This window comes from Erwinia sp. PME.40.26/001 (assembly GCF_055556675.1).
This window is the reverse complement of record NZ_JBVHNP010000006.1, coordinates 171993-229663: the sequence shown is the minus strand read 5'-3', so window position 1 is coordinate 229663 and position 57671 is coordinate 171993. Positions and strand designations below refer to the sequence as shown.

Here is a 57671-nt window from a genome sequence, read left to right as displayed (position 1 = left end):
CTTGTTGATACGCTCTGCGCGCCGGGTTTCCATGGGTTTTCTTCCAGTTGTCGCGGAATTTGCAGTTTACCTTCAACAGGATAGTGCTGCAAACAACAAGGGCCGGCCCGTCAGAAAGGCCGACCCTTATCCGATTATCCCCCGGGGGCGATCCATTTTCGCCCCCACTGGCTTTTACGCCGCGCTGCTGCTGATTTTCGCGCCCTGAATCAGTGAAGCCCCGATCGCCTTGTGGCACAGAATAATGGAATGGTGATTCGCTGCCAGCGGGATAATCTCCAGATGCGGGCAGACTTGACTCAGGCCGTTATCGGCCAGCGCCAGCATCTCTGCGCCGTCCACGCCCTCCATGCTGAGGTCGGCAAATTCGGTGGCTTTAAAAAGCGTTACGCGGCTGTGGCTGAGCGGGGCGCTCAATGGCTGGTTGTTCATTTCCAGCTCCAGCTGTTCGATGCGCAGCGCACGTGCTGCAGCCTCACCCTCAATGCCGATCATTGCCAGAATCGGTGCCAGCATCCCGGCCGCAATACGCTGCTGGAATTCGGTCTGGTAGAGGCTGTCGAGCAGGCAGAGATGGATATCGCGGTAGCCGAGTTGTTCCAGCTGGGCGGCGATCTCCAGCGCAATAATCCCGCCCAGCGACCAGCCCAGCAGGCGCACCGGCTGCTGACGTGTCAGGCCCTGGCTGACCATATGTTGCAGATAATAGCTGGCCAGCGCCGACAGCGAGGAAATACGTGGCTGGTTGAACAGGTTGTAATTATTGATGCCAATGGCATTTAACTGCCCTTCGAACGACGCTGCCAGATCGCGGTAAATCTCACAGCCGACCACGGCAGGGTGCACCATCCATACCTCCTCCGCCGTCGCGGGTGCGTTCAGCCGCTGGGTCAGCCGGAAATCGGGGGCAGACTGGTTGAGCTGCAGTAACAGGTTGTGCAGGGGTAAAGGCGCGTGTGGCGTCGTGTTCTGTGCCGCCTGCCCGGCGATGGCCAGCGCCTGCGCGCTCAGGGTGCTGTGGGCAAACAGCGTTTTCATTTCCAGCGCAATGCCCTCGCGCTTCAGTTTCACCATTAGCTGGATGGCATGCAGCGAGTGGCCGCCGAGGGCGAAAAAGTCATCGTCGCAGCCAATCTGTTCCACCTGCAACAGTTCGCGCCACCATGCTGCCAGCTGGCGCTCACCTTCGCTTTGCGGCGCGCGGTATGCACTGGCCTCCGCCAGCCGCTCCGGCGCGGGCAGGGCTTTACGGTCGAGCTTGCCGTTCGGCGACAGCGGGAAGGCCTCCATACGCACAAAGGCACAGGGGATCATAAAGTCCGGCAGGGTGGATTGCAGGTGCAGGCGCAGCGACTCGCGCAGAGCGGGGATCGGTGGGGCGACCAGCCACGCGATCAGCCGTTTATCCCCCTGGCCGTCATCGCAGGCCATCACCACGACATCCTCGACGCCATCGAAGCGGGCGATCTGCTGTTCAATTTCACCCAATTCAATACGCAGGCCGTGGATTTTGACCTGGAAATCGTTACGGCCCAGATACTCAATGCTGCCATCCTCCAGCCAGCGTGCCAGATCGCCGGTTTTGTACAGACGTGCCGACGCATCCTCGCTGAACGGGTCGGGGATAAAACGTTCGGCGTTTAACGTCGCACGGTTCAGGTAACCACGGGCTACCTGGACGCCGCCGATATGCAGTTCACCGCTGACGCCTGGCGGTAGCGGTTGCAGATGGGCATCAAGAATATGCAGCCGGGTATTAGCAACCGGCCTGCCGATGGGGACGATCCCGCGCGTATCATCGCGCTGGCAGTGCCAGTAAGAGACATCCACTGCCGCTTCGGTCGGCCCGTAAAGATTATGCAGTTCCGCCCCTGGGAGTTGTTGGTGGAAACGCTGTACTGCCGTCAGCGGCAGTGCTTCGCCACTGCACATCACCCGACGCAGGCTGCCGCAGTGCGACATGTTGCCGTGGCGCAGGAACAGCTGCAGCATGGAAGGAACAAAATGCAGGGTCGTGACCCGCTCATGGGCGATCAGCTGGCTGAGATACTCCGGATCCTGATGGCCGCCGGGTTGTGCTATTGCCAGCCGCGCGCCGACCATCAGTGGCCAGAAGAACTCCCAGACGGAGACATCGAAGCTGAACGGCGTTTTCTGCAGCACGGTATCCTCAGGCGTAAGGGCATATTCTTCCTGCATCCACTGCAGGCGGTTCATTACACCGAGGTGCTCATTCATCACCCCTTTCGGCTTCCCGGTGGAGCCGGAGGTGTAGATCACATACGCCAGTGAGCGCTGCGGGCTGGCCGACAGTGACGGCAGGTTACAATCACTCTGCGTTTGCCAGCACGCGCGATCGTTATGCAGGTGCCAGACCCGGTGTGCATCACTCAGCAGGGGAACCAGCGCCTGTTTACCCGCATCGTCCAGCAGAACCAGTCTGGCCCCGCAGTCTTCCAGCATATGACTCAGACGATCGGTCGGGTAGTCCGGATCGAGGGGCACATAGGCCCCGCCAGCTTTGAGGATGGCCAGCAGAGCGGTGACCATCTCGCTGCTGCGGGCTGCACACAGCGCCACGCGGTCATCGGGGCCGATCCCTGCCTGACGCAGCTGTGCCGCCAGGCGGTTAGCACGCTGATTAAGCTGCTGATAGCTGACGCTGCCGCCGTGGCCGCAGAGTGCGATGGCCTGAGGTGTGCGATCGGCCTGTTGTTCAAACCAGCGATGAATGCCTTCCGGCAGCGGCCACGTCCGTTCCGTATCGTTCCATCTGCCGAGGATCTGCTGCCGCTCGTCGGCCAGCAGCAGAGGAAGGTTGGCCAGCGGCTGCTGTACCCCGTGATCGAGCAGATGATCCAGCATCTGCAGCAGGCGATCGGCGGCGCGCCGGGCCTCCTCAGCGCTGAACCAGGCCTGATTCATGTTGAACTCCAGCAGCGGGGGATCGCCAGGGTGATAGTGACGGAGATAGAGCGCCAGCGGCATCTGTTCAAAGCCGTGATGCAGCGTTTCGACTTTCAGCGGGTGGCCTTCCAGCTCAATATCGGTCGGGAAGGTTTCCAGGGAAAAACTCAGGTCATACAGCTGGCGACGTCCCTGCTGCCCCAGGCGCAGGTGGCGGTTCAGCTCGGCAATCGGGAAGCGCTGGTGGCGGTAGCAACGCCGCAGCTCTGCAGCGATCTGCACCATCAGCGCGCTGAAAGGCAGGCTGTGGTCAACATGCAGTTTCACCGGGATCATGGAGGAGAACATGCCCAGGGTTTGCTTATACCGGGCGCTGCTGCGGTTATGCACCGGTACCCCCACCGTCACCTGTTCAACCTGCCACAGGCGGCTGTACCAGCAGGCGAGCAGGGCGGTCATCAGGTGCATGGGTGAGCACTGGTGCGCTGCCGCCAGGGCGCAGAGCCGTTGATAGCGTTCGGGAGGCAGCTCACGGGTAATCTGCTGGCTTGGCCATACCTGATCGGCGGCAAAACCGGGGCGGCGCTCCATGCCGGCAGGCCCGGCATCCGCAAAGCGTTCCAGCCAGAAGGCCCGGTCACGCTCATAGCGGGTGGACTGCATATACGCCTGGTCATTGGCGATAAAGTCCCGGTAATTATACACCGCCACGGGGGAGGGGATCTGCCCGCTTTTCAGCTGCTTGTAACGGTCCATGATCATGCCGCTGAGCAGGGAAACGGAGGTACCGTCGACAATAATATGATGGGCATTAATCAGCCAGTAACCCGTCGATGCACTTATTTTGATAAAAACACAGCGCCAGAGTAATTCTTCATACAGTTTAAAGGGTTGATTCAGTTTTTCACGGAAATAGCACAAAGCTTTCTGACGGGCATCTTTATCCAGACTGAAGTCATGGTATTCGAGAGTCAGGTCTCTATTCGATACGGTCGTCTGAATAATACCCTGCTCGCTCTCTTCTAACGTTAATTTCAGCGCATCATGCTGACTGCGTATTTCTTTTATTGCCTGGTTTAACAGGGGGATATCAATATCCCTTTCGATGCGCCACAGCGCGCCCACGTTGTAGCAGGGCGTGGAAGGCGTCAGAAGTTGATCGAGCCATACGGCCTGCTGTACGCTGGTTAACGGATAAATAGCCACGCGAGTACCTCCATTAAAGGATCGGTAAATTAAATTTCATGACAATACAGGAAAGTAGTATATGAATATTTCCGAAATATGAAATGAAATTAAATTTATTTCTTTATGAGGAATATTCAGTAACGACAGGTAATTGTAATATAACGGTCAGAGATATTAATCTATTAATGAGATGGTCATTTATTTAATTGCAATAATTAACCTGGCTGGAAAGAGTAAGAATGAAGGGAAATACGATCGTTGTGGGCCGGTTATTTGTACCGGTTACGGGATAAGAATGTTCACGGCGCTGAATCGAAAAATAAGATCTGCCCCTGTACATTTTTTTCGCCGGGGCGACCTTCTTTTCTGGTCGCCCCGGGCCGGTGAATTATCGCGGTGACGGCATCAAATCGTCACTAATCCGCGTACGCCGTCGGCTTCCATTGCGTTGCCGGCCCCGCGCTGTACGATCTCACCGCGCGACATCACCAGATAGCTGTCGGCCAGCCCGGCGGCAAAATCATAGAACTGCTCAACCAGCAGGATCGCCATATCGCCGCGTGCGGCAAGCTGGCGGATAACCGACCCGATCTCTTTGATTACCGATGGCTGAATACCCTCGGTCGGCTCATCCAGGATCAACAGCTGCGGCCTGCAGGCCAGCGCCCGGCCTATGGCCAGCTGCTGCTGCTGGCCGCCGGAGAGATCCCCGCCGCGCCGCTGCTTCATCTGCCATAGCACCGGAAACAGCTGCCAGATCTCTTCCGGTACCCGGGTTGCCTGAGCGCCGGAAAAACGGGCCAGGCCCATCAGCAAATTTTCTTCCACCGTCAGGCGCGGGAAGATCTCCCGACCCTGTGGCACGTAGGCGATCCCCGCCTGTACGCGCTGGTGCGGTTTGCAGTGGTTGATGGGCTTCCCCTGCCAGTGGATGCTGCCGGACCTGGCCGGGACCAGCCCCATCAGGCACTTCAGCAGGGTGGTTTTCCCCACCCCGTTACGCCCCAGCAGGCAGGTAATCTCACCCGGTTGCGTGTCAAACGACAGCCCGCGAAGAATATGGCTGCCACCGTAATATTGATGGAGTTCAGTGACCTGTAACATATTATCGCCCCAGATAGACTTCAATGACCTGCTCGTTAGTCTGTACCTCGCGCAGCGAACCTTCCGCCAGTACCTGGCCCTGATGGAGTACCGTGACGTGGTCAGCAATGGTTTCGACAAAGCCCATATCGTGTTCCACTACCATCAGCGAATGCTTCCCGGCCAGCGTGCGAAACAGTTCGGCGGTATAGTCGGTTTCTGCGTCAGTCATGCCGGCGGCGGGCTCATCCAGCAGCAGCAGGTGCGGATCCTGCACCAGCAGCATGCCGATCTCCAGAAACTGCTTCTGCCCGTGTGACAGCAGCCCGGCGGGACGCTGACGCTGGCTTTCAAGACGCAGCAGCGCCAGCACTCCGGTAATGCGGTCTTCCTGTTCACTGTTCAGCCTGGCCCGCAGGCAGGCCCACACCGACTTATCGGTTTTCAGGGCAATTTCCAGATTTTCAAACACCGTCAGCGCCTCGAACACCGTGGGTTTCTGAAATTTACGTCCGATGCCGATTCGGGCAATGTCCACCGGGGAAAGCGTGGTGAGATCGGTGCTCTGGTCATAGAACACCCGGCCACTGTCCGGGCGGGTTTTGCCGGTGATCACATCCATGAGCGTAGTTTTTCCCGCGCCGTTGGGGCCGATGATGCAGCGGAGTTCGCCGACGCCGATCTGCAAAGAGAGGTCATTCAGGGCCTTAAAGCCGTCGAACGACACGGTAATATTCTCCAGCTGTAACACCGGGTCGGTTTGTTCGCGGTGGCGATCGGCCCGGTGGGGCTGGGTAAACAGGTGCTCAGTCATCTTTCCTCCTGCGCAGCAGGCCAATTACCCCGTTTGGCAGAAACAGCGTGACGAGGATAAACATCAGCCCTAAGAAAAACAGCCAGTATTCCGGGAAGGCGACGGTAAACCAGCTTTTGGCCCCGTTAACAATGCCAGCCCCCAGCAGCGGGCCGATCAGCGTCCCGCGCCCGCCCAGCGCCACCCAGATGGCGGCCTCAATGGAGTTGGTGGGTGACATCTCGCCGGGGTTAATAATCCCGACCTGCGGGACGTACAGCGCCCCGGCCAGCCCGCACAGCACGGCGGAAAGCGTCCAGATAAACAGCTTAAAGCCGCGCGGATCGTAGCCACAGAAGGAGAGGCGATTTTCCGCGTCGCGCACCGCCGTCAGCACGCGGCCAAACTTGCTGCGCGCCAGCATCAGGCCCACGGCCAGGCTGCCTGCCAGCAGCAGCACGGTGGCGACAAACAGCCCGATACGCGTGCCGGTTGCCGTCACCGGAAAGCCCAGCAGGGTGGTAAACCCGGTAAAGCCATTGTTACCGCCAAAGCCGGTCTCATTACGGAAGAACAGCAGCATCCCGGCATAGGTCAGCGCCTGGGTCATAATGGAAAAATAGACCCCTTTGATTTTCGATCGGAAGGCGAACCAGCCAAACACCAGCGCCAGCAGGCCGGGGACCAGCACAATCAGGCACAGTGCCCAGGCAAAGTGCTGTGTTCCTGCCCAGAACCACGGCATCTCTGTCCAGGACAGAAAGGACATAAACGCTGGCAGACTGTCTCCTGCCGCCTGGCGCATCAGGTACATGCCCATCGCGTAACCGCCGAGGGCGAAGAACAGCCCGTGGCCGAGCGACAGCATCCCGGCGTAGCCCCACACCAGGTCCAGTGCGACTGCGACAATGGCATAACAGAGAATTTTACCCACCAGCGTCAGCGTATAGGTTGAGATGGCCAGCGGATGATCCGCAGGAAGCAGTGCGAAAAACGGCAGCAGCAGCAGCGCGAGCAGCAGCACTGTACCCGCAGCGGTCACCAGCCGCGGGGATTTTTGTACCAGGGTCAGCGTCATGGGTTGCGTCATCAGTCAGTCACCCTTCCTTTAACGGCAAACAGGCCCTGTGGCCGTTTCTGAATAAACAGCACGATCAGCACCAGGATCAGGATCTTACCGAGCACTGCGCCGATCTGTGGCTCCAGCACTTTGTTAAGAATGCCCAGCCCGAGCGCGGCCACCACGGTGCCGGCCAGCTGGCCGACGCCCCCGGTCACCACCACCAGGAAGGAGTCGATGATATAGCCCTGGCCCAGCTCCGGGCCGACGTTGCCTAACTGCGACAGCGCGACGCCGCCCAGTCCGGCGATGCCGGAGCCGAGGCCAAATGCCAGCATGTCCACGCGCCCGGTCGGTACGCCGCAGCAGTCGGCCATGGTGCGGTTTTGCGTCACTGCCCGCACGTTCATTCCCAGGCGGGTTTTGTTGAGCAGCAGCCAGGTCAGCGTCAGCACCCCGGTGACAAACAGGATCACCGCAAGGCGGTTGTACGGTAGCACCAGGTTAGGCAGTACCTGCAGGCCGCCGGACAGCCAGGGCGGGTTGGCCACCTCCAGGTTCTGCGCCCCAAACAGAATGCGCACCAGCTGGATCAGCATCAGGCTGATGCCCCAGGTGGCCAGCAGGGTTTCCAGCGGCCGGCCGTACAGGTGGCGAATGATGGTGCGTTCCAGCGCCATGCCGATGGCCGCGGTTATAAAGAACGCTACCGGCAGCGCCAGCAGCGGGTAAAAGGCCAGCCATTCCGGGGCGTAACGCTGGAACAGGTTCTGTACCACCCAGGTGGCGTAAGCGCCCATCATCAGCATTTCACCGTGGGCCATATTAATCACCCCCAGCAGGCCGTAGGTGATCGCCAGTCCGAGCGCGGCCAGCAGCAGCACCGATCCCAGCGACAGTCCGGTAAAGGCCTGGCCAAGCAGATCGCCGGGCAGCAGACGATAGCGGATCTGCTTCAGACTGTCGGCGGCGGCGGTGCGGACGCGGGCATCTGTCTCATTCTGCGGCTGCAGCAGCTGCTCCAGACGGGCCTGTGTCTGTGGATCGCTGGTTTCACCCAGCCGTTTGACCGCTTCCAGCCGTACCAGCGGGTTGACATCGGCCAGCTGCAGTCCGGCAACCGCCTGGGCCAGCACCTCATGAACAGCAGAGTCCTCTTCGGTCGCCAGGCGCTGTTTCAGCAGCGGGAGCTGATCGGCCGTGGCTTCATTCTGTAATGCGCGTGCGGCCTGCAGCCGGACAGCCGTGACCGGACTGACTAACTGATGAGCGGCCAGCGCGGAGGCGATCAACACGCGCAGGCGGTTATTCATAAATAACTTTTTGGTCTTACCGGTGGGGGCCGCGCTGCCCTCCAATGCGATCAGACGATCGCTGACGCGGGTATAGGGCTGTTTCTTCTCATCCAGCACCACATTTTCGCTGTGCAGAGCCTGTAGCAGGGGCAGGCGCGCGGCATCCGGTGCGGCGGCCCACAGCTGTAAGAGGCGTAGTTGATCGCTGCGGCTGGCGGCCGCGAAGTCGACGGCCGGCCCGGCCTGGGCCATCAGCGGCAGGCAGAACAGCAGTAACAGCAGGAATCGCATCATCATCATTCGCTCTCTTGCGTGCGGAGAAGGGGCGGGAACGCGTACCCGCCCCGGGACGGGATCAGTGGCTGGCTTTCACCGGGTGGTCTGGCTTCTTGTCGTTACCGGCGATATAGGGGCTCCACGGCTGGGCGCGAACCGGTTTGTCGGTCTGCCAGACGACGTTGAACTGACCGTTATCTTCAATCTCACCAATCATCACTGGTTTGTGCAGATGGTGATTAGTCTGATCCATGGTCAGGGTAAAGCCATCCGGCGCGGCAAAGGTCTGTCCGGCCATCGCCGCACGGACTTTGTCCACATCGGTTGTCCCGGCTTTTTCTACCGCCTGTGCCCACATATGAATGCCGACGTAAGTGGCCTCCATCGGGTCATTGGTCACCACGGTATCCGCATTCGGCAGCTTGTGGGCTTTGGCATAAGCGCGGTATGCCGCAACGAATTGGGCGTTGGTCGGGTTATCGACGGATTCGAAGTAGTTCCATGCGGCCAGGTTCCCTACCAGCGGTTTGGTGTCGATGCCGCGCAGCTCTTCTTCCCCGACCGAGAAGGCGACAACCGGCACGTCTGTGGCTTTAATTCCCTGGTTGGCCAGCTCTTTATAGAACGGCACGTTGGAATCACCGTTGATGGTGGAGACCACGGCGGTTTTTCCGCCGGCAGAGAACTTCTTAATGTTGGAAACGATAGTCTGGTAGTCGCTGTAGCCAAACGGCGTGTAGACCTCTTCGATATCGCTGTCCTTCACGCCTTTGGCGTGCAGGAAGGCGCGCAGGATCTTGTTGGTGGTACGCGGATAAACGTAGTCGGTACCCAGCAGGAAGAAGCGTTTCGCGCTGCCGCCGTCTTCGCTCATCAGGTACTCCACGGCCGGGATGGCCTGCTGATTTGGCGCAGCGCCGGTATAAAACACATTCGGTGACATCTCTTCGCCTTCATACTGCACCGGGTAGAACAGCAGTCCATTCAGCTCCTCGAATACCGGCAGCACCGATTTACGTGATACCGACGTCCAGCAGCCAAAGACGACGGCGGCTTTATCCTGAGTGAGTAACTGACGGGCTTTTTCCGCAAACAGTGGCCAGTTAGAGGCCGGGTCGACCACCACTGGCTCCAGTTTTTTCCCCAGTACCCCGCCTTTCGCGTTGATCTCTTCGATCGTCATCAGCGCCACGTCTTTCAGCGGCGTTTCGGAAATCGCCATGGTGCCGGACAGGGAGTGCATGATCCCCACTTTGATGGTGTCGGCAGCCTGAACGCTCCAGGAGAGTCCCATGGCGACTACGCTGGCAGACAGCGCAAATGCTTTGATCAACGAACGTCTCTTCATCAGTAATCCCCTAACATTGAGTTGGATGAAACGATATGGTGCCTGGCCTGCTGGAGCATATGGACGGTGATTTTTCTGACTTCGGCGCGGCTGACGGCAATATGGTCGGTCAGAATGCGCCGGGCCTCCTCGCTGTGCTGGTGCAATATCGCGCGCAGGATGCTCGCGTGTTCGTTATAGGTGGCGCTGATACGATCTTCCCGGGTGAAATCAAGGCGGCGAATAATGCGGATTTTTTCCGTCAGCTCGCCGTGAATGCGCGTCATTTCGCTGTTGCCCGCCGCCGCCACCAGGGCGATATGAAAGGCTTCATCATGCAGTGACACCGTGATGCCATCCGCCAGGGGGGGCTCCGTGATCCAGACACCGATCGGCCGCGCCAGCAGACGTTCCGCCTCGCCTGCCGGTAGCAGGCACAGGCGTTTCACCGCCTCGCACTCCAGTACGATGCGCAGGTCGTACAGCTCCTCAAAGTAGGCGAAGTCAAACTGCCGCACCTGCCAGCCCCGGCGGTGCCACACCTCGACGTAGCCTTCGCGCTCCAGGCGGAACAGGGCCTGACGAACCGGAGTGCGGCTGACCGCGAAGCGGTCGGCCACTTCGTTTTCACTGAAGGCATCCCCCGGCATCAGGCGAAAATCGAAGATGTCATTTTTCAGCTGCTGATAGACACGATCGGCCAGCGCTTCCGGCCGGGCCGGGCTGCGTTTGTCGTCCATTTTTATTCCAGCCACAGCAGGGCATCGCCGGGGCTGACCGGGCGGCCAGGCTGGCAGCCGATGCGCTTGACGCGCCCGGCCCGGGGGGCATTGACCGCCAACTCCATTTTCATCGCCTCGACGATAATCAGCGGCTGACCGGCGGCCACCTCATCGCCCGGCTGTACCAGCACTTTCCAGATGTTGCCGTTCAGATCGGCGCTGACCTGAAACGCACTCTCATCCTCTTCCGGCGGCAGCAGCGTCTCATCGCTGGTCAGCGGCGCACCGTCCTCTTCCTGCGCCCACAGGGCGACTTCAGCCTCGAAGGCGCGGGCCTGCTTCTGGCGGAAGGCGCTGATGGCGTCAGCATGGTCGGCGAGGAACCGGGTATGTTCAGCAAAATCAAAGACCGACTGTTCGATACGCACCCGGGCGCGTCCCTCGCGGAAGTCATCGCGCAGGACGTCGAGTTCGGCCTCGCTGACCGGGTAGAAACGCACCTGATCGAAGAAGCGCAGCAGCCAGGGTTCGCCGGCAGCGAACTGGTCATTCTTCAGGAATTTGTTCCAGATCGGCAGCGTGCGGCCCACCAGCTGATAGCCGCCGGGGGAGTCCATGCCGTAGATGCACATATACATGCCGCCAATGCCGACGGTGCCTTCGGCGGTGTGGGTACGCGCCGGGTTGTATTTTGAACTGAGCAGGCGGTGACGCGGATCGATCGGCACGGCACAGGGCGCACCCAGATAGACATCGCCCAGGCCGAGGATCAGGTAGCTGGCGTCAAAGAGTGTGCGACTGACCTCTTCGCGGCTGGCAAGACCATTAATACGCTGAATAAAGTCGACGTTATTCGGCAGCCAGGGCGCGCTGGCCCGCACGGTTTCGGCATAGCGCGCGACGGCCCCCAGGGTCGCGCTGTCCTCAAAGGCCATCGGCAGGTGGACAATGCGCGAGGGCACTTTCATCTGCGTCACGTCACCCAGATTCTTTTCCAGTGTCAGCAACAGGCTCATCAGCTGCTTCTGGCTGAGGATCTGACTGTCGTAACGGATCTGCAGGGAACGTACGCCGGGAGAGAGCTCTTCAATACCGGGCTGGCCGACGCCGGTAAGGGCGGTCATCAGCAGATGCACGCGCAGGCGCAGGGCGAGATCCAGCACGTTATCGCCGTACTCCAGCAGAATATAGTTGTCACCCGCCTGACGATAAATCGCCGTGGGCGTGGTATCCGTGGCCTTGATCGCCGCCAGTACCGTTGCTGAGCCGTGGACGGTATCCGCCAGTGATGGCGCTGCAAAGGGGGCGGTACGCAGGGCGCACAGTTCGTGAATACTGCGATCCTGCGCCAGCGCCAGCGCGTGGGCTTCTTCGGCGCTGATGGGGTGGAAACGGATGCGATCGCCCGGTTTGACCTGGCCGACTTTCCACAGCTCTGCTTTCGCAATGGTCACCGGGCAGACAAAACCGCCCAGGCTGGGCCCGTCCCGGGTGAGGATCACCGGAAAGTCTCCGGTAAAGTTAACCGCCCCGATGGCGTATTCGCAGTCGTGGACGTTAGAGGGATGCAGCCCGGCTTCGCCACCGTTGGCACGCGCCCAGCCCGGTTTCGGCCCGACCAGCCGCACGCCGAGGCGGTTGGAGTTGTAATGTACCTGCCATTCGGCGGCAAAGAATTCGTCAATCGACTGCGCAGTGAAGAAGTCCGGTGCGCCGTGCGGGCCATACAGTACGCCGATGCGCCATTCATCCCCGTACACCGGGCGATCGGCGACGGGCAGGGCCGCCGGTTCGCTGACCGGCGCAGGGGTGGTACAGGCGGCCAGATGCGGCTGAGAGATGGCCAGCATATCGGCCACCCGCAGGGTCCGCCCGGCGTGACCGCCAAACTGACCGAGGGCAAACGTGGAGCGACTGCCGAGGTATTCCGGCACGTCAAAGCCGTTACGCACGGCCAGGCAGGTCCGGCAGCCCTGCTGCGCCCGGCCCAGGGTCAGCGTCTGTCCGGCTTTGACCGCCACCGGCTGCCAGTACGCCACCTCTTCCCCATCCAGTGACGCCGGACAGGCCGCCCCGGTCAGGGCGATCAGCGCGTCGCTGTGAAACCGCAGCGTGGGACCCTGCAGGGTAAACTCCAGCCCGGCGGCTTCTTCAGCGTTGCCGACGATGCGGTTGGCGAGGCGGAAGGCGTAGTCATCCATCGGCCCGGAGGGGGGCACGCCGATATCCCAGTAGCCAGGACGGCCCGGGTAGTCCTGAATGCTGCTCCAGGTGCCGGGCTGGAGCACTTCAATCACTGCGGCTTTCGGTGTAAAGCCGTCGAGCAGGCGCGTCCAGACGTTGCCGCTGCGGAAAGCCTCGGTGGCGACCACCTGGCGCAGATAGTCGAGGTTGGTGGCGATGCCGTGCAGACGGGTTTCATTCAGCGCCGCCTGCATTTTTTCCAGCGCCGCCGCGCGGTTGTCCGCGTGGACGATCAGTTTGGCGATCATCGGGTCGTAGAAGGCAGAAACCTCCGTGCCGGTACTGACCCAGCTGTCGAGGCGAACGCCCTCCGGGAAGCAGACTTCGGTCAGGATACCGGGGCTGGGCTGGAAGTTTTTCAGTGGATCTTCCGCGTAGATACGTACCTCAATGGCTGCACCCTGCGGAGCCTGCGCCATCTTATCCCAGTCTGGCGACTCCCCGGCGGCGACCTGCAGCATGCACTCCACCAGGTCCAGGCCGGTAACGCACTCGGTCACCGGGTGCTCCACCTGCAGGCGGGTGTTCACTTCAAGGAAGAAGAATTCATCGCGCACGGCGTCATAGATGTATTCCACCGTTCCGGCGCTGCGGTAGTTCACCAGTTCGCCGAGTTTGACGGCGGAGTCGAGCAGGGCGGCGCGGGTCGCAGCGGGCAGGTTCGGGGCCGGAGTCTCTTCCACGACCTTCTGATTGCGGCGCTGCAGTGAACAGTCGCGCTCACCGAGGGCCACGACCTTGCCCTGGCCATCGCCAAAAATCTGTACCTCAACGTGACGGGCCTGATCGATGCAGCACTCAAGGAACACGCCGGCATCGCTGAAAAACTGTTCGCCCAGGCGGCGCACGCTCTCCCAGGCGCTGACCAGCGTGGCTTCACTGGCGCAGCGCGTCAGGCCAATACCGCCGCCCCCCGCCGTACTTTTCAGCATCACCGGGTAGCCAATACGCGTCGCGGCGGCAATCGCCTCTGCAAGCGAGTCCAGCAGTGGCGTGCCCGGCGTCATGGGGACGCCCGCCGCAGCCGCCAGCTCGCGTGCCCGGTGCTTCAGGCCAAACTCGCCGATCTGCTGTGCAGTCGGGCCGATAAAGACAATGCCTGCGGCTTCGCAGGCGGCGGCAAACGGCAGGCTTTCAGAGAGGAAGCCGTAGCCGGGCCAGATGGCTTCAGCCCCGCTCTCGCGGGCGGCGGCAAGAATTTTGTCGATGACCAGATAGCTGTCGCTGGCCTTAGCACCACCGAGGGCAAGGGCAATATCGGCATCTTTGACGTGCTGTGCGTTTTTGTCGGCATCGGAGTACACCGCGACGCTGGTGATGCCGAGGCGCTTCAGGGTACGGATGGCGCGGCAGGCAATTTCGCCACGGTTGGCAACCAGAACAGTGTTAAACATCAGACTTCTCCTCGCGGCTCAGCCAGCGGCGCCAGCCGCCGAATTCAGTGATGTCAGTGGCCTGCGTCAGCGCAGCAGGCTCACAGATAAACCCTTTTACGCTGCGGCCGTCGGCCAGTTCCAGCGTGCCGATCCCCAGCGGGGCAGGGATTTCTGCTACAAACTCGCCAAAGCGCGCCAGCGGGATATCCCACAGCTCAACGAGGATAGCGGCCCCTGTGACGGCTTTGACCAGCCCGGGTTTGGCCGGGACGGTATTGGCCAGCGCATACAGGCGATAACAGGCTGCGGTGGTGGTCTCTTCCACCCGAACCGCATGTCGTCGGGTCAGCTGGTGGTTGAGTGGCATGCCGGTCAGATGGGCACCGACCACCGCCACACGTACGTGCAGTGATGAGGCGGGCAGGGTTCCGGGCGCAGGCTGCGGCCGGCCGGTGGCTCCGAGGCTCAGAGCCTGCTGCTGCTGCCAGCGCAGGCCGAAAGTTGCCAGCGCCCGGTCGTGCCAGGCCAGTGCGATCAGCGTAATGCCCGCTGGCAGACCGTCGGTGCGAAACGGCGCGGGCAGCGCCAGCGCGGCCAGATCGGCGAGGTTGGTAAAGTTGGTATAGGTGCCGAACTGCGAGTTGTAGCGCACCGGTTCCTGTTTCATCTCTTCCAGCGTATGAATGGTCGGCGAGGTCGGCACCACCAGCGCATCAAACTGGCTGAGCGTCTGCTGGATCTGGCGCGTCAGTTCGGCGCGCAGATATTCCGCTTTGTAAGCGTCCACGGCGCTGTAGTGGTTGCCACTGGCGACGATGTCGTACACCACCGGATCCATCTCTTCCGGGCGCGACAGCATCGCGCCCACGGCCACGGTGCGCTCGGCCACCCACGGGCCTGAGTAGAGCTGTTCCGCCAGCTGCGTAAAGGGGGTAAAGTCCACCGGCTGCAGGCTGGCACCGGCGGCGATCAGGTCGGCACAGGCGGCCTCCCACGCGGCCTGCGCCTGCGCGTCGCCAAAGAATACCGGGCTGGCCGGGATGGCGAAACGCGGGGCGTCCGGCAGGGCAGCCGGTGCGAGGCCCGGATTATGGCGGGCGTAGGCATCCAGACTGTCATAGCCTCCGGCACAGCTGGCGGCAAGGAAGGCATCTTCCACGGTCAGCGCGAAGACGGAAATGGTGTCGTTCAGACGGCAGGCGGGCACCACCCCGGTGGCGGAAAGCCAGCCTTTTGTCGGCTTCAGGCCGACGATATTATTAAACCCGGCAGGGACGCGCCCGGAACCGGCGGTATCGGTACCGAGCGCAAAGCACACCAGGCCCCGGGCAGTAACCGAGGCGGAGCCGGAGCTGGAGCCGCCGCTGACATACGCAGGATCAAACGTGTTACAGACTGCGCCAAACGGCGAGCGCGTCCCGACCAGACCGGTGGCGTACTGGTCCAGATTGGTCTTGCCGATGACCACCGCCCCCTTGCCTTTCAGATTGGCTACCGCCACCGCGTCGCTCTCTGCCGTATAGGTAAAGGCCGGGCAGGCGGCGCTGGTGGGCCAGCCGGCAATATCAATATTGTCTTTTACCGCGAATGGAACGCCAAACAGCGGCAACGAGGCCGGGTCCTGCTGCCAGGCTGCCAGCAGCGGCTCTACCTGCGCACGCAGCTGTGCGGGCGTGGCGAGGTAGATCCAGGCATTGTCTGCGGGGGAGAGCGCGGCCAGCAGGGCTTCCAGCGTGGAGAGCACCTCCTGCGGGTGCTGCTGATGATGATGCTGCCAGTCCTGGATCGTAAACCCGTTGGTGAAAGCCATAAGTTGAATTCCGTCTGGTATACAAGATGGAATTCAACAGAGCAAAGGGCGTGCCAGTTTTTAATTCACTGATTTTCATACCCTTCGTTAATGCGGGCCGTGGCTGATGCACGATCGGTGCGCAGGGTTTGTACTATCATAGGGCATCGGGCCTGTTGGAAAAAAAGCGTGGCTCCGACAGGGCCGGCTTCACTGCCGTTCGGGGCTCATTCCGTAAATATTTGTTCAGTTCATGGCACGTTGGGCCGCAACTGGTTAGCATGAAGCAGATAAATTTCGCGATTCAGGAATAATTAAGGCGGTAACGTGGGGAAAGTCATGGCGGACAAGTGGCAGTTATGGGTAGTAGCGGCGTGCTTAACGGCAGCCACCGGCAGTGCCCGGGCGGATTCACTGGATGAACAACGTACCCGTTACCTGCAAATCAAACAGGCCTGGGACAGTAAACAGATGGATACCGTCGATCGGCTGATGCCGACGCTGCACGACTATCCCCTTTACCCTTATCTGGAATACCGCCAGCTGGCGCAGAATCTTGATCAGGAAACCGGCCTGGCGGTAAATGACTTTATTAAACGCTATCCGACCCTGCCGCCCGTGCGCTCGCTTTCTTCACGCTTTGTGAATGAGCTGGCGCGACGTCAGGACTGGCGGGGTTTACTGGTCTTCAGCCCGCAGGCACCCAAGCCTGTGGCGGCACGTTGTAACTGGTATTACGCCAAATGGGCCACGGGCCAGCAGCAGGTGGCCTGGGACGGGGCGAAAGCCATCTGGCTGACCGGCAGCTCGCTGCCCGGCACCTGCGATAAGCTGTTCAGCGCCTGGCAGGCGGCCGGACAGCAGAACCCGATTACTACGCTGGAACGTATCCGTCTGGCGATGAAAGCGGGGAACAGCAATCTGGTGAATTTCCTGGCCAAACAGCTGCCTGAGGATTATCAGACCATCGCCAATGCGGTAATGGATCTGCAAAATAACCCGGGTACGGTTGAGAATTTTGCGCGTAGCGTCGGCGCGACAGACTTTACCCGCCAGGCCACGGCGATTGCCTTTAGCAGTCTGGCCCGGACGGATGCCGAACGGGCGCGGCAGATGATCCCCTCTCTGGTGCAATTGCAAAAGCTGGATGAACAGCAGACCCAGGCGCTGAAGGAAGCGGTGGCCTGGCGGCTGATGGGCAACGATATCACCAGCGAGCAGGCACGCTGGCGCGATGATGTGGTGATGCGCAGTGACGCCACCTCCCTGATTGAACGCCGGGTGCGGATGTCACTGGGCAACAACGATCGCCGGGGAATGAATACCTGGATTGCCCGCCTGCCGGTAGAAGCTAAAGAGAAAGATGAGTGGCAGTACTGGCAGGCTGACCTGCTGCTTGAGCAGGGGCGCAAAGAGGAAGCAGAGGGCATCCTGCGCAAGCTGATGCAGGAGCGCGGGTTCTATCCGATGGTTGCCGCGCAGAAGCTGGGCGTGGAGTATCCGCTGCAGGTCGACAAAGCCCCGGCGGTAGACAGCAGCCTGACCGAAGGCCCGGAGATCGCCCGCGTGCGGGAGCTGATGTACTGGGGAATGGATAACCTCGCCCGCAGCGAGTGGAGTTATCTGGTGTCCAGCCGCACCAGGCCGCAGCAGCAGATGCTGGCCAGCTACGCACGCCAGCAAAACTGGTGGGATCTGAGCGTACAGGCCACCATCACCGGCAAACTATGGAACAGCCTGCAGGAGCGCTTCCCGCTGGCCTGGCAGCCGCAGTTTGAACGCAATATCAGCGGTAAGAGCATCCCGATGAGTTACGCCATGGCGATTGCCCGTCAGGAGAGTGCCTGGAATCCCAAAGCCCGCTCCCCGGTAGGCGCATCCGGTCTGATGCAGGTCATGCCTGCGACGGCACAGCATACGGTGACCAAATTCAGCATTCCGGGATACAGCAACAGCAGCCAGCTGCTGGATGCTGAAACCAACATCCAGATTGGGACGCAGTATCTCGAGTCGGTGTATCAGCAGTTCGGTCAGAACCGTATCTTTGCTTCGGCAGCGTATAATGCCGGACCATCGCGGGTTCGTACCTGGCAGGGTAACAGCGCCGGTAAGCTGGACGCCGTGGCCTTTATCGAAACCATCCCGTTCTCTGAGACCCGGGGGTATGTGAAGAACGTGCTGGCCTATGACGCCTATTATCGTTACTTCATGAAACAGTCTGACAACCTGTTCTCTGACCGCGAGTGGCAGCAGCGTTACTGAGGTGAATGACGGTCAGGCGGCCGGGAGCGACAGCAGGGCACAGGCGTCTCTGTGCCGTCAGGGGGCGGGAATATGCCGCGCTGACACCGCTGTCGCTTCAAGTATGAAGATGATGATGATATGCTACTGTACTAGTTGAATAGTATGGCGGAATACCATGACCAACCCAACCCCTGTTCCCGTTACGAGCGACCCGGCCAGCGAAGACTGGCTGCGTTTTGTCACGCTGCTGCAGCGGGCCTATCAGAGTGAGCTGCATCTTCCGCTGTTGCAGCTGATGCTGACCCCGGATGAGCGTGAAGCGCTGGGTACCCGGCTGCGGATCGTCGAAGAGCTGATGCGCGGCGAAATGAGCCAGCGTGAGCTGAAAAATGAGCTGGGGGCAGGGATTGCCACAATTACGCGGGGCTCAAACAGCCTGAAAAGCGCACCTCCGGCGTTGAAGGCCTGGCTGGAGGCACAGCTTCTGAGCGGATCAGATAAGGTCTGAGTTGTCGTCTTTGCGCTGGTAGATGTCGTTATGAAACGGGCAGAGGGCGAGGATCAGGGCCTGGTGATAGACGCTGGTGCGGGTCAGGTGGCCGGCCGTGAAGGCACCAATGGCACCGCCCTTATGCTTGATATTATCAATGCCCGTGAGACGAGCCATCTCTTCGCCCAGTTCACGGCCTTCATGAATGCCTTTCATTACAATGGCTGGCAGGGTAAAACTGGCAGAGCGGGACTCGCCACGCAGCTTATGGTTTTCTACCACCATCCATGCAAAGGCCGTATTGTCTTCAATGCCGGCCTCGATCGCCACCCAGAAATCGGCTTCAGGTCTGACCTGGCGGGCATTCATCACGCGCTGACGTGCGCCAGTTCGCGTTTCTGTGTTTGTGATCGGTTGGGCAGCCACGCCGCTGTCGACCTCGACACCCTCAATATGGCAGGATCCTTCCCCGAAGATATCGCTGAAGGCTTGAGAAATTGCCTTAATTTTGGCTGGATTGATGGTAGCAGCGACAACATGGTACATAATTGTTTGAACCCTCTACGCAAATTTGTCGCAGTATAACGGAAAATCGCATGTTACAGGTCTATCTTGTTCGCCACGGAGAAACGCTATGGAATGCGGCACGTCGCATTCAGGGGCAGTCAGACAGCGCGCTGACTGAGAAAGGAGAGCAGCAGGCTCATCAGGTGGGGGAACGGGTGAAAAAGCTCGGCATCACCCACGTGATTGCCAGCGATCTGGGCCGTACCCGGCGTACCGCCGAGATCATTGCCGACGCCTGCGGTTGTTCAGTCGTGCTGGATCCCCGCCTGCGTGAGTTGAATATGGGGGTGCTGGAACAGCGCCTGCTGGATTCACTGACCGCAGAGGAGGAGGGCTGGCGGAAAACGCTGGTTGATGGCACGGAAAATGGTCGTATCCCGCAGGGGGAATCCATGGGCGAGATGGCACAGCGGATGCACCAGGCGCTGGATGCCTGTCTGGCACTGCCAGAAGGAAGCCGCCCGCTGATTGTCAGCCATGGTATGGCACTGGGGGTGTTGCTCAGTACCATCCTCGGGCTGCCGGCGAATGCGGAGCGTCGTCTTCGCCTGCGCAACTGTTCTCTTTCACGCGTTGACCATCAGCAAAGCGCCTGGCTGGCTTCAGGCTGGGTGGTGGAAACCGCCGGGGATGTGGCGCATCTCGAGGAGACTGCGCTCGACGAACTGCAGCGTTAACCTGCAAAAAGGGCCGGCATAGCCGGCCCTTTTTCATGATCGAGACATTACGACTGGCGTCGGATCGGGATCAGATATTCACAGTGGATATCGACGGGAGGCTCGGCACGTTTCTTACCCCCGTGGGTATAAAAACGCTCAATATCCTGTCCGTGGCGACGTGTCAGATTCAGTGTCGGCATGCAGGTGCCGTAAATCTGCAACACAAAATCCTGAAGGCCGTGGCGTGGCCCTTCATAGGTGAACTGAACATAATCCCCCGCTTCCAGCAGTACCGTCTGGGTTGAATGCAGCTGGCTGGCTATCTCCCCGGAAGGAACGGCAGTGGTATAGAGGATTTCCTGCTCGTCATCTTTGTCCGTACTGGGACGCGACTGATGAAGGCCGTACAGTACTGGTGGAACCGTATCGGTCTCGGTGAGAAACTGTCGCCAGAAGTGCATACGCATCTCATCACGGAAGCGTGAGATTTGCTCCAGTGTGCAGGTGTAAGACTGAGTTTGTCCTGTCAGCACGATTTCCGGCAGACTGACCCAGGTCGGTTCAGGTAATCTGACGTCATTGAGGCGAATAGGCGGACGCAGGCCATAGGCATTCCAGTCAGATGACCGGCGATACCAGGCGGGCGTCTGAGCAAACTGCTTTTTGAAGGCCCTGGTGAAAGTTTGTTGCGAATCGAAACGGTACTGTAAAGCAATATCCAGAATAGGGCGGCTTGTCAGCCTTAAGGCGACAGCCGCCTTCGACAAACGACGTGCGCGAATATAAGCGCCAATCGCGTGACCAGTGACGTCCTTGAACATTCTTTGCAAATGCCATTTTGAATAACCTGCCTTAGCCGCAACATTATCCAGGGATAATGGTTGGTCGAGGTGGCTCTCCAGCCAGACAAGCAAATCTCGGATGATACCGGCTTGGTCCATAAATCGTCCTCATGTTACTCAGAATTGGTGCATGGTAAGCAAAGTCGACGAATAGTAGCATTAATTGCAAAAGCTAAGTACCGGGTATTAGCTGTGAAAATGTGCTAAATACGGTCAGATTAACGACAGATAGCGTTATAAACGTAAGAGTACGGTAGTTTCGTGTCTACCTTACAATGTCATCTATTTTCTTTGAAATGGTAACGTCATGACAATTAAAAAAGTGTTAATAGTCACTTCAGTGTTCTTTTTTCCAGGCTTATTGCAGGCGGAACAGGTGGGTTCGGTGGATACCGTCTTTAAGATGTTTGGCCCCGACCATAAAATAGTCGTTGAAGCGTTTGATGACCCGGAGGTGAAAAACGTCACCTGCTACCTGAGCCGGGCAAAAACCGGGGGGATTAAAGGCGGCCTGGGACTGGCTGAAGATACGTCCGATGCGGCGATCTCCTGCCAGCAGGTCGGGCCGGTCGAACTCAGCGACAAAATAGCGCAGGGGAAATCAGAGGGAGAAGTGGTATTCAGAAAGCGGACATCGCTGGTATTCAAAAAGCTCCAGGTCGTACGTTTCTTTGATAAAAAACGTAATGCACTGATTTATTTGAGCTATTCAGATAAGGTGGTCGACGGGTCACCGAAAAATGCGCTCAGTGCGGTGCCGATTATTCCGTGGGGCCATCAGTAGCAGATGTCGCGGGTCGACCGGAAAACGGTCGACCCTGACGTGCATTAATCCTGCAGATCGCCACAGAAGCGGTAACCTTCACCGTGGATCGTGGCGATGATTTCCGGGGTATCCGGTGTGGATTCAAAATGCTTGCGGATACGACGGATGGTCACGTCAACAGTACGATCGTGAGGCTTCAGTTCGCGGCCGGTCATTTTCTTCAGCAGGTCAGCACGGGTCTGGATCTTGCCCGGGTTTTCGCAGAAGTGCAGCATCGCACGGAACTCGCTGCGCGGCAGCTTATACTGTTCGCCCTGCGGGCTGACCAGTGAACGGCTGTTGATATCCAGTTCCCAGCCATTAAAGCGGTAGGATTCAACCAGCTTGCGCTCGTCGCTCACTGCCGCCAGATTCATGGTACGTGACAGCAGGTTACGGGCACGGATGGTCAGTTCACGTGGGTTAAAGGGCTTGGTGATGTAGTCATCAGCGCCGATTTCCAGGCCGAGGATTTTATCTACTTCGTTATCACGGCCAGTCAGGAACATCAGCGCTACGTTCGCCTGCTCACGCAGTTCACGCGCCAGCAGCAGGCCATTTTTGCCCGGCAAGTTGATGTCCATTATCACCAGATTGACGTCATTTTCCGTCAGTATTTGGTGCATTTCAGCGCCGTCCGTAGCTTCATAAACCATGTAGCCTTCGGCTTCAAAAATACTTTTGAGCGTATTACGAGTGACTAATTCGTCTTCAACGATAAGTATGTGCGGGGTCTGCATGTGTTCGCTACCTAAAATTGCCAACAAAATCGAAAACAGGACATACGGCTGTTGGCGCTGGCTACCACCTGGTGTTCAGAGCCAGAAGCAAAACAACAGCAGTACAGAATGATGTTCTTGATACACGTTCCATGTACCGTCAACAAGGTGGCTAACCCTTGATACCTGATGATTCAGCGCTGCTGAAACGTCAGGTTTTCTGGGTTTTGCGCAGCCCATCAGGCTGTATCCTGCATGCCCCGGTAGTACTAAACGGCGTACATCCTAACGGTATTAACAGCAACATAACAGCACAGGCAACAACCATTACGCAATAAAACAACGCTTAGTTGACTTATATCAAACCAATTGTAGCACGTTAACACTTTTGTGAAAAATGGTTCCCAGAATGGCAGGTTAGCTCACAATTAAGGTGAAGGGCTGACGCATTTGTGCGACAGATGAATACAGGAGCGAGACGGTTTTTAACAAAAGTTAATTGTTTGATAAACTGTATATAATCGCGACAGAGTCTTTTTTTTGCTGGGTTTCACAGAATATTTAGGGCTATCATTTGATTGCCCTGCTTTAAACGGCGGCAGTTAACATTAAGATATTATGCCTGATAGCGCCTGTTATCATCTTAAAACCGGTGCATCATTAAGGCGGTTGTTTCTCTCTCTGATAGGTGATTATGCGTTTCCCCCTGATCCTTGTTTCTCCTGCCCGGGCTGAAAATGTCGGCGCGGCAGCCCGTGCGATGAAAACCATGGGATTTGATGAATTGCGTATTGTTAACAGCCAGGCGCATCTTGACCCGGCCGCACTGCGTGTGGCCCACGGGGCGACGGAGATCCTGAACCAGGCCACCCACTGGACCTCACTTGAAGCGGCGCTGGCAGATATTGATTTCAGTATTGCCACCACGGCGCGCTCGCGGGCGAAATTGCGTTATTACGCTACGCCACAGCAGGTGCAGGAGGTGCTGGAAGAGAAACAGCAGTGGATGGGCAGTGCGGCTTTGGTATTCGGCCGTGAGGACAGCGGCCTGACCAATGAGGAACTGGCGCAGGTTGACCTGCTGACGGGGATCCCGATGGCAGCGGACTACCCGTCGCTGAATCTCGGTCAGGCGGTGATGGTCTACTGCTACCAGCTCTCGGCCCTGCGCCAGGTCAGCGCCCAGATGACAGCGGAAGCCCAGGCCGGGCAGCTGGTCGCTCTGCGCCAGCGGGTCCGGGATTTATTGCAGCAGCTGGAGGTTGCGGGTGATGAAAAACTGGCTGACTGGCTGCAGCAGCGTATCGGACTGTTACAGCAGCGGGATACCGCGATGCTGCATCGTTTGCTGCATGACATCGAAAAAAACCTCCAGATTAAAAAGCTGTAGGAATCCTGAAAAGCAGCGCTATTTACTGCCATTTTGTTCCTGAGTAATACAACAGATTGGCACGGGCGGTGAAAAGTGCCCGGCTACCTTGTAGTGCAAAAAAGTCGCTTTTGATAAAAAAATTGACTTGGCCGGGCGTTTGCTTTACTTCTGAAAGCCGACAGATTTTACAGACAGATAAAAAGATAAATCTCAATGCGCAAAAACAGCCTGATGACAACAATCATTATTACCACCACCATTACCACAGGTAACGGTGCGGGCTGACGCATACAGGAAAAATCAAAAATAAGCCCGCACCTAACCAGTGCGGGCTTTTTTTTTCGGCAAAAATTCAGGAGAGTTTGAACATGCGAGTGCTGAAATTCGGTGGAACCTCAGTAGCCAATGCGGAACGTTTTCTGCGCGTGGCTGATATTCTGGAAAGTAATGCAAAGCAGGGACAGGTTGCTACCGTATTGTCCGCGCCAGCGAAGATTACCAACCATCTGGTGGCGATGATTGAGAAAACCATCAGCGGTCAGGATGCCTCACCCAATCTCAGCGATGCGGAGCGAATTTTCGCCGAGCTGCTGCAGGGACTGGCGGAGGCCCAGCCGGGTTTCGCCTATGACCGGCTCAAAGGCGTGGTTGATCAGGAGTTTGCGCAGTTAAAGCAGGTGCTGCACGGCATCGCCTTGCTGGGCCAGTGCCCGGACAGTGTGAATGCGGCGATCATCTGCCGGGGGGAAAAGCTCTCTATCGCTATTATGGAAGGTCTGCTCCAGGCGCGCGGTTATGGCGTCAGCGTCATCAATCCGGTAGAGCAGTTGCTGGCCGTTGGCCACTATCTGGAATCTACCGTGGATATCGCCGAATCCACCCGCCGTATCGCCGCCAGTCAGATCCCGGCCAGCAATATGGTGCTGATGGCGGGCTTTACTGCCGGTAACGAGCGCGGTGAGCTGGTGGTACTGGGCCGTAACGGGTCTGACTATTCTGCGGCGGTGCTGGCGGCCTGCCTGCGCGCCGACTGTTGTGAAATCTGGACCGATGTGGACGGGGTCTATACCTGCGATCCGCGTCAGGTGCCGGACGCCCGCCTGCTGAAGTCGATGTCTTATCAGGAAGCGATGGAGCTCTCCTATTTTGGCGCTAAAGTCCTTCACCCCCGCACCATTGCGCCGATTGCCCAGTTTCAGATCCCCTGCCTGATCAAAAACACCGCGAATCCGCAGGCACCCGGCACGCTGATCGGCGGCGACGGCAGCGATGAGGATAACCCGGTTAAGGGCATCACTAACCTGAATAACATGGCGATGTTCAACGTCTCCGGCCCGGGAATGAAAGGCATGGTAGGTATGGCGGCTCGCGTGTTTGCGGCCATGTCACGCAGCGGAATTTCCGTGGTGCTGATCACCCAGTCGTCTTCCGAATACAGCATCAGTTTCTGCGTCTCCCAGAGCGACCTGGCGCGCGCGCGCCGCGTGCTGGAAGATGAGTTCTACCTTGAGCTGAAGGATGGCCTGCTGGAGCCGCTGGATGTGATGGAACAGCTGGCCGTGATCTCCGTGGTAGGTGACGGCATGCGCACGCTCCGGGGTATCTCCGCCAAGTTCTTCTCCGCGCTGGCCCGCGCCAATATCAATATCGTCGCCATTGCCCAGGGCTCGTCTGAGCGCTCCATCTCGGTGGTGGTCAGCAATGATGAAGCGACCACCGGCGTACGCGTGGTACATCAGATGCTGTTTGCCACCGACCAGGTCATCGAAGTCTTTGTGATCGGCGTCGGCGGCGTTGGGGCTGCACTGATTGAGCAGCTCCATCGTCAGCAGACCTGGCTGAAAAATAAGCACATTGACCTGCGGGTCTGTGGCATCGCCAATTCGCGGGCGCTGCTGACCAACGTGCACGGCATCCCCCTGGAGAACTGGCAGGAACAGCTAAAAGCGGCGAAAGAGCCGTTTGATCTGAGCCGTCTGAGCCGCCTGGTGAAAGAGTATCACCTGCTGAACCCGGTGATCGTTGACTGTACCTCCAGCCAGCAGGTTGCCGACCAGTACGCTGACTTCCTGAGCGACGGTTTCCACGTAGTGACGCCGAATAAAAAGGCCAATACTTCCTCGTATCACTATTACCAGCAGATGCGTGCAGCAGCGGCAAAGTCCCGACGTAAATTCCTTTATGACACGAACGTCGGGGCGGGGCTGCCGGTGATTGAGAACCTGCAAAACCTGCTGAACGCCGGTGATGATTTGATCAGCTTCTCCGGTATCCTCTCTGGCTCACTGTCGTTTATCTTCGGTAAACTGGATGAAGGCGTATCGCTTTCGGATGCCACTAAAATGGCCCGTGAGATGGGCTTTACCGAGCCGGACCCGCGTGAAGACCTGTCCGGGCTGGATGTGGCACGTAAGCTGCTGATCCTGGCCCGTGAGGCGGGCTATCAGCTGGAGCTGAGCGACATTGAAATCGAAGCGGTGTTACCGCCCGAACTGACCGCCATCGCCGATGTGGAAACCTTTATGGCGCGCCTGCCGGAGCTGGATGCCGGTTTTGCGGCAAGAGTGGCCAGCGCAGGTGAGGCAGGAAAGGTATTACGCTTCGTCGGTGCCATTGAAGAGGGCGGCGTGTGCAAAGTGAAGATCGATGCGGTCGACGGTAACGACCCGCTGTATAAAGTCAAAAATGGCGAGAATGCGCTGGCGTTTTACAGCCGCTACTATCAGCCGATCCCGCTGGTGCTGCGTGGTTATGGTGCCGGTAATGATGTGACGGCGGCGGGCGTGTTTGCCGATCTGTTACGCACTCTGTCGTGGAAGTTGGGAGTTTAATCATGGTTAAAATTCATGCCCCTGCCTCAATTGGCAACGTCAGCGTTGGCTTTGACGTTCTCGGGGCGGCCGTGTCACCGGTAGATGGCACGCTGCTGGGCGATTGCGTAACCGTGGAAGCGGCCGACGAATTCAGTCTGCACAATGAAGGCAGCTTCGTCAGCAAGTTGCCGGCGAACCCGAAAGAAAATATTGTCTATCAGTGCTGGGATCGCTTCTGTGAAGCGATCGGCGAGCGCGTGCCGGTCAGGATGACACTGGAAAAAAATATGCCAATTGGCTCCGGCCTCGGCTCCAGCGCCTGCTCGGTAGTCGCCGGATTAATGGCGATGAATGAACACTGCGGTAAGCCGCTGGACGATACGGCGCTGCTGGCGCTGATGGGCGAACTGGAAGGGCGCATCTCCGGCAGCGTACACTATGACAATGTGGCCCCCTGTTTCCTGGGGGGTATGCAGCTGATGCTGGAAGAGAACGGCATTATCAGTCAGGAAGTGCCAGGCTTTGATGACTGGCTGTGGGTGATGGCTTATCCGGGGATTAAGGTCTCCACGGCAGAAGCCCGTGCGATCCTGCCTGCGCAGTATCGCAAAGAGGATATTATCCGCCACGGCCGCTACCTTGGGGGCTTTATTCACGCCTGTCATACACAGCAACCGCTGCTGGCGGCAAAGCTGATGCAGGACGTCATTGCGGAACCTTACCGCACCCAATTGTTACCGGGCTTCAGTGAAGCCCGTCAGGCCGCTGCCGATATCGGTGCACTGGCCTGTGGTATTTCTGGCTCCGGCCCTACGCTGTTTGCCGTGTGTAACCAGCAGGATACCGCACAACGTATGGCAGACTGGCTCCGCCAGCATTATCTGCAAAATGATGAAGGCTTCGTCCATATCTGCCGTTTAGACACGGCAGGCGCACGTAAACTGGGATAACGCATGAAACTGTATAATCTTAAGGATCACAATGAGCAGGTCAGCTTCGCCCAGGCGGTGAAGCAGGGTCTGGGTAAACAGCAGGGCCTGTTCTTTCCGCTGGAATTACCTGAATTCGAACTGACCGACATCGATGCCATGCTGGAAATGGATTTCGTCACCCGCAGTAGCAAGATCCTGTCGGCCTTTATCGGTGACGAAATTGAAGCGCATCAGCTGAATGAGCGCCTGAAAACGGCCTTCACCTTCCCGGCACCGGTCGTGGATGTCACTGAGGATATCGCTGCACTGGAGTTATTCCACGGGCCGACGCTGGCGTTCAAAGACTTCGGCGGCCGCTTTATGGCACAGATGCTTGCCTGTGTCAGCGGAGCCGACGAGAAGATCACCATCCTGACCGCCACGTCGGGTGATACCGGTGCCGCCGTCGCTCATGCCTTCTACGGTATGGAAAACGTGCGTGTGGTGATCCTCTATCCGCAGGGCAAAATCAGCCCGCTGCAGGAGAAGCTGTTCTGTACGCTGGGTGGGAATATTCAGACCATCGCCGTCGACGGCGATTTCGATGCCTGCCAGTCGCTGGTGAAACAGGCGTTTGATGATGAAGAGCTGAAGAAGGCCATTGGCCTGAACTCGGCGAACTCGATCAACATCAGCCGGCTGCTGGCGCAGATCTGCTATTACTTTGAAGCGGTGGCGCAGCTGCCACAGGAAAAACGTAACCAGCTGGTGATCTCCGTACCGAGCGGTAACTTTGGTGACCTGACGGCTGGCCTGCTGGCGAAGACGCTCGGCCTGCCGGTGAAACGCTTTATTGCTGCCACCAACGCGAACGACACCGTGCCGCGTTTCCTGGTGAACGGTGAGTGGGCACCTAACGTGACTGTCGCCACCCTGTCTAACGCGATGGATGTGTCTCAGCCGAACAACTGGCCGCGCGTGGAAGAGATCTTCCGTCGCAAAATCTGGCGCCTGCAGGATCTGGGTTACGGTGCCGTGGATGACGAGACCACTAAAGCGACCATGCGTGAGCTGGCCGATCTGGGCTACCTTTCAGAGCCGCACGCGGCCATCGCCTACCGTCTGCTGCGCGATCAGCTGCAGGAAGGCGAGTTTGGCCTGTTCCTCGGCACCGCGCACCCGGCGAAGTTTAAAGAGAGTGTGGAAGCGATCCTCGATCAAACGCTGACGCTGCCGGAGGCGCTGGCCGAACGTGCCGATTTGCCGCTGCTGTCGCATAAGATGAAAGGTGACTTTGCCGAACTGCGTGAGTTCCTGCTGAAGAAATAATCAGCTAAACTGTGTTGCGCAGGGGCTGACCGTTATCCGGTCAGCCTTTTACCCGCATCAGGGGCGACCAGAAAAGAAGGTCGTCCCCTGGTTTTACGCGGTTTCGCGGCGTTTAAATACCAGCTCGTTCCCTTTGCTTGCTTCCGCATCAAACGCATAACCGTCCACATCAAATTTCTTGAGCTGTGCAGGTTTGCTCAGGCGATGCTCAATGATATAGCGGCTCATCAGGCCACGCGCTTTTTTCGCATAGAAGCTGATAACCTTAAACGTGCCGTTTTTCTCGTCTAAAAATACTGGCTTGACGATCTCGCCTTTAAGCAGTTTAGGTTTAACCGCTTTGAAATACTCATCGGACGCGAGATTGATCAGCACGTCATCGCCCTGGTCTGCCAGCGCAGCATTCAGCGCGTGGGTCAGTTTTTCACCCCAGAAGCTGTAGAGATCTTTGCCTGCCGGATTGGCCAGTTTAATACCCATTTCCAGACGATAGGCCTGCATCAGATCCAGTGGGCGCAGCAGTCCGTACAGCCCTGACAGCATGCGCAGATGCTGCTGGGCGAAATCGAAATCTTTTTCACTGAAGGTTTCGGCCTGCAGGCCGGTATATACATCCCCTTTAAACGCGAGGATCGCCTGGCGGGCGTTGTCGGGGGTGAAATCCGGCTGCCAGTCGTTAAAGCGCTGGGCGTTCAGCACGGCCAGTTTATCGCTGATGTGCATCAGTGAACCGATATCCGCCGGTGAGAGCTTACGCGCCACGGCAATCAGCTTCTGTGACTCTTCCAGCAGGGCAGGCTGAGTGTAACGTTGCGTCGCCAGCGGGCTTTCAAAGTCCAGCGTTTTGGCCGGGGATATTACCATTAACATGAACGCGTCCTTCATTGCAGAGAGGGGCAGAAAAGTATCAGCGCCTACTGTAACAAAAAAGTGGGCCCGGGTGGCTAATCGCTGCTATTGGTGGCGGATGAAAACCCCGGCAATGACCGGGATAATGGGGCTTTTGTGCGCCGGCTTTAGCCCGATGAGGCACGAAAGTTTACGCCTCTTGCATGGTGGGGTACGCGTGCTATCATCCGGGCAGACATTTTCAACACCCTGACAAATCAACTTTGATGAGAATGACAACTATGACGGACAAATTATCTTCCCTGCGTCAACTCACTACCGTTGTTGCTGATACTGGCGACATCGCAGCGATGAAACTCTACAAACCTCAAGATGCCACCACCAACCCTTCCCTGATCCTTAGCGCCGCACAGATCCCAGAATACCGTAAGCTGATTGATGAAGCCGTGGTATGGGCGCGTAAGCAGACCAGCAATAAAGAAGAGCAGGTAGCCTACGCTGCCGACAAGCTGGCGGTGAACATTGGTCTGGAAATTCTGCAGCTGGTCCCGGGCCGCATCTCTACCGAAGTCGACGCACGCCTGTCTTACGATACCGAAGGCAGCATTGCTAAAGCCCGTAGCCTGATCAAACTGTATAACGATGCCGGCATCAGCAACGACCGCATCCTGATCAAGCTGGCTTCTACCTGGCAGGGTATCCGCGCGGCGGAACAGCTGGAAAAAGAAGGCATCAACTGTAACCTGACGCTGCTGTTCTCCTTCGCTCAGGCGCGTGCCTGTGCGGAAGCCGGCGTGTTCCTGATTTCTCCGTTTGTTGGTCGTATTCTCGACTGGTACAAAGCCAATACCGATAAGAAAGAGTACGCACCGAACGAAGATCCAGGCGTGGTTTCCGTCACTGAAATCTATGAATACTACAAGCAGCACGGTTACGAAACCGTGGTGATGGGTGCCAGCTTCCGTAACGTTGGCGAAATCATCGAACTGGCGGGCTGCGACCGTCTGACCATCTCTCCGGGCCTGCTGAAAGAACTGGCAGAAACCGAAGGTAGCGTTGAGCGCAAGCTGTCCTACAGCGGTGAAGTGAAAGCGCGTCCGGCGAAAATGACCGAGTCTGAGTTCCTGTGGCAGCACAACCAGGATCCAATGGCAGTACAGAAACTGGCTGAAGGCATCCGTAACTTTGCCATCGACCAGGGCAAACTGGATAAGATGATTGCCGACCTGCTGTAATTGATCGCGTGGCCGGGAAACCGGCCACTGTTTTTGTTTTTGCTATATTGCCTGAGTATTTATTGGATGGGTTAAAGCGATCGTTATCGGCGGATTTTCGCTGCGGGAGATCGCTTGATACGTCTTGCCTCGCATAAAGTCCGGGCATTGTCGAATGCTACGCGGGGCGTCTGAACGAACTGAAAATCCCGTGGAGAAAGTCGCCTTCCGGCATCCTGCGACTGATATACACAGAACATGCACCCCCGCGTGTTTATCCATAAATACTGCAGGGATATTCATCTGTTTTAGTGTACAAACAGTAATCGCCGTTTATCCATTAGTCATAAACAAAATTCACCATCGCTGTTGTGCTCACTTGGCCGCTGGACAGTGCCTGCTTGTCATACACGTAGTACCACGCATTCAAGGGTATCCATAGCTGCGATGGTAACGCCTGGTCAGCAGTGTAAGAGAACAGTGCGGTTGCATTTCCCTGGACAGTTTCTGACGGGCTGAAGATGATCGGAATATTATCACTCGCTTTTGCCACACGAATACCGACGCCTTTTGCCCCACCTGTTTCTCTGGAAATCAGCGTAGTATTATCGGACGCCAGCAGATAGTTGCTGCTCAAAAATGCCTTCAGATTGACTCCGGCGATGCCATTCTTAATGCCGTCACAACTAAAATTTAAGACAAATGCTTTCTTACCATTGGTGGCCCCGCTCGCCAGTGAGGCAATATCAATATTGTTCAGCACCACGGTTTTATTATCATCATCGAAGCTGCACGTGGTGACACTTTTCACGAATCTAATCTTCAGAGCTTTGTAATAAATGTCGTAGTTATGTTTTGGCCAGCTCCAGTGGAAGATAAAATAGGCAAAATCACTGACCATCCTGGCAATATTCTGAATGATAGTCAGGCCCGTACTGTCCTGGGCAAGCACAACCGGATTGATGGTGGCAGTATCACCATTGACCACCATAACATTTTTAGTCGGGACCGTTGCCAGTAGTCGCAGGGTGACGGTAAAGTCGGCATCAATATCCGAACCGTTGTTGGTGCCGACCTTAGGGTGTGTCTCCTGCGGTGTGGGCTTGCTGATGTTGACGCTGACATAAGCATTGCCCGGGAATTTCAGATTAAGCGTATTCTGGGCATAAGGCGTGGAGTTATCGACGGTGTTCTTACCCCCTATGATGCCCCAGGCTGGCATACTGCAGGTAAAGGTGCCTGGATATTCTGTCCGCTGACTGAACGAAACGTATCCCGTCATATTTAATGCAGTCGTGGCATCAAAATAGAGAAAGGGAGCATTAATAACAGCATTTTGTGTACAGTTTGCGCTAGCCCGGGTAGACAGGAACATGGCCAGTAAACTAAAGGCAATCACTGAACCTATTCTTATTACGCGCAGGGGGGCGGGCATTTTCTTCATATTCTTCCCTGATTACTGGCAGTGATTGACATCACTTGCCAGGTTAGTTTTCGGGTGGGTAATAGTACAGAGACGTGCATCGTCACTGGAGAAATGGACGATGACCTTATCGGGCAGTTTCTCGCTGTGCACAAAGATCACGCTGCCCTGTCCGACATAGCCCATCTCATTACCCTGACTGTCCGTGACCAGCGCACCAAACGGCAGCGGGGAATTCTGCGGATCGACGGCATAAAAGATAAAGCTCTTACGCTGGTCGGTTTCAAACTTCACGTAGCTGATGGATCCGGCATAAGGCACAACATCTTTGCGGTTACCCAGCAGCTGCACGTCATCGCCCAGATTGGTGGTATCCAGCGTCATTGAGTTTTTACGGTAAGGTGACATATAGGGAATAAGCGCTTTGCCCCGACTGTTGGTGACCATGGTCGAGTCGCTGTTAACCGCGGCGTTGGCTACGCCCGGAGCATCTATAATTGCAAAGGTACTGCCGACCTGATTGGCAAACAGCACGCCGCCCTGATACGCCACCATACTACCGGTCAGCCCCAATCCTTCCTGATTGAAGTCCGATGACTGGCTCCACGACGCGTTCATGGTGGTGGCGGAGGCGCGGTACCCGACGTTCGCATTGGTGGTCGTTTTGCCGCCCTGGCTGTTGGCCATATCAATGTTATAGTTCCACTGGTTGGCCTGACCGGCGGTGCCGCTTAACCCCAGATCGCTGTTGTTATAGTGATCTTGCGTAAAGGACGCGTTGGTTGACAGATACATCGGTGAGTCAAAGACGCTGAAGGGAACGGATAATCCGACGTAATAACGCATCTCTTCCCGGTTGTCATTATCCCGGGTTCGGCTGGCAGAAACGTTAAAGGTCACATTACACAGCGTATTCGAATAGCCCACCTGGTACTCTTTACTGTTCTGCTTACCGCCCCAGTAATTTCTCAGGGTGCCGGACAGAAACAGCGATCCCGCTGCCCTTCCCAGGTTTTGATTCACATTAAAGTTGAAGCTGTTCTTTTGGTTTACCGTGATGCTGTTGTTTTCACTCCTTCCGTCGCTTTCTCGCTGGACCGAATCCTCCATGGTCAGAAAGCCGCTGGTGGAGTAGCGATAGGCTGCCAGCGCAAAATTGGTGCCCGTATTCGCCAGGAACTTACTGTAGGCGAGGCGGAAGCTCTGCCCGCTACTGCTTTCTACGTGCCGGTAAGAGGTCTGACGCGCCTGAGTGATATCGAAGGACAGCGCACCCAGGGGCAGGTTCAGCCCGGTACCGAGCAGAACAGAGCTGTAATGGTTGCTCCAGAGCCCTCCGGCATAGGCGGTAAACAGATTCGACATCCCCCGACGCCAGGTACCCTGAATAAATTCAGGATGGACGGAGACGTCCGGGATTTGCACCTTTCCCATCGCCAGGTTGTAGACGTTGATACCGGGCTTCAACATGCCGGGAACCGAGGAATAAGGGACGGTAAAGCGCTGAATACGGCCGTCCGCCTCGTCGACTTCAACATTCAGGTCGCCTCCTGAACCCGTGGGCAAAATATCATTAATCGCGAAGGGACCAGGGGACACATTTTGCTGATAGATAACCACGCCATTCTGGATGATTTTCACCAGGGCATTTGTCTGGGCCACGCCATGAACGATGGGCGCAAACCCCTGCATGGAGTCTGGGAACATGCGGATATCGGTCCCCATGCTGATGCCCCGAAAACGGTAAGAGTCAAAGAGGTCTGACGGGGTATAGCTGTCGCCTACCCGTAACTGTGAATCAATGGCGCTAATATTTCTCTGCAAGTATCGGGTATTATTTTGCCATTTAGACTTGCCCGTTCTGGAGTAATTAAAGGAACTGTTATCACGTAACTGCCAGCTAAGCAGATTGAGCCCGGTGTTTAATGAGATATAACCGCTGTCTTCATTCTGATGATTGTTAGAGGCTGAGTGATAATAGTTTGCCTGATAAGACAGTGTCAGGCCGGGGATGCCTTCGCTCCAGAATTTAGGGTCAATATATCCCTGCCATTTTGTGTCCATCTCCTGCTGCGGTACACTTAAATCCAGCCTCAGCTGACCGCTGTCAAAGCTACTCTTAATTCCTTTATCAAGGGAATAGACGTTCAGGGATTGGCTTTTTTCATTTTTAGGATTAGTCAGAACCTTTCGTAACCCCATTCGGGTAAATTCCTGTGATTTTATCCGGATGTCATTTAGGCTACTAACGACGCTGGCAGTGTACTTCCCCTTCCAGTCACCGTTGACGTAAACATCAATGTCATAATTCCCTGCAGGCAGATCGCTGTTTTGATAGAAGCGAGATAAATCGGCATGGCTGGATTTTCCAACCAGGAAGTCAGTATTAAATGTGACCGCATAACTTGTCTGCTGTTTCAGGAACAAAGAAAACATTAATGCCAGATGCAGTGTTATCCGATTTATTTTAAAAGTAGGCATCGTTACTGTATTTTTTTCTTCGATTCAATACTGGCACCATAGTCATTGATATAGACAAGCGTAATGGGTGTTCCACTGCTCAGTGTCTTGCTGATTTTCAATGACCGTTGAGAAAAAGGAGATACCATCAGACCATTTTTCAAAATATTCCCTGTCTTGTTAATCGATACCCCCGATAACGTAAAGTAATAAGGCGTCGCGTTATGGAGTATGATGCTGTCATTCTGTTGTGTTAGGGTGACGTTATCGATCATATTCTTCGGCGCTATTTTCAGTCCGGCCGGTCGGAAAAAGAGTTTGATACGGGATCGAATAGCCAGTTGCATCACGCTTTTTCCCTTAAGATTTTCCGGTACGGGAGGGATATCCAGAACATTAAGATAGAAAACAGATTCACGATCGGTCGGCAGCGTCCCCCCCATATAGCGTATCTTCAGTTGCTGCCCGCTGTGGGCGGGCACTTTGGCCACCGGTGGCATCAACAGAAATGGGACTCTTGCGGTCTCCGGCGTGGAATCAGGATCCCCGTCATCAATCCATGCCTGAACCAGCGATGGGTCAGAGCCGTTATTGAGCAATTGAACTGAGACTTCTTTCCTGTCGGAAGGGTAGATCTCACGTGTCGCGCTAATAATCACATTCGCATGACAAAAAAAAGGAAACAGCGTAACCAGCAGTAAAATTAGTCTCATAAAACAATCGCTCAATAATCTTTTTATTAAAAATTACAGATAGGTGACGTTATAGGTTACCATTGTTCTGACCACGCCCGCTTCGGCAGGTTGTGTACCCACTTTATAATACTTAGCATAAAAGTTGATGGTGTCCGGTGATGCTGACGTGCCAGCCAGTTTGGTATCCAGTATCTGGTTAAGCATAATAGGCTGTGTTTCGGTGTTTTTTAAAACAATGGCGATACCGACATTTCGCGGATTACCTTGCGGATCATTCTCCTGGTTAATGAGGTATTTTCCGTCATTGGAAATGGTATTTGGAGAAGAGAATTGCATCTGAAGACTGGGGGTGGCTACGGGTGTTTCACCGTCGGCAGCTTTAACGATGTTAGCCGATGAACAATTAGAAAAGTCCAGTGAGAATGCCTTTTTACCCACGTCAATTAAACCTTCTGCCGTTCCTGCCTGTTCAGTACTGATCGGGTTCAATGCGACAGAAAGATTGGCCGAGTTATTACCATTAATAGTACAGGTTGCATCAGTTACCGCACCCGAGAAATTAATAGTGCCCCCAGAAATACTGGTTGTAGCATGGCTCATTGAGCTGAATAACGCTACGGGCAATATCGCACTTAGAATAACTTTTTTCATTTCTAACCTCTGTTTCTTAAATGATAGGGTGTTTTTTTTACATGGTTTCCCGCCTCGATTTCTGGGTCGAGGTTAAGGCAGTATTCGTTTTTACGTTTATTGTGGTGCAGTTATTTAATAATGGCGACATCCTTGTTTCTGATAGGGTGGCGCGGATTTTAGTGCTTTTTATTATTCGTATAGGGGCAAAAAAAGCGATAAGTCATAGTGCGTTTTTTTCTCAATTATAAAAATGCAGGCGATCTTATTTTTATTGTGTGCATATTCGTTTTTCCATTTCTTTTTATTTCCGGTGTCATTCTTTGCAAAATCTCTGCCCGCTACTTTGCCAGGTTTCCCTACTTCAGTGTATTCTTGTGAAGACACTCTTACTCCCACCGGCTGTGTTGTTATGCCGGGTATGAATGGCGATAACAAAATGAATACACTACGTATAGGCTTGATTTCCGTCTCCGATCGGGCTGCCAATGGCCTTTACCAGGACCAGGGGCTACCTGCTCTGGAGAGCTGGCTATCCCGGGCGCTGACGACACCTTTCGAGATCGAAAAACGTCTGGTGCCTGACGAACAGCCGATGATTGAGCAGACGATTTGTGAACTGGTCGATGAGCTGTTCTGTCATCTGGTTCTGACCACGGGGGGAACCGGCCCGGCACGGCGGGATGTGACCCCCGATGCGACTCTGGCGATTGCCGATCGTGAGATGCCGGGTTTTGGTGAGCAGATGCGCCAGATCAGCCTGAACTTTGTGCCGACGGCAATTTTATCGCGCCAGATGGCGGTGATCCGTAAGCAGTCCCTGGTGATCAACCTGCCTGGCCAGCCGAAGTCGATTCAGGAGACGCTGGAAGGCCTGAAGGACAGTGAAGGCCATGCGCAGGTAGCGGGGATTTTCGCCAGTGTTCCGTACTGCATTCAACTGCTGGAAGGGCCCTATGTTGAGACTGACCCGCTGGTCGTAGCAGCATTTCGTCCCAAGAGCGCCCGCCGCGAAACAAATAGCTAAAGAATGGTTTTTTCACGCATAAAATCCAGCGTACGCTGCTGTGGCAGATAATTGACGGTATAGTCATCACAGCTTTACACACCCTAACGATATGCTTTACCTCTGACACTGGATTTTCGTGAAAAATGATGCCTCTTGATCATGTTCGTCATCTTAACCGACAGGATTACAGGACGTTAACCCTGGCGGCCCTGGGCGGCGCACTGGAGTTTTACGACTTCATTATTTTCGTCTTTTTCGCCAGTGTGATCGGCGAACTGTTTTTCCCGTCGGATATTCCTGAATGGCTACGGCAGCTTCAGACATTTGGCATTTTTGCTGCCGGTTATCTTGCCCGTCCTTTAGGCGGGCTGATCATGGCCCACTTTGGTGACAGCCTCGGCCGTAAAAAAATGTTCAGTCTGAGTATTTTACTGATGGCGCTGCCGACGCTGGCGATGGGGCTGCTGCCGACGTATGCCTCTATCGGTCTTGCCGCTCCGCTGCTGCTGTTACTGCTGCGGGTGCTGCAGGGGGCCGCGATTGGCGGAGAAGTGCCGGGGGCCTGGGTCTTTGTTGCCGAACATGTTCCGGAAAAACGGATCGGTTTTGCCTGCGGAACGCTGACGGCGGGACTGACCTTTGGCATTCTGCTGGGATCGCTGGTCGCTACGCTGATTACCACCACCCTCAGCGCCCGGGCGATTGCTGAAATGGGCTGGCGTATACCCTTCCTGCTCGGGGGCGGTTTTGGCTTGCTTGCCATGTACCTGCGCCGCTGGCTGCATGAAACGCCGGTCTTTATCGAGATGAAACAGCGTAAGGCGCTGTCGGTAGAGCTGCCGTTGAAAACGGTCGTCTTGCGCTACACGCATGGCGTGATCGTCTCCATGCTGCTGACCTGGCTGCTGTCGGCCTGCATTGTCGTGGTGCTGTTAATGGCCCCCGCGCTGTTGCAAAAATTACACGGTCTGCCCGCTGCCGTGACGCTGCAAGCCAACAGTCTGGCGACAGTGATGCTGATTTTTGGCTGCATCATTGCCGGCGCACTGGTCGACCGTATCGGCGCGTCAACCACCCTCATTGTGGGCAGTCTGCTGATGGCCCTCTCCAGTTGGGCATTCTTTCATATCGCTGCGCAGGCTCCACAATTTCTCTTTGCCGCCTATGCGCTGGCCGGGCTCTGTGTTGGGGTCGTGGGCGTAGTGCCATTCGTCATGGTCAGTGCGTTCCCGGCGGAGGTGCGTTTCACCGGCATCTCCTTCTCGTATAATATTGCCTATGCCATTTTCGGCGGGCTGACGCCGATCGCCCTGACGTTGATGCTGAAGCTGACCCCGATGGCCCCGGCTTATTACGTGCTGGCCCTGGCGGGAATGGGCGTGCTGGTGGGCCTCTGGCTGCGGGGGAGTGCAGGTCAACAGGCGCTGCTGAAGCAGGTCAGCCTGCACTAGCGTATGATTACCGGCCGTTGTAACGGGTCAGCTCAGGCTGACCCGTTCTTTTTATAAAGGCAAAGTGAAAATTTTTTTGCCTCTGCCCCTTGATGCCGCGTTGCCCGGCCCCATCTTAGTTGGCATCCGAGGCTACGGACCTGGAAAAAAAAGCGTAGGGCGAGCAGTTGAAACTGTAAAAATTGCCCACATTAAAGGTTCATAGGCTGATTTGAATTGAATTTAAGTGGGAGATGTTTAGATGGGTAAGATTATTGGTATTGACCTGGGCACAACTAACTCTTGTGTAGCTATCATGGATGGCGGCAAAGCGCGTGTACTGGAGAATGCGGAAGGGGATCGTACCACACCTTCCATTATTGCTTACACCCAGGACGGTGAAACGCTGGTAGGCCAGCCTGCTAAACGTCAGGCCGTCACTAACCCGCAGAATACACTGTTTGCGATTAAGCGCCTGATTGGCCGTCGCTTCCAGGATGAAGAAGTTCAGCGTGACCTGAAAATCATGCCGTTCAAAATCGTTGGCGCTGACAACGGCGACGCATGGCTGGACGTGAAAGGCCAGCGCGTGGCTCCGCCACAGATTTCAGCGGAAGTGCTGAAAAAAATGAAGAAAACGGCTGAAGATTACTTGGGTGAACCCGTAACTGAAGCGGTTATCACCGTACCGGCTTACTTCAACGATGCACAGCGTCAGGCAACGAAAGATGCCGGTCGTATCGCCGGTCTGGAAGTAAAACGTATCATCAACGAACCAACGGCAGCCGCACTGGCATACGGTCTGGATAAAGGTCAGGGTAACCGTACTATCGCGGTTTATGACCTGGGTGGTGGTACTTTCGATATCTCTATCATCGAAATCGATGAAGTGGATGGCGAAAAAACCTTTGAAGTTCTGGCGACCAACGGTGATACCCACCTGGGTGGTGAAGACTTCGATAGCCGCATGATTAACTATCTGGTGGCTGAGTTTAAGAAAGATCAGGGCATCGATCTGCATAACGATCCGCTGGCCATGCAGCGTCTGAAAGAAGCGGCAGAAAAAGCGAAAATCGAGCTGTCTTCTGCACAGCAGACTGACGTCAACCTGCCGTACATCACCGCAGATGCGACAGGGCCTAAGCACCTGAACATTAAAGTGACGCGTGCGAAACTGGAATCACTGGTTGAAGACCTGGTGGCACGCTCTATCGACCCACTGAAAGTGGCGTTGCAGGATGCAGGTCTGTCTGTTTCAGACATTAACGACGTTATCCTGGTCGGTGGTCAGACTCGTATGCCAATGGTGCAGGCGAAAGTGGCTGAGTTCTTCGGTAAAGAGCCACGTAAAGACGTGAACCCGGATGAAGCGGTAGCGGTAGGTGCTGCGGTTCAGGGTGGCGTGCTGGCCGGTGAAGTGAAAGACGTGCTACTGCTGGATGTTACCCCGCTGTCACTGGGTATTGAAACCATGGGTGGCGTGATGACTCCGCTGATCACCAAGAACACGACGATCCCGACCAAACACAGCCAGGTGTTCTCAACTGCAGAAGACAACCAGTCTGCGGTGACCATCCATGTTGTGCAGGGTGAGCGTAAACGTGCTGCGGATAACAAATCACTGGGTCAGTTCAACCTGGACGGTATCCAGAACGCACCACGCGGTTTACCTCAGATCGAAGTGACCTTCGACATCGATGCTGACGGCATCCTGCATGTGTCTGCGAAAGACAAAAACAGCGGTAAAGAGCAGAAGATCACCATCAAGGCCTCTTCCGGTCTGAACGACGAAGAGATCGAAAAAATGGTGCGTGATGCAGAAGCTAACGCTGAGTCTGACCGTAAGTTCGAAGAGCTGGTGCAGACACGTAACCAGGGCGATCAGCTGTCACACAGCACGCGTAAGCAGCTGGATGAAGCCGGCGATAAACTGCCAGCAGATGACAAAGCGCCTATCGAAGCTGCGCTGACCGATCTGAACACTGCGCTGAAAGGCGAAGACAAAGCGGAAATCGAAGCCAAGATCCAGGCTCTGATGGAAGTGTCTGGCAAGCTGATGGAGTTCGCACAGCAGCAGCAGGCCGCTGGCGGTGCAGCAGAAGCTACCGAGGGTGCGAAGAAAGACGATGATGTTGTCGACGCTGAATTTGAAGAAGTGAAAGACAACAAAAAATAATCGCCCTTGAGCGGGCAAGGTGGCGCGTGATGCGCCATTGATCACCAGCACGGGCGTCGGAGAAATCCTACGCCCGTGCACGCATGTTAAGGGCAGGATCAACAACAATGGCGAAAAGAGACTATTACGAGGTTTTAGGCGTATCCAAGTCAGCGGATGAGCGTGAGATCAAAAAGGCTTATAAACGCCTGGCAATGAAGTTTCACCCCGACCGTAACCAGGGTGAAGGTGCCGAAGAGCAGTTTAAAGAGGTTAAAGAAGCCTACGAAATTCTGACCGATGCGCAGAAACGTGCGGCCTACGACCAGTATGGTCACGCTGCTTTTGAGCAGGGTGGCATGGGCGGCGGCGGTCACGGTGGCTTCGGCGGCGGTGGCGGTGCTGACTTCAGCGATATCTTTGGCGACGTATTCGGCGATATCTTTGGCGGAGGCCGCCGTCAGCAGCGTGCTGCCCGTGGCGCTGATTTACGCTACAACATGGAGCTGTCGCTGGAAGAAGCGGTACGCGGCGTGACCAAAGAGATCCGCATTCCTACGTTGGAAGAGTGTGATGTCTGCCACGGCAGTGGCGCGAAAGCGGGCACCAAACCGCAGACCTGTTCAACCTGTCACGGTGCGGGCCAGGTTCAGATGCGCCAGGGCTTCTTTACCGTGCAGCAGGCGTGTCCGACCTGTCATGGTCGCGGCTCGGTCATTAAAGATCCGTGCAATGCCTGTCATGGTCATGGCCGGGTAGAACGTTCGAAGACGCTGTCGGTGAAAATTCCGGCGGGCGTGGATACCGGTGACCGCATTCGTCTGACTGGCGAAGGGGAAGCGGGTGAGCAGGGCGCGCCAGCGGGCGATCTGTATGTCCAGGTGCAGGTGCGTAAGCACAATATCTTTGAACGTGAAGAGAATAACCTGTACTGCGAAGTGCCGATTAACTTCGTGATGGCGGCGCTGGGCGGTGAAATTGAAGTCCCTACGCTGGATGGCCGCGTGAAGCTGAAGGTTCCGGCGGAAACGCAGACCGGTAAGCTGTTCCGCATGCGGGGCAAGGGTGTGAAATCCGTACGCGGTGGTGCACAGGGTGACCTGCTGTGCCGCGTAGTGGTCGAAACCCCGGTCAGCCTGAATGAGAAGCAGAAATCGCTGCTGCGAGAACTGGAGGAAAGCTTTGGCGGTCCATCCGGTGAGAAAAACAGCCCGCGTTCGAAAAGCTTCTTTGATGGCGTAAAAAAATTCTTTGATGATTTAACCCGCTAATTACCCAGCCTGAGGGCCGATCGAAGAACCGATCGGCCCTTCTTATTGACTCCTCGTAAATACCGATCCTTTCTGCCTGTATAAACTGTTTTTTCCGAACGGTTTAACCGCGTATGCTATCCGCTAAGTTATAAATCCTCTTATCTCTGGGATATTCAGCGGAGCCTGTATGAACCTTTTTCTCAAAAAATTGTTAAAAAACGACGCCACGGGCGGCGTGGTGCTGATTGTTGCCGCCGCCGTTGCCATGTTTCTCGCCAATAATGCCAGTACACAGCAGGACTATCAGGCCATTCTGGCGATGCCGGTGCAGTTCCGCTTCGGCGCACTGGAGATCAATAAAGATCTGCTGCTGTGGATTAATGATGCGCTGATGGCGCTGTTCTTCCTGATGATCGGCCTGGAAGTGAAACGTGAGCTGATGATGGGCTCGCTGAAAGGGCGTGAGCGTGCGATGTTCCCGCTGATTGCCGCCCTCGGCGGTATGCTGGCACCGGGCCTGATTTACGCCGCGTTAAACCACAGCGACCCGCTGGCGATCCACGGCTGGGCAATCCCGGCGGCGACCGATATTGCCTTCGCGCTCGGTATCCTGGCGTTGCTGGGCAGCCGCGTGCCGCCGGCACTGAAAATGTTTTTAATGGCGCTGGCCGTGATTGATGACCTGGGGGCGATTGTGATTATCGCCTTCTTCTATACCAACGATCTGTCGCTGACGTCGCTCGGCGTGGCTGCGGCCTCCATCGTGGTGCTGGCGATACTTAACCTGTGCGGCGTCCGTAAGACGTCGGTGTATCTGCTGGTGGGCATGGTGCTGTGGGTAGCGGTGCTGAAGTCTGGCGTCCATGCCACGCTGGCCGGGGTGATTGTCGGACTGTTAATTCCGCTGCAAAAACAGGAGGGGCACTCTCCGGCGATCGAACTGGCCAACGGTTTGCATTCGTGGGTGAGCTGGCTGATCCTGCCGCTGTTTGCCTTTGCCAATGCCGGCGTCTCCCTGACGGGCGTATCAGTCGAAGGTCTGTTCTCGATGGTGCCTCTGGGGATCATTCTTGGTCTGCTGGTGGGTAAACCTCTGGGGATCACGCTGATTTGCTGGCTGGCCGTGAAAATGAAAATTGCCGTGCTGCCTGAAAATACCAAAATGGTCGATATTGCCGCCGTCGGTGTTCTGTGTGGTATTGGCTTTACCATGTCGATCTTTATTGCCTCCCTGGCTTTTGATGCCGCACACGAAGAGATGGTGACGCTCGCCAAGCTGGGTATTTTGAGCGGCTCCGTATTGTCCGCGGTACTGGGGTATACCCTGCTGCGTCTTAAGCTGCGTCCGCAGCCGCAGCAGTAACGGCACAGGACCCGCCATGGCGCAGATGAACTATAACCACCTCTATTATTTCTGGCAGGTGTGTAAATCTGGTTCGGTAGTGGGGGCGGCCGAGGTGTTAAATCTCATGCCGCAAACTATTACCGGCCAGTTGAAAAGCCTGGAAGAGCGTTTGCAGGGAAAACTGTTCAAGCGTCATGGACGCGGTCTGGTTCCCTCCGAACTGGGGCAGCTGGTCTTTCGCTATGCCGACCGCATGTTCACGCTCAGTCAGGAGATGCTGGATATCGTTAACTATCGCAAGGAGGCGAGCCTGCTGTTCGATGTGGGGGTGGCAGATGCGCTCTCTAAGCTGCTGGTCAGCCGGGTGCTGGAAACGGCGGTAGTGGCCGGAGAGCCCATCCACCTGCGCTGCTTTGAATCCACCCATGAAATGCTGCTGGAGCAGCTGAGTCAGCATAAGCTGGATATGATCCTCTCTGACTGTTCCGTCGGCTCCTCGCTGCAGGAGGGGCTGTTTTCAGTCAAGCTGGGGGAGTGTGCGGTCAGCTTCTGGTGCTATGCACCGCAGCCGGTCATGCCATTCCCCGCCTGCCTGAGCCAGCATAAATTGCTGATCCCCGGCCGCCGCTCCATGCTGGGGCGGAAAGTGCTGAACTGGCTGCAGTCTCAGGATCTGACGGTGGATATTTTAGGTGAATTCGATGATGCGGCGCTGATGAAGGCATTCGGTGCGGCCAATCAGGCGATTTTTGTCGCGCCCACCCTCTACGGTCGGGAACATTTTTATCGTGAAGGCATTGTTGAACTGGGAAGAATTGATTCGGTAATGGAAGAGTATCACGTGATTTTTGCCGAAAGAATGATCCAGCACCCGGCGGTACAGCGTATCTGTAACAGCGATTTTAGCGAATTATTTTCAGGCGTGTAGTCTGTTTGCTCCCGCATCTTCAGCCGTGAGCCAGGATCAGGCAAGGGCTATTTTTAACCCAGCGTGACGTACGCACCACAAGCGGCACAAAACACACCAATAAAAAAACCGCCAGAAGGCGGTTTCTTTATCAAAGCTCGATTAACAGACTGACATTAAGCCAGTTTGCTGATCTGTGCAGCCAGATTTGCTTTATGACGTGCAGCTTTGTTCTTGTGGATCAGGCCTTTAGCTGCCTGACGGTCCACAATTGGTTGCATATCATTAAATGCATTCTGCGCAGCCGCTTTATCGCCAGTAGCGATAGCCGCGTAAACTTTCTTGATAAAAGTACGCAACATTGAACGACGGCTAGCGTTGTGCTTACGACGCTTCTCAGACGTTACGGCGCGTTTCTTAGCTGATTTGATATTAGCCAAGGTCCAACTCCCAAATAGTTCTATGAGGACAATTCAAAGGCCGAGGAATATGCCCTTTTCGCCTTCGGTTGTCAATGGATTTGTGCAAATAAGCGCCGGTCAAACAGTGGCACTTGATTACGTTTCGATGGCGCAAGATTCTATCAGCTTCGGCCTGGCGAATACAGCTTATTCACAAGAAAAATAACATCCCGCGCCCGATCAGCACCATACAGAACGAAATGGCGAGAAGAAAGCATGAAAGCCCATATTCGTGGGTTAACCTTACGGGCTGTACAAGGTATAATCCGCCGATTTCCACAAATTTGAGCCAGCCATGAAGTTTATCCGCGGCATACATAACCTGAGAGAGCAGCATCGCGGCTGCGTTCTGACCATTGGCAACTTCGATGGCGTACATCGCGGCCACCAGGCGCTGCTGGCACAACTGTGCAAAGAAGGGCGTCAGCGTAACTTGCCGGTCGTGGTCATGCTGTTTGAGCCCCAGCCGCTGGAGCTGTTTGCAGCGGATAAAGCCCCGGCGCGCCTGACGCGTCTGCGGGAAAAGGTGCGTTATCTGGAACGGGCTGGTGTTGATGCGGTCCTTTGCGTGCGGTTCGATCGCCGTTTCGCCGCCTATACCGCACAAAGTTTTGTCGCTGACCTGCTGGTAGAGAAGCTGGACGTCAGGTTCCTGGCGGTCGGCGATGATTTCCGCTTTGGCGCTGGTCGCCAGGGCGATTTCCTGCTATTACAGAATGCTGGCGTCGAATATGGCTTTGATGTCATCAGTACCCAGACTTTCTGTGATGATGGCAAACGCATTAGCAGTACGGCGGTGCGCCAGGCACTGGCAGAAGACGATCTGGCGCTGGCCAGCGCGCTGCTGGGCCGCCCCTTCAGTATTTCCGGCCGCGTAGTGCACGGTGATGCGCTGGGCCGTACTATTGGTTTCCCGACCGCCAACCTGCCGCTGAAGCGAACGGTCTCTCCGGTAAAAGGCGTCTACGCCGTTGAGGTCCTGGGACTCGGTGAGCAGCCGCTTCCTGGTGTTGCCAATATTGGTACGCGCCCGACCGTAGCCGGGTTGCGTCAGCAGTTAGAGGTGCATCTGCTGGACGTGACGATGAACCTGTATGGCCGCCATATTGAAGTGGTCCTGCGTGATAAAATACGTAACGAGCAGCGTTTTGCCTCGCTCGATGCGCTGAAAGAACAAATTGCAAACGATGTGGTGACGGCCCGAACCTTTTTCGGGCTGCAGACATTGCTTTAAATTGACATAGAACCGACATACGGAACCGAGAATCTGATGAGTGACTATAAATCTACCCTGAATTTGCCGGAAACGGGGTTCCCGATGCGTGGCGATCTGGCCAAACGTGAACCGGGCATGCTGCAACGTTGGTATGATGACAAGCTGTACGGCATCATTCGCGAAGCCAAGAAAGGGAAAAAAACCTTTATCCTGCACGATGGCCCTCCCTACGCCAACGGCAGCATTCATATTGGTCACTCTGTTAATAAGATTCTGAAAGACATTATCGTTAAGTCGAAAGGCATGGCGGGCTATGATTCGCCGTACGTTCCGGGCTGGGACTGCCACGGTCTGCCTATCGAGCATAAAGTTGAGCAGATGATCGGTAAGCCGGGCGACAAAGTCAGCGCGGCTGAGTTCCGTGCCGCCTGTCGCAACTATGCGGCTGAGCAGGTAGAAGGGCAGAAAGCCGACTTTATCCGTCTGGGCGTGCTGGGAGACTGGGACCGTCCGTATCTGACGATGAACTTCAAGACCGAAGCCAATATTATCCGTGCGCTGGGCAAAATCATCGGTAACGGCCACCTGCACAAAGGGGCCAAGCCGGTACACTGGTGCCTGGACTGCCGTTCTGCCCTGGCAGAAGCAGAGGTGGAGTATTATGACAAGACCTCTCCCTCCATTGACGTCATGTTCAATGCCGCCGATAAAGACGCTGTGCAGGCCAAATTTGCAGCCGCTGCCGTTGATGGCCCGATCTCGCTGGTGATCTGGACCACGACGCCGTGGACCATGCCGGCTAACCGTGCTATTTCCCTGCATCCGGAATTCGACTACCAGTTGGTACAGATTGAAGGTCGTGCCCTGATCCTCGCCAAAGAGATGGTTGAGAGCGTGATGAAGCGCGTTGGTGTTGCCGCATGGACCGTGCTGGGCGAAGCGAAAGGGGCAGACCTGGAGCTGATGGGCTTCCAGCATCCGTTCCTCGACCATACCTCTCCGGTTGTGCTGGGTGAGCATGTCACGCTGGAAGCCGGTACCGGTGCGGTACATACCGCACCAGGCCATGGCCCGGACGACTATGTTATCGGCCAGAAATACGGTATCGAAGTGGCTAACCCGGTAGGCCCGGACGGCTGCTATCTGCCGGGAACCTACCCGACGCTGGATGGCGTGAACGTCTTTAAAGCCAACGATATGATCGTTGAACTGCTGCGTGAAAAGGGCGCTCTGCTGCACGTTGAGAAACTGTTCCACAGCTATCCACACTGCTGGCGTCATAAAACGCCCATCATCTTCCGCGCCACGCCACAGTGGTTTATCAGCATGGATCAGAAGGGCCTGCGTGCGCAGTCGCTGAAAGAGATCAAAGGCGTGCAGTGGATCCCGGACTGGGGTCAGGCACGTATTGAATCGATGGTCGCGAACCGTCCTGACTGGTGCATTTCCCGTCAGCGTACCTGGGGTGTGCCGATGGCGCTGTTTGTCCATAAAGACACCGAGCAGCTGCACCCGGATTCGCTGGAGCTGATGGAGAAGGTGGCGAAGCGGGTTGAGCAGGACGGCATTCAGGCCTGGTGGGATCTGGATGCGCGCGATCTGATGGGAGCCGATGCTGACAACTACGTTAAAGTCCCGGATACCCTGGACGTCTGGTTTGACTCCGGTTCAACCAGCTACTCGGTCGTCGATGCACGCCCTGAGTTTGGCGGTAACGAACCTGATTTATATCTGGAAGGTTCAGATCAGCACCGCGGCTGGTTTATGTCCTCGCTGATGATCTCTACCGCGATGAAAGGCAAAGCGCCTTACCGCCAGGTGCTGACGCACGGCTTCACCGTGGATGGCCAGGGCCGCAAGATGTCCAAGTCACTGGGCAACACCGTCAGCCCGCAGGATGTGATGAACAAACTGGGCGCTGATATTCTGCGTCTGTGGGTGGCCTCTACGGATTACTCCGGTGAGATCGCCGTATCCGACGAGATCCTCAAGCGTTCTGCCGACAGCTATCGCCGCATCCGTAACACCGCGCGTTTCCTGCTGGCAAACCTTGCCGGTTTCAACCCGGAAACCGATATGGTGAAGCCGGAAGAGATGGTGGTGGTGGATCGCTGGGCCGTTGGCCGTGCGCTGGCTGCACAGAATGATATCGTGGCCTCGTATGAAGCTTATGACTTCCATGAAGTCGTGCAGCGCCTTATGCAGTTCTGTTCGGTTGAGATGGGCTCTTTCTACCTGGATATCATCAAAGATCGTCAGTACACCGCGAAGGCCGATGGCCTGGCGCGTCGCAGTTGTCAGACCGCGTTGTGGTATATCGTGGAAGCGCTGGTGCGCTGGATGGCACCGATTATGTCCTTCACTGCCGATGAAATCTGGGGTTACCTGCCGGGTAAACGCAGCCAGTATGTGTTTACTGAAGAGTGGTTCGACGGGCTGTTCAGCCTGGAAGACAACCAGCCGATGAACGACAGCTACTGGGCAGAACTGCTGAAAGTACGCGGTGAAGTGAACAAAGTGATCGAGCAGGCCCGCGCTGACAAGCGAATTGGCGGTTCTCTGGAAGCCAGCGTGACGCTGTACGCTGATGCAGACCTGGCCGCGAAACTGACCAGTCTGGGGGAAGAGCTGCGCTTTGTGCTGCTGACCTCTGGGGCGCAGGTCGCGGATTATGCGCAGGCCAGCGCTGATGCACAGCAGAGCGAAGGGGTAAAAGGTCTGAAAATTGCTCTGAGCAAAGCGGAAGGTGAGAAATGTCCGCGCTGCTGGCATTACACTAACGATATCGGTCAGAACGCAGAACACGCTGACGTGTGCGGTCGTTGTGTCACTAACGTCGCGGGCAGCGGCGAACAGCGTAAGTTTGCATGATGATGAAACCTGTATTCTCAACCGGATTGCGCTGGCTGTGGCTGGTGGTATTGGTGATTGGCATCGATTTCGCCAGTAAGCAATGGATTATGAATAATCTGATGCTGCACGAATCGATGCCGGTGATGCCATACTTTAACTTCTTCTATGCTCACAACTACGGTGCGGCGTTTAGCTTCCTCGCCGATAAAGGGGGCTGGCAGCGCTGGTTCTTCGCCGGCATTGCCATTGCTATCGTCGTGGTGCTGCTGGTGATGATGTACCGTACTCCGGCGACCAGTAAACTGAATAACATCGCCTATGCGCTGATTGTGGGTGGCGCAGTAGGCAACCTGTTTGACCGGTCATATCATGGTTTTGTGGTGGATTTTATCGACTTCTATGTCGGTGACTGGCACTTTGCCACGTTTAATATTGCCGACTGCGGTATCTGCATTGGTGCCGCACTGATCGTGCTGGAAGGGTTCCTCAGCCCGGCCGGTAAACAGGCTAAGAATAAAGGGTAAGGCATGACCGATTCTGTACAGCGTGACAGCGCAGTGCTGGTGCATTTCACCTTAAAGCTGGCGGACGGTTCCACAGCGGAATCAACGCGCAGCAACGGTAAACCTGCGCTGTTTTGTCTGGGCGATGGCAGCCTGTCAGAAGGGCTGGAAAGCCATCTGATTGGGCTGAAAGCGGGCGAGAAATGTGCCTTTGCGCTGGAAGCGGCAGATGCCTTTGGCGGCATCAGTCCCGACCTGGTTCAGTACTTCTCGCGCCGCGACTTTGTCGAGGCCGGGGAGCCGGAAATCGGGGCCATTATGCTGTTCAGCGGCATGGATGGTAACGAAATGCCGGGCGTGATCCGGGAGATTTCGGGGGATTCGATCACCGTGGATTTCAATCATCCACTGGCCGGACAGACTATTCACTTTGACGTAGAAGTGCTGGAGATTGATCCGGTACGGGAGACGAGCAATGCAGATCCTGCTGGCTAACCCGCGCGGTTTCTGCGCGGGTGTTGATCGCGCTATCAGTATTGTCGAGCGTGCGCTGGAGATGTATGGCGCACCTATCTACGTGCGGCATGAGGTGGTGCATAACCGCTACGTGGTTAACAGCCTGCGTGAGCGTGGGGCGATATTCATTGAGGAAATCTCTGAGGTGCCGGACGGGTCGATCCTGATCTTCTCGGCTCACGGCGTTTCTCAGGCTGTGCGTGCAGAAGCAAAAGCGCGTGACCTGACCATGCTCTTTGATGCGACCTGCCCGCTGGTTACCAAAGTGCATATGGAAGTGGCGCGTGCCAGTCGCAAAGGGACAGAAGCGATTCTGATTGGCCATGCCGGCCATCCGGAGGTAGAGGGCACGATGGGCCAGTACAATAACCCGAAAGGGGGTATGTACTTGGTTGAAGCGCCCGCGGATGTCTGGAAGCTACAGGTAAAAGATGAAAACAACCTGAGCTTTATGACGCAAACCACGCTGTCCGTTGATGATACCTGTGAAGTGATTGACGCACTTCGCGCCCGCTTCCCGAAGATTATCGGCCCGCGTAAAGATGATATCTGCTATGCCACCACCAATCGCCAGGAGGCCGTGCGCACACTGGCCCGTGATGCTGACGTGGTGCTGGTGGTTGGTTCGAAAAACTCCTCGAATTCCAACCGTCTGGCAGAGCTGGCACAGCGTGCTGGTAAGCTGGCACGCCTGATTGACTCTGCTGAAGATATTCAGGAAGAGTGGGTCAGAGGTGTGGGCTGTGTCGGAGTGACCGCCGGAGCATCCGCGCCAGATATTCTGGTGCAGCAGGTCATCCATCGTCTCAATGAACTCGGCGGCGTTGATGCCATCGAACTGATTGGGCGTGAAGAGAATATCGTGTTTGAAGTGCCGAAAGAACTGCGCGTAGAGGTTCGTCAGGTCGAGTAGGGCGGGCATTTTTCTCTTTACCGGGCGACATTTTTCTGGTCGCCTCATTCTTTTCCAGCCGTCTCATTCCGATATTTTCTCTCACTTCTCATTATCGCCGCCTTTATTGGTGGCGTACTATTTGTTGTGTTCATACAAGAAGTCTACTTATATTCCCCGGTGCAGGGCCAAAGTCGCTACCCCACTTGAATATATCACCTGCTTTCCAGGTAACGGCTTATTTTACTGGATATCAACTTGTGCATGGCAGGATGATGGCAATAACATGTTGGTGTCTTTCTTAAAATGCAGGATGACCATTCAGACGTTTTCTAACAAGGTGGGTTTTTTAGTTCAGTGAGTTAATTTTTTTCGTGATCAGACAGCGAGGTTTCATTTTACCTGCGTGATAAGTTATTTTGAATGGCGAGTCTGTCTGATAAATGATGCTGCCTCTATCAGTGATAAAATGGGTACCATTGGTATTCGTTCGCTAATAGCGATTAAAAATAGTTTGTAACGTTGTGGCACCGTTCTGATGAAAGACAATGCCGTTAAAATGGCCCATTTCAGCGTGAGGAGGCGACGGGGAAATCCTTTTAGTCATTCTGACCGTCGCTATAACTATTTACATCGGATACAGCCTGGTAGGCTAAAGGGAAGGCCGAAAGAAGGAACCATCCGTTCACTCAACTACTTTCTGCCTGCCTGAAACCCGGCTTTAAAACCGTTAGCGATTTGATCTGAATGAGACCAGGCATCTTTAATAAGATAAAGTGCTACCCCGCCAATAATAACTGGAACAATACCGCCGCTCACCTTATTTAGATCTTTTTTAGATAACTCTTTCATTATAAAATCCTTTTATATTGATTAATTGAATTTTATGATTTAAATGTTGCCGTTTACCAAGTGTATTGCTTTGTTAGTTGAAAGCGACATATCCCTGTGTGGGCATGTATTTAACGAAAGATCCTACTGTGTAGCCAATAACTTTTCCAGTTCCTGTCCAGAAGTTATTGTTTGAAGCGCCAGAAATTGCTTTAAGTTCTGATTTATTAAGCTCTCTCATTTGTGACATCTCCTTAAAGTAAGTGGGCAAGAAAAATCATACCCCAAAATATTAATAGTGTGTTTTAAATATTGACAATGTGTGATCGGAATCTTAAGTTTTACAGTGGAATTTGTTGTTTTATGAATATCAATAGGAGTGCATCCATAAAATATAATAAGACGGTTGTTTTATATGGCGGTAAGAGTTAACTATCGCTAATCATGTTTTTGCCGAATATGCCATTGTATTAATCTGGAAGGATATAAAAGCTACCCTGATCCATTTTTAACGGAAAGGCTGTGAAGGGAATATTGTACTCTGCACGACTAAAGCTGCAGCGTCAGCAAGTGCCTCTGATAACATCGCTGACTTGACCGGTTCCAGGCAATCACTGTTGGGGTAGTCGAGCTGGTTTACCCTGTTTTTCCCCGTTCCGGCTCCCTGACCAAATCTGTTTTACTGATAATCCTCACGCGCTGGCGTAAAATTCTTATTATCCGCTTTTAGTTGTGGCGCAGACGTTAACCGCTGGTTAATCTGGATGCGTTGTACATGCATAGAAATCTGTCAGGAATGAATAAATATGAGTAATGCAGCAATCCGTATCGCCATTGTGGGTGCCTCCGGGCGCATGGGACGCCAGTTAATCCAGGCGACGGTACAGGCTGAGGGGGCGTGTCTGGGAGCCGCGCTGGTGCGTTCAGGATCTTCACTGGTCGGAGCCGATGCAGGCGAGCTGGCCGGTTGTGGTGCGCTGGGCGTGAACATCACCGATAACCTTGATGCGGTCGTCAATGACTTTGATGTGCTGGTCGACTTTACCCGGCCGGAGGCTTCACTGCACTATCTGGACTTTTGCCGCCAGCATAAAAAAGCGATGGTCATTGGAACCACGGGGTTTGATGAGGCGGGTAAAGCAGCCATTAAAGCGGCCTCAGCGGATATGGGGATCGTGTTTGCCGCTAACTTTAGCGTTGGCGTTAATCTGGTGCTGAAGCTGCTGGAGAAAGCGGCCAAAGTGATGGGCGATTACGCAGATATCGAAATTATTGAAGCGCACCATCGCCACAAAGTGGATGCGCCCTCAGGCACGGCGCTGGCGATGGGGGAGGCGATAGCAGACGCCATGAACTGGAACCTGAATGAGCATGCGGTCTATGCCCGTGAAGGCCACACCGGTGAACGCGAGGCACAGACCATTGGTTTTGCTACCGTACGTGCCGGTGACATCGTCGGTGAGCATACTGCGATGTTTGCAGATGTGGGGGAGCGGGTAGAGATAACTCACAAGGCTTCAAGCCGCATGACCTTTGCGAATGGCGCTATTCGTGCGGCAATGTGGTTGAGGTCGCATAAAAGCGGTCTTTATGACATGCGTAATGTGCTTAACCTTGATGATTTATAAGTGTTGTGTACCATCGTGATGTGGTTATTTCAATCATAAGTTTCTGATTGGGTGGGCAATAATTTTATTGCCCTTTTTGTTTTTTGTTAAAACTGGTCTTTAGGGTTTTTTAATCATCTAAACTGGCTTAATGTGTTATTTTCCTCGTTTATTTTCTCTCTTCTTACCTGTTTTTGACCATTTGGTCTGGTTTTTACCGTTAACCGCCATGAAATAATTTACACCGAGGCAGGCAACCGATTTTATCGCCAGGATATGTGGTGCTTTCAGGGTAAATGCTCCTGTTTTATCCTCAGTAAGCTAAAAATGACAGAAAAAGTGCCTCGCAGGGTAGACAACGGCGGGGGCGATCATTAGAATGCGCGCAATTTGCCAAAAACTGAGCAGTCAGGCAGTTTTTGCATTGATTTTGGGGTCATTCCTGAATTAATATGCAGATATTGTGACTGTTTATTCCCCTGGAGGATGTTTTGATTAAGTCAGCGCTACTGGTTCTGGAAGACGGAACCCAATTCCACGGTCGGGCCATCGGGGCAACCGGGTCGGCAGTGGGAGAAGTTGTTTTCAACACGTCAATGACCGGTTATCAAGAAATCCTCACTGATCCTTCCTATTCCCGCCAGATCGTCACTCTCACTTATCCCCATATCGGCAATGTCGGCACCAACTCCGCTGACGAAGAATCTTCTCAGGTACATGCAGCGGGTCTGGTTATCCGTGATTTACCGCTGATTGCCAGCAACTACCGCAATGAAGAAGGGCTGTCAGACTACCTGACCCGCCATAATATTGTCGCTATTGCCGATATTGATACGCGCAAGCTGACCCGCCTGCTGCGCGAAAAAGGGGCTCAGAACGGCTGTATCATCGCCGGAGACGCGCCGGATGCGGCAGAGGCACTGGCCAAAGCAAAAGCGTTCCCGGGCCTGAAGGGCATGGACCTGGCAAAAGAAGTCACTACGGCGGACGCCTACGCATGGCAGCAGGGGAGCTGGACGCTGGAAGGCGACCTGCCGGCACCCGCAGCGGATGCCGACCTGCCCTTCCACGTGGTGGCTTACGACTACGGCGTGAAGCGCAATATTCTGCGCATGCTGGTGGATCGGGGCTGCCGCCTGACGGTCGTTCCTGCGCAGACTTCTGCTGAGGACGTTCTGAAGCTGAACCCGGATGGTGTCTTCCTCTCTAATGGTCCCGGCGACCCGGAGCCATGCGATTACGCCATTACTGCAATCAAACGCCTGCTGGAAACCGATATTCCGGTGTTTGGTATCTGTCTGGGCCATCAGCTACTGGCTCTGGCCAGCGGCGCAAAAACGGTGAAGATGAAGCTCGGTCATCACGGCGGTAACCATCCGGTGAAAGATCACGATAACAACACCGTGATGATCACCGCCCAGAACCACGGTTTTGCGGTTGACGACAGCAACCTGCCGGCAAACCTGCGCGTGACCCATACTTCACTCTTTGATCATACGGTTCAGGGTATTCACCGCACCGATAAAGCTGCCTTCAGCTTCCAGGGCCATCCGGAAGCCAGCCCGGGTCCGCACGATGCTGCCCCGTTGTTCGATCACTTTATCGAACTGATTAAAGCCGCGAAATAAGATCGGGAGAGAAAGAAAATGCCAAAACGTACAGACATAAAAAGTATCCTGATCCTGGGCGCTGGCCCGATTGTCATCGGCCAGGCCTGCGAATTCGACTATTCCGGAGCTCAGGCCTGTAAAGCGCTGCGTGAAGAGGGTTACCGCGTTATTCTGGTGAACTCTAACCCGGCCACTATCATGACCGACCCGGACATGGCCGATGCGACCTACATTGAGCCGATTCACTGGGAAGTCGTGCGCAAGATCATCGAAAAAGAGCGCCCGGATGCGGTATTACCGACAATGGGCGGCCAGACGGCGCTGAACTGTGCGCTGGAACTGGAGCGTCAGGGCGTGCTGGCCGAATTTGGCGTCACCATGATCGGTGCCACCGCTGATGCGATTGATAAAGCAGAGGATCGTCGCCGTTTCGACGTGGCGATGAAGAAAATTGGTCTCGATACCGCCCGTTCCGGTATTGCACACACCATGGAAGAAGCGCTGGCCGTGGCTGCTGACGTCGGCTTCCCGTGCATCATTCGTCCTTCCTTTACGATGGGTGGCACCGGTGGCGGTATTGCTTACAATCGCGAAGAGTTCGAAGAGATTTGTGAGCGCGGTCTCGATCTGTCACCGACGAATGAGCTGCTGATTGATGAGTCGCTGATTGGCTGGAAAGAGTACGAGATGGAAGTGGTGCGTGATAAAAACGACAACTGCATCATCGTCTGCTCCATCGAAAACTTTGATGCCATGGGCATCCACACAGGTGACTCCATTACCGTTGCGCCCGCACAGACGCTGACCGATAAAGAGTACCAGATCATGCGTAACGCTTCGCTGGCGGTGCTGCGTGAAATCGGTGTGGAAACCGGCGGATCTAACGTACAGTTCTCCGTTAACCCGGAGAATGGCCGCCTGATCGTCATCGAGATGAATCCGCGCGTGTCACGTTCTTCCGCGCTGGCTTCGAAAGCAACCGGGTTCCCGATTGCTAAAATCGCCGCCAAGCTGGCGGTGGGCTTTACGCTGGATGAGCTGACTAACGACATTACCGGTGGCCTGACCCCGGCCTCGTTTGAGCCGTCCATCGACTACGTTGTCACCAAAATTCCACGTTTCAACTTTGAAAAATTTGCCGGGGCCAATGACCGTCTGACCACGCAGATGAAATCCGTCGGTGAGGTGATGGCGATTGGCCGCACTCTGCAGGAATCAATGCAGAAAGCGCTGCGTGGCCTTGAAGTTGGCGCTCACGGTTTCGACCCGAAAGTGGACCTGAATGACCCGGAAGCACTGACCACTATCCGCCGCGAGCTGAAAGATGCTGGCTGCGACCGTATCTGGTACATCGCCGATGCCTTCCGCGCCGGGATGAGCGTGGATGATGTTTTTGCGCTGACCAACGTTGACCGCTGGTTCCTGGTGCAGATTGAAGAGCTGGTGACGCTGGAAAATCAGGTCGCAGAGCAGGGCATTAACGGCCTGAGCTATGACTTCCTGCGCACGCTGAAGCGCAAGGGCTTTGCCGATGCGCGCCTGGCGGATGTGGCTGGCGTGTCTGAAGCGGAAATCCGTGCGCTGCGCGAGCAGCATAACCTGCATCCGGTGTATAAGCGTGTTGATACCTGTGCAGCGGAGTTCTCGACCAATACCGCCTACATGTACTCTACCTATGAAGAAGAGTGCGAAGCGAACCCGAATCAGGACCGTGACAAGATCATGGTGCTGGGCGGCGGTCCGAACCGTATCGGGCAGGGCATTGAGTTTGACTACTGCTGCGTTCATGCCTCGCTGGCGCTGCGTGAAGACGGCTTCGAGACCATCATGGTCAACTGTAACCCGGAAACCGTATCGACCGACTACGACACCTCTGATCGTCTGTACTTCGAGCCAGTGACCCTGGAAGACGTGCTGGAAATCGTGCGCATCGAGAAGCCAAAAGGCGTTATCGTGCAGTACGGTGGCCAGACCCCACTGAAGCTGGCGCGCGCGCTGGAAGCCGCCGGTGTGCCGGTTATCGGTACCAGCCCGGATGCCATTGACCGTGCTGAAGACCGCGAACGTTTCCAGCAGGCCGTTGAGCGCCTGGGCCTGAAGCAGCCGGCCAATGCCACCGTCACCGCCATCGATATGGCCGTCGAAAAGGCGGCGCTGATTGGCTATCCGCTGGTGGTGCGTCCGTCTTACGTGCTGGGTGGCCGGGCGATGGAAATCGTGTACGACGAAATTGACCTGAAGCGCTACTTTAACACCGCGGTCTCTGTTTCTAACGACGCGCCGGTCCTGCTGGACCGCTTCCTTGACGATGCGGTTGAAGTCGACGTAGATGCGATCTGCGACGGTGAGCAGGTGCTGATCGGCGGTATCATGGAACACATTGAGCAGGCCGGTGTCCACTCCGGTGACTCGGCGTGTTCCCTGCCAGCCTACACGCTGAGTCAGGAAATCCAGGACGTTATGCGTGAGCAGGTGAAAAAGCTGGCGTTTGAGCTGGGCGTACGCGGCCTGATGAACGTGCAGTTTGCGGTGAAGGATAATGAAGTTTACCTGATTGAGGTGAACCCGCGTGCCGCCCGTACCGTGCCGTTTGTCTCCAAAGCGACCGGCATGCCGCTGGCGAAGGTGGCTGCACGCGTGATGGCCGGTAAAACACTGGCTGCCCAGGGCGTGACCAAAGAGATTATCCCGCCGTACTACTCGGTGAAAGAAGTGGTGCTGCCGTTTAACAAGTTCCAGGGCGTTGACCCGATCCTTGGCCCGGAGATGCGTTCAACCGGCGAAGTGATGGGTGTAGGTCGTACCTTTGCTGAAGCGTTCTGCAAGGCGATGCTGGGCGCACAGAGCAACATGAAGAAAAGTGGCCGTGCGCTGCTGTCGGTGCGCGAAGGTGATAAAAAACGCATCGTTGAGCTGGCGCAACGTCTGCAGGACTTTGGTTTTGAACTGGATGCCACCGCCGGCACTGCCGACGTGCTGAAGGCCGCCGGGATTGCCGTGC

At 55.7% G+C, this 57671-nt stretch carries 46 protein-coding genes and 1 other annotated feature (2 of these 47 cut by a window edge); of the genes, 24 read left to right on the top strand and 22 right to left on the bottom strand.

Annotated elements, in window-relative coordinates:
- The 10 genes from deoR to atzF all read right to left on the bottom strand — a co-directional run.
- Positions 1-33: the 5' portion of a DNA-binding transcriptional repressor DeoR gene (gene deoR, locus ACZ3HG_RS17500; protein ID WP_465333584.1), read on the bottom strand. It extends 711 nt beyond the left edge of the window; only the first 33 of its 744 coding nucleotides appear in the window; its start codon is at positions 31-33; its stop codon lies off the left edge, out of view.
- 141 nt (positions 34-174) lie between these two features.
- Positions 175-4113: a non-ribosomal peptide synthetase gene (locus ACZ3HG_RS17495; protein WP_465333582.1), complete on the bottom strand. Its 3939-nt coding sequence runs from the start codon at positions 4111-4113 to the stop codon at positions 175-177.
- Between the two features lie 387 nt (positions 4114-4500).
- Positions 4501-5199, bottom strand: a complete 699-nt coding sequence (urtE, locus tag ACZ3HG_RS17490) for an urea ABC transporter ATP-binding subunit UrtE (RefSeq protein ID WP_191934216.1) — start codon at positions 5197-5199, stop codon at positions 4501-4503.
- Between the two features lies 1 nt (position 5200).
- Complete coding sequence (gene urtD, locus ACZ3HG_RS17485; RefSeq protein ID WP_465333580.1) at positions 5201-5992, bottom strand: urea ABC transporter ATP-binding protein UrtD; 792 nt, start codon at positions 5990-5992, stop codon at positions 5201-5203.
- A complete protein-coding gene (urtC, locus tag ACZ3HG_RS17480; RefSeq protein ID WP_191936125.1) occupies positions 5985-7061 on the bottom strand; it encodes an urea ABC transporter permease subunit UrtC in 1077 nt (358 codons plus the stop codon). The genes urtD and urtC overlap by 8 nt, the downstream gene beginning before the upstream one ends.
- A complete protein-coding gene (urtB, locus tag ACZ3HG_RS17475) occupies positions 7061-8620 on the bottom strand; it encodes an urea ABC transporter permease subunit UrtB (protein WP_465333615.1) in 1560 nt (519 codons plus the stop codon). The genes urtC and urtB overlap by 1 nt, the downstream gene beginning before the upstream one ends.
- Before the next feature lie 61 nt (positions 8621-8681).
- On the bottom strand, positions 8682-9950 hold the full coding sequence (gene urtA / locus ACZ3HG_RS17470; RefSeq protein ID WP_191936126.1) for an urea ABC transporter substrate-binding protein: 1269 nt from the start codon (positions 9948-9950) through the stop codon (positions 8682-8684).
- On the bottom strand, positions 9950-10669 hold the full coding sequence (locus ACZ3HG_RS17465) for a GntR family transcriptional regulator (RefSeq protein WP_191934213.1): 720 nt from the start codon (positions 10667-10669) through the stop codon (positions 9950-9952). Before ACZ3HG_RS17465 ends, urtA begins: the two co-directional genes overlap by 1 nt.
- A 2-nt stretch (positions 10670-10671) precedes the next feature.
- Positions 10672-14289 (bottom strand): urea carboxylase, encoded by a 3618-nt coding sequence (gene uca / locus ACZ3HG_RS17460; RefSeq protein ID WP_465333577.1) that lies wholly within the window; start codon positions 14287-14289, stop codon positions 10672-10674.
- Positions 14282-16081 carry an allophanate hydrolase gene (atzF, locus tag ACZ3HG_RS17455; RefSeq protein ID WP_465333575.1) on the bottom strand — a complete coding sequence of 600 codons (1800 nt, stop codon included), beginning with the start codon at positions 16079-16081 and terminating at the stop codon, positions 14282-14284. Before atzF ends, uca begins: the two co-directional genes overlap by 8 nt.
- Before the next feature lie 318 nt (positions 16082-16399).
- On the opposite strand from atzF, the gene sltY reads away from it, so the two are divergent.
- A complete protein-coding gene (gene sltY, locus ACZ3HG_RS17450; protein ID WP_465333613.1) occupies positions 16400-18322 on the top strand; it encodes a murein transglycosylase in 1923 nt (640 codons plus the stop codon).
- Positions 18323-18479: 157 nt separating this feature from the next.
- Complete coding sequence (gene trpR / locus ACZ3HG_RS17445) at positions 18480-18812, top strand: trp operon repressor (RefSeq protein ID WP_191934210.1); 333 nt, start codon at positions 18480-18482, stop codon at positions 18810-18812.
- On the opposite strand, the gene yjjX is transcribed toward trpR, so the two are convergent.
- Positions 18798-19340 (bottom strand): inosine/xanthosine triphosphatase, encoded by a 543-nt coding sequence (yjjX, locus tag ACZ3HG_RS17440; RefSeq protein WP_191934209.1) that lies wholly within the window; start codon positions 19338-19340, stop codon positions 18798-18800. The two genes, trpR and yjjX, sit on opposite strands and share 15 nt — an antisense overlap.
- Before the next feature lie 50 nt (positions 19341-19390).
- Between yjjX and gpmB the strand changes: the two genes are divergently transcribed.
- Positions 19391-20038 (top strand): 2,3-diphosphoglycerate-dependent phosphoglycerate mutase GpmB, encoded by a 648-nt coding sequence (gene gpmB, locus ACZ3HG_RS17435; RefSeq protein ID WP_191934208.1) that lies wholly within the window; start codon positions 19391-19393, stop codon positions 20036-20038.
- 47 nt (positions 20039-20085) lie between these two features.
- Here gpmB and robA read toward each other — a convergent pair whose 3' ends face one another.
- Positions 20086-20961, bottom strand: coding sequence for an MDR efflux pump AcrAB transcriptional activator RobA (gene robA / locus ACZ3HG_RS17430; protein WP_191934207.1), 876 nt, complete (start codon positions 20959-20961; stop codon positions 20086-20088).
- A gap of 208 nt (positions 20962-21169) precedes the next feature.
- Here robA and creA point away from each other — a divergent pair, with 208 nt between their 5' ends.
- Positions 21170-21646: a protein CreA gene (gene creA, locus ACZ3HG_RS17425; RefSeq protein WP_191934206.1), complete on the top strand. Its 477-nt coding sequence runs from the start codon at positions 21170-21172 to the stop codon at positions 21644-21646.
- A 44-nt stretch (positions 21647-21690) separates the two neighbouring features.
- On the opposite strand, the gene arcA is transcribed toward creA, so the two are convergent.
- Positions 21691-22407: a two-component system response regulator ArcA gene (gene arcA, locus ACZ3HG_RS17420; protein ID WP_191934205.1), complete on the bottom strand. Its 717-nt coding sequence runs from the start codon at positions 22405-22407 to the stop codon at positions 21691-21693.
- Positions 22408-23080: 673 nt separating this feature from the next.
- Between arcA and ACZ3HG_RS17415 the strand changes: the two genes are divergently transcribed.
- The 5 genes from ACZ3HG_RS17415 (at position 23081) to thrC (ending at position 28811) form a co-directional block, all read left to right on the top strand.
- Entirely contained in the window at positions 23081-23776 is a 696-nt protein-coding gene (locus tag ACZ3HG_RS17415) for a tRNA/rRNA methyltransferase (RefSeq protein WP_465333572.1), read from the top strand.
- A gap of 195 nt (positions 23777-23971) precedes the next feature.
- Positions 23972-24043 carry a thr operon leader peptide gene (thrL, locus tag ACZ3HG_RS17410; RefSeq protein WP_072277474.1) on the top strand — a complete coding sequence of 24 codons (72 nt, stop codon included), beginning with the start codon at positions 23972-23974 and terminating at the stop codon, positions 24041-24043.
- Positions 23979-24100, top strand: a sequence feature (Thr leader region). It overlaps the preceding gene by 65 nt.
- Before the next feature lie 26 nt (positions 24101-24126).
- A complete protein-coding gene (gene thrA / locus ACZ3HG_RS17405; RefSeq protein WP_465333570.1) occupies positions 24127-26589 on the top strand; it encodes a bifunctional aspartate kinase/homoserine dehydrogenase I in 2463 nt (820 codons plus the stop codon).
- Positions 26590-26591: 2 nt separating this feature from the next.
- On the top strand, positions 26592-27521 hold the full coding sequence (thrB, locus tag ACZ3HG_RS17400; protein ID WP_191934202.1) for a homoserine kinase: 930 nt from the start codon (positions 26592-26594) through the stop codon (positions 27519-27521).
- A gap of 3 nt (positions 27522-27524) precedes the next feature.
- Complete coding sequence (gene thrC / locus ACZ3HG_RS17395; protein ID WP_191934201.1) at positions 27525-28811, top strand: threonine synthase; 1287 nt, start codon at positions 27525-27527, stop codon at positions 28809-28811.
- A gap of 93 nt (positions 28812-28904) precedes the next feature.
- Here thrC and yaaA read toward each other — a convergent pair whose 3' ends face one another.
- Positions 28905-29681 (bottom strand): peroxide stress protein YaaA, encoded by a 777-nt coding sequence (gene yaaA / locus ACZ3HG_RS17390; RefSeq protein WP_465333567.1) that lies wholly within the window; start codon positions 29679-29681, stop codon positions 28905-28907.
- 260 nt (positions 29682-29941) lie between these two features.
- Here yaaA and tal point away from each other — a divergent pair, with 260 nt between their 5' ends.
- On the top strand, positions 29942-30895 hold the full coding sequence (gene tal / locus ACZ3HG_RS17385; protein ID WP_191934199.1) for a transaldolase: 954 nt from the start codon (positions 29942-29944) through the stop codon (positions 30893-30895).
- 319 nt (positions 30896-31214) lie between these two features.
- Here tal and ACZ3HG_RS17380 read toward each other — a convergent pair whose 3' ends face one another.
- The 5 genes from ACZ3HG_RS17380 to ACZ3HG_RS17360 form a co-directional block, all read right to left on the bottom strand.
- Complete coding sequence (locus tag ACZ3HG_RS17380) at positions 31215-32318, bottom strand: fimbrial protein (protein WP_465333565.1); 1104 nt, start codon at positions 32316-32318, stop codon at positions 31215-31217.
- 12 nt (positions 32319-32330) lie between these two features.
- A complete protein-coding gene (locus ACZ3HG_RS17375) occupies positions 32331-34733 on the bottom strand; it encodes a fimbria/pilus outer membrane usher protein (RefSeq protein ID WP_465333563.1) in 2403 nt (800 codons plus the stop codon).
- Between the two features lie 47 nt (positions 34734-34780).
- Entirely contained in the window at positions 34781-35470 is a 690-nt protein-coding gene (locus ACZ3HG_RS17370) for a fimbrial biogenesis chaperone (RefSeq protein ID WP_465333561.1), read from the bottom strand.
- Between the two features lie 33 nt (positions 35471-35503).
- On the bottom strand, positions 35504-36103 hold the full coding sequence (locus ACZ3HG_RS17365) for a fimbrial protein (protein WP_465333559.1): 600 nt from the start codon (positions 36101-36103) through the stop codon (positions 35504-35506).
- A gap of 171 nt (positions 36104-36274) precedes the next feature.
- On the bottom strand, positions 36275-36469 hold the full coding sequence (locus tag ACZ3HG_RS17360) for a hypothetical protein (RefSeq protein WP_465333557.1): 195 nt from the start codon (positions 36467-36469) through the stop codon (positions 36275-36277).
- Positions 36470-36521: 52 nt separating this feature from the next.
- On the opposite strand from ACZ3HG_RS17360, the gene mog reads away from it, so the two are divergent.
- The 6 genes from mog to nhaR all read left to right on the top strand — a co-directional run bounded on the left by mog (position 36522) and on the right by nhaR (position 44202).
- Positions 36522-37109 (top strand): molybdopterin adenylyltransferase, encoded by a 588-nt coding sequence (gene mog, locus ACZ3HG_RS17355; RefSeq protein WP_465333555.1) that lies wholly within the window; start codon positions 36522-36524, stop codon positions 37107-37109.
- Between the two features lie 128 nt (positions 37110-37237).
- Complete coding sequence (locus ACZ3HG_RS17350; protein ID WP_465333611.1) at positions 37238-38542, top strand: MFS transporter; 1305 nt, start codon at positions 37238-37240, stop codon at positions 38540-38542.
- Positions 38543-38783: 241 nt separating this feature from the next.
- The gene (gene dnaK, locus ACZ3HG_RS17345; protein ID WP_191934192.1) at positions 38784-40697 is read left to right on the top strand and encodes a molecular chaperone DnaK; all 1914 of its coding nucleotides are present in this window, start codon (positions 38784-38786) and stop codon (positions 40695-40697) included.
- A 107-nt stretch (positions 40698-40804) separates the two neighbouring features.
- The gene (gene dnaJ / locus ACZ3HG_RS17340; RefSeq protein ID WP_191934191.1) at positions 40805-41947 is read left to right on the top strand and encodes a molecular chaperone DnaJ; all 1143 of its coding nucleotides are present in this window, start codon (positions 40805-40807) and stop codon (positions 41945-41947) included.
- A gap of 169 nt (positions 41948-42116) precedes the next feature.
- Positions 42117-43292, top strand: coding sequence for a Na+/H+ antiporter NhaA (gene nhaA / locus ACZ3HG_RS17335; RefSeq protein WP_465333553.1), 1176 nt, complete (start codon positions 42117-42119; stop codon positions 43290-43292).
- A gap of 16 nt (positions 43293-43308) precedes the next feature.
- Positions 43309-44202, top strand: a complete 894-nt coding sequence (nhaR, locus tag ACZ3HG_RS17330; protein WP_191934189.1) for a transcriptional activator NhaR — start codon at positions 43309-43311, stop codon at positions 44200-44202.
- A gap of 155 nt (positions 44203-44357) precedes the next feature.
- Here the strand turns inward: nhaR and rpsT are convergent, their stop codons facing one another.
- Entirely contained in the window at positions 44358-44621 is a 264-nt protein-coding gene (rpsT, locus tag ACZ3HG_RS17325; RefSeq protein ID WP_048914793.1) for a 30S ribosomal protein S20, read from the bottom strand.
- Between the two features lie 316 nt (positions 44622-44937).
- Here rpsT and ribF point away from each other — a divergent pair, with 316 nt between their 5' ends.
- From ribF to ispH, 5 genes are read left to right on the top strand one after another with little or no spacing between them, the layout of a single operon-like run.
- Positions 44938-45876: a bifunctional riboflavin kinase/FAD synthetase gene (gene ribF / locus ACZ3HG_RS17320; RefSeq protein ID WP_191934188.1), complete on the top strand. Its 939-nt coding sequence runs from the start codon at positions 44938-44940 to the stop codon at positions 45874-45876.
- A gap of 36 nt (positions 45877-45912) precedes the next feature.
- Complete coding sequence (gene ileS, locus ACZ3HG_RS17315; RefSeq protein WP_191934187.1) at positions 45913-48729, top strand: isoleucine--tRNA ligase; 2817 nt, start codon at positions 45913-45915, stop codon at positions 48727-48729.
- Entirely contained in the window at positions 48726-49235 is a 510-nt protein-coding gene (lspA, locus tag ACZ3HG_RS17310) for a signal peptidase II (protein WP_191936133.1), read from the top strand. The genes ileS and lspA overlap by 4 nt, the downstream gene beginning before the upstream one ends.
- A 3-nt stretch (positions 49236-49238) precedes the next feature.
- Positions 49239-49709, top strand: coding sequence for an FKBP-type peptidyl-prolyl cis-trans isomerase (gene fkpB / locus ACZ3HG_RS17305; RefSeq protein WP_191934185.1), 471 nt, complete (start codon positions 49239-49241; stop codon positions 49707-49709).
- Positions 49690-50643 (top strand): 4-hydroxy-3-methylbut-2-enyl diphosphate reductase, encoded by a 954-nt coding sequence (gene ispH, locus ACZ3HG_RS17300; protein WP_465333549.1) that lies wholly within the window; start codon positions 49690-49692, stop codon positions 50641-50643. The genes fkpB and ispH overlap by 20 nt, the downstream gene beginning before the upstream one ends.
- A gap of 672 nt (positions 50644-51315) precedes the next feature.
- Here the strand turns inward: ispH and ACZ3HG_RS17295 are convergent.
- A complete protein-coding gene (locus ACZ3HG_RS17295) occupies positions 51316-51474 on the bottom strand; it encodes a class IIb bacteriocin, lactobin A/cerein 7B family (RefSeq protein WP_465333547.1) in 159 nt (52 codons plus the stop codon).
- A 73-nt stretch (positions 51475-51547) separates the two neighbouring features.
- Positions 51548-51694: a hypothetical protein gene (locus tag ACZ3HG_RS17290; protein WP_465333545.1), complete on the bottom strand. Its 147-nt coding sequence runs from the start codon at positions 51692-51694 to the stop codon at positions 51548-51550.
- A gap of 565 nt (positions 51695-52259) precedes the next feature.
- Between ACZ3HG_RS17290 and dapB the strand changes: the two genes are divergently transcribed.
- The 3 genes from dapB to carB all read left to right on the top strand — a co-directional run.
- On the top strand, positions 52260-53081 hold the full coding sequence (gene dapB, locus ACZ3HG_RS17285) for a 4-hydroxy-tetrahydrodipicolinate reductase (RefSeq protein WP_465333543.1): 822 nt from the start codon (positions 52260-52262) through the stop codon (positions 53079-53081).
- Between the two features lie 470 nt (positions 53082-53551).
- On the top strand, positions 53552-54688 hold the full coding sequence (gene carA / locus ACZ3HG_RS17280) for a glutamine-hydrolyzing carbamoyl-phosphate synthase small subunit (RefSeq protein WP_191934182.1): 1137 nt from the start codon (positions 53552-53554) through the stop codon (positions 54686-54688).
- A gap of 18 nt (positions 54689-54706) precedes the next feature.
- On the top strand, positions 54707-57671 hold the 5' portion of the coding sequence (carB, locus tag ACZ3HG_RS17275; protein WP_465333541.1) for a carbamoyl-phosphate synthase large subunit. Its footprint extends 260 nt past the window's final position; the window shows 2965 of its 3225 coding nt (coding positions 1-2965); its start codon is at positions 54707-54709; the stop codon falls past the right edge of the window.

Coding starts and splice junctions, on each gene's coding strand:
- urtE (WP_191934216.1), bottom strand. CDS start 5,199: ATGTTACAGGTCACTGAACTCCATCAATATTACGGTGGCAGCCATATT.
- urtD (WP_465333580.1), bottom strand. CDS start 5,992: ATGACTGAGCACCTGTTTACCCAGCCCCACCGGGCCGATCGCCACCGC.
- urtC (WP_191936125.1), bottom strand. CDS start 7,061: ATGACGCAACCCATGACGCTGACCCTGGTACAAAAATCCCCGCGGCTG.
- urtB (WP_465333615.1), bottom strand. CDS start 8,620: ATGATGCGATTCCTGCTGTTACTGCTGTTCTGCCTGCCGCTGATGGCC.
- urtA (WP_191936126.1), bottom strand. CDS start 9,950: ATGAAGAGACGTTCGTTGATCAAAGCATTTGCGCTGTCTGCCAGCGTA.
- ACZ3HG_RS17465 (WP_191934213.1), bottom strand. CDS start 10,669: ATGGACGACAAACGCAGCCCGGCCCGGCCGGAAGCGCTGGCCGATCGT.
- uca (WP_465333577.1), bottom strand. CDS start 14,289: ATGTTTAACACTGTTCTGGTTGCCAACCGTGGCGAAATTGCCTGCCGC.
- atzF (WP_465333575.1), bottom strand. CDS start 16,081: ATGGCTTTCACCAACGGGTTTACGATCCAGGACTGGCAGCATCATCAT.
- sltY (WP_465333613.1), top strand. CDS start 16,400: ATGGCGGACAAGTGGCAGTTATGGGTAGTAGCGGCGTGCTTAACGGCA.
- trpR (WP_191934210.1), top strand. CDS start 18,480: ATGACCAACCCAACCCCTGTTCCCGTTACGAGCGACCCGGCCAGCGAA.
- yjjX (WP_191934209.1), bottom strand. CDS start 19,340: ATGTACCATGTTGTCGCTGCTACCATCAATCCAGCCAAAATTAAGGCA.
- gpmB (WP_191934208.1), top strand. CDS start 19,391: ATGTTACAGGTCTATCTTGTTCGCCACGGAGAAACGCTATGGAATGCG.
- robA (WP_191934207.1), bottom strand. CDS start 20,961: ATGGACCAAGCCGGTATCATCCGAGATTTGCTTGTCTGGCTGGAGAGC.
- creA (WP_191934206.1), top strand. CDS start 21,170: ATGACAATTAAAAAAGTGTTAATAGTCACTTCAGTGTTCTTTTTTCCA.
- arcA (WP_191934205.1), bottom strand. CDS start 22,407: ATGCAGACCCCGCACATACTTATCGTTGAAGACGAATTAGTCACTCGT.
- ACZ3HG_RS17415 (WP_465333572.1), top strand. CDS start 23,081: ATGCGTTTCCCCCTGATCCTTGTTTCTCCTGCCCGGGCTGAAAATGTC.
- thrA (WP_465333570.1), top strand. CDS start 24,127: ATGCGAGTGCTGAAATTCGGTGGAACCTCAGTAGCCAATGCGGAACGT.
- thrB (WP_191934202.1), top strand. CDS start 26,592: ATGGTTAAAATTCATGCCCCTGCCTCAATTGGCAACGTCAGCGTTGGC.
- thrC (WP_191934201.1), top strand. CDS start 27,525: ATGAAACTGTATAATCTTAAGGATCACAATGAGCAGGTCAGCTTCGCC.
- yaaA (WP_465333567.1), bottom strand. CDS start 29,681: ATGTTAATGGTAATATCCCCGGCCAAAACGCTGGACTTTGAAAGCCCG.
- tal (WP_191934199.1), top strand. CDS start 29,942: ATGACGGACAAATTATCTTCCCTGCGTCAACTCACTACCGTTGTTGCT.
- ACZ3HG_RS17380 (WP_465333565.1), bottom strand. CDS start 32,318: ATGAAGAAAATGCCCGCCCCCCTGCGCGTAATAAGAATAGGTTCAGTG.
- ACZ3HG_RS17375 (WP_465333563.1), bottom strand. CDS start 34,733: ATGTTTTCTTTGTTCCTGAAACAGCAGACAAGTTATGCGGTCACATTT.
- ACZ3HG_RS17370 (WP_465333561.1), bottom strand. CDS start 35,470: ATGAGACTAATTTTACTGCTGGTTACGCTGTTTCCTTTTTTTTGTCAT.
- ACZ3HG_RS17365 (WP_465333559.1), bottom strand. CDS start 36,103: ATGAAAAAAGTTATTCTAAGTGCGATATTGCCCGTAGCGTTATTCAGC.
- mog (WP_465333555.1), top strand. CDS start 36,522: ATGAATACACTACGTATAGGCTTGATTTCCGTCTCCGATCGGGCTGCC.
- ACZ3HG_RS17350 (WP_465333611.1), top strand. CDS start 37,238: ATGCCTCTTGATCATGTTCGTCATCTTAACCGACAGGATTACAGGACG.
- dnaK (WP_191934192.1), top strand. CDS start 38,784: ATGGGTAAGATTATTGGTATTGACCTGGGCACAACTAACTCTTGTGTA.
- dnaJ (WP_191934191.1), top strand. CDS start 40,805: ATGGCGAAAAGAGACTATTACGAGGTTTTAGGCGTATCCAAGTCAGCG.
- nhaA (WP_465333553.1), top strand. CDS start 42,117: ATGAACCTTTTTCTCAAAAAATTGTTAAAAAACGACGCCACGGGCGGC.
- nhaR (WP_191934189.1), top strand. CDS start 43,309: ATGGCGCAGATGAACTATAACCACCTCTATTATTTCTGGCAGGTGTGT.
- ribF (WP_191934188.1), top strand. CDS start 44,938: ATGAAGTTTATCCGCGGCATACATAACCTGAGAGAGCAGCATCGCGGC.
- ileS (WP_191934187.1), top strand. CDS start 45,913: ATGAGTGACTATAAATCTACCCTGAATTTGCCGGAAACGGGGTTCCCG.
- lspA (WP_191936133.1), top strand. CDS start 48,726: ATGATGATGAAACCTGTATTCTCAACCGGATTGCGCTGGCTGTGGCTG.
- fkpB (WP_191934185.1), top strand. CDS start 49,239: ATGACCGATTCTGTACAGCGTGACAGCGCAGTGCTGGTGCATTTCACC.
- ispH (WP_465333549.1), top strand. CDS start 49,690: ATGCAGATCCTGCTGGCTAACCCGCGCGGTTTCTGCGCGGGTGTTGAT.
- ACZ3HG_RS17295 (WP_465333547.1), bottom strand. CDS start 51,474: ATGAAAGAGTTATCTAAAAAAGATCTAAATAAGGTGAGCGGCGGTATT.
- ACZ3HG_RS17290 (WP_465333545.1), bottom strand. CDS start 51,694: ATGAGAGAGCTTAATAAATCAGAACTTAAAGCAATTTCTGGCGCTTCA.
- dapB (WP_465333543.1), top strand. CDS start 52,260: ATGAGTAATGCAGCAATCCGTATCGCCATTGTGGGTGCCTCCGGGCGC.